The sequence below is a fragment of the Pseudomonas sp. HN2 genome, assembly GCF_020736465.1.
GTDB lineage: Bacteria > Pseudomonadota > Gammaproteobacteria > Pseudomonadales > Pseudomonadaceae > Aquipseudomonas > Aquipseudomonas moraviensis_A.
Window position 1 is genome coordinate 3,730,139 of the sequence record NZ_CP085885.1, and the last position, 54,758, is coordinate 3,784,896.

The following is a 54,758-nucleotide window of genomic DNA, read 5'->3' on the forward strand; positions in this document are numbered from 1 at the left end:
CACAGATGCTCCGCTGGATGATTCCTGTACACCTCAATCCTCCCGCGTCAAAACCTCCAGCAACTCAATTTCAAACACCAGATTCGAATTCGGCGGAATCTTGCCCATGGTCCGCTCGCCGTACCCCAGATGCGCCGGCACCCGCAATTTGCGTTTACCGCCGACCTGCATGCCCATCAGGCCCTGATCCCAGCCTTTGATCACGCGGCCAGTGCCGATCACGCACTGAAACGGTTTGCCTCGGCTCCAGGACGAGTCGAACTCAGTACCGTCTTCCAGCCAGCCGGTGTATTGAGTGGTGATCAGTGCGCCTTTCACCGCGGCTTTGCCGTCGCCCGGTTGCAGCTCGATGATTTGCAGTTCGTCTGTCATGTCGTTGGCTCTATTGAGATTTTTCGCAGGCGGCGTTTTTCGCAGAATCCGTCGCCGATGGCAATCCATGGAACCGAAAACCCGCGTCGCCGCTCACATGTGTATCGACATCGTATGACGACAAGGATGCTTTGATGACCGACTCTCGATTGCTGCGCAGTTTCATTCCGCCCTACATCCTCAACCGCATCATTGCCCACGGTTCGGAGCCGCAACGCAACGCTGCGATGCAAACACTCAACCATGTACGCAGCCTGCTGCCCAACCCCGGCCGCCCTTCGCAGCCGCCGGCGCGGGCGATTCTGCCGGAGGCGACCAAGCCAGGCCTGGCCCGGCGCAGCGTGCATGATGCGCAGAACAAAATGCTCTTGCCGGGCATGCCGGTGCGCCTCGAGGGCCAGCCGCCGTCGGGGGATCCGGCGGTCGATGAGGCTTACGATGCGCTGGGCGCCAGCTATGATTTCTTCTGGAAAGTGCTCGGTCGCGACTCGATCGACAACCAGGGATTCGCCCTGATTGGCAGCGTGCACTACGGGCAAGGTTACGAGAACGCATTCTGGAACGGCGCGCAGATGGTCTTCGGGGACGGCGATGGCGAAATCTTCCAGCGCTTCACCCGCTCGCTCGACGTCATCGGCCATGAACTGGCCCACGGCGTCACCGAAAGCGAGGCCGGTCTGATTTACGCCAATCAGTCCGGCGCGCTGAACGAGTCGCTCTCGGACGTATTCGGTGTGCTGACCAAGCAATACACCCTCGGGCAAACCGCCGAGCAGGCCGACTGGTTGATCGGGGCCGACCTGCTGATGCCGAAGATCCAGGGCAAGGGCCTGCGCTCGATGTCACACCCCGGCACGGCATATGACGACCCGCTGCTGGGCAAGGATCCGCAACCGGATCACATGCGCAAGTTCGTCATCACCAGCGAAGACAATGGCGGCGTGCACATCAATTCCGGCATTCCCAACCGTGCGTTTTATCTGGCGGCCCAGGCGTTCGGCGGCTTTGCCTGGGAAAAGGCCGGGAAGATCTGGTATGACACCCTGTGCGATGACCGCTTGAGCCAGGAGGCAACGTTCGACGCGTTCGCAAAATTGACCATCGACCATGCCGGCCAGCGCTTCGGCGCCGAAGCAGCCGACACAGTGCAGCAAGCCTGGGCACAGGTCGGTATCGAATAATCCGAGGAGACCGTATGAAAACGCTACCCGAGCTGGATGACGATTCCGTTTTGCGCGTATCTCGCCAGGGTGGCGTTGCAGCGATTCACAGCCTGAGCCGCCCACGGGAAATCGAATTCGCGCAATGCGACATCAATCAGCGTTCGAGAATCTGCTCGGTGCTGGAAGGCTGTCTGCCATTGGACAGCAGCGAATCGGGACGTGGGGATCAACGCTTCTTTCAGATTGAAGTGCGCTATCAGTCCGGGGAAATGGTGCTGAAAGTGCCGGAGAACCAGGCGCCCGGGGACCTGGTGAGTCTGTGGGACAAGGGAGAACTGCTCTGATTCATGCTGGCGGGTCTTCTGCGTCGACAACTGACGATGTGCGGGGGCCCAATCCTGCGGTTTGTCCAAAGACCACACCGTTGAATGTGTGCGTACAGCACTCGCAATGCGGCGTCATGTCCTGCGCCGTCAGTTTCGGATTGACCATTTGCAGTCGATTTTGCTCATCGACATACAGCCCGCTGAAATAGCTGGATTCACCTAGTCGCACGATGTCCTGGCGATCTTCTTCATGGATGGCAACCATCCAGAACACTGGGGCGGATTGATCAAGTCGCGCGACAGCCTCACCGAAAATGGAATCCCAAGGGCCGCCAACGCGAGACAACAGGAAGCGAAAAAGCGGGGTGTAGTCTCTTCCGTATTGTTTGCCCGGATGCATCGAACTTCGCATGGCTTCGTGACGGCTTGCGGCTTTGCTGTTGCGCTGAGCGCGGTAATGCGCAACTGATTCGTTGCGACGAACACCCCACGTACGAGTATTCACTTTGCGGTAAAGAAGTTTCTTGTCCAATCCCTTGTTCCTCATTCAAACGCCCGCTGTTTTACCGGAACGCCGTTCGAATACAATCAGCCATCCATGGCCAATTGTAAAACCGGGCCTATCGCTCGACCGGCTGCATCTCGACAATCGTGCCGTTGGTGATCATCACCATCACGTACTTGTCATTGATCTGCACCCACTGCGCCTGTTCGATCGGTGCTTTCAGACCTTTGGCTTTCCAGTTCTTCAAAGCCTTGTCCTCGCGCTGGTACATTTCCGGCGCGCGGTCGTTGACCTTCAGTTGGCGGTCGCTGGTCGGCGATTGCACGGCGGGTTCGCTGGAGGTTTGCGCCGCTTGAACAATGGGCGTGATCCCGGCAATACCGGCAACGAGGGCCAGACTGGCGATTAGGGTTTTGCTGTTCATCGGTGAACCTCTTTCAGATGAGTAGTACCTGAACTCCGACTGCGCGGCGCGGGAAACATTCCTTGTTTTTGTGCTCAGGCAGGCTGAGAAATTGACGCTGCCGATCTGGCCCGCAGCGAAAGGTGGCCCGCTGCCACAGACCCGTCGGATTTGCGCTAACATGCCGCGCCCCTTTCTGCCGTGTGAATAAGGACATCACCGTGAACAGCACTCTCATCATCCTTTTGGTCATTGCCGGCCTCCTCGCCCTCTACGCCATCCAGCTCTTCAACCGCCTCGTTGCCCGCCGCAATCAAATCAACAATGCGTTTGCGCAACTCGAGGTGCAGCTCAAACGTCGCTACGACCTGATCCCCAATCTGGTGGCAACCGCCAAGGGCTATATGGCTCATGAGCGTGAGACGTTGGAAGCAGTGATCGCAGCGCGCAACCACGCGGTTGCAGGCCTGCAGGCAGCTCAGGCGCAGCCGGGCAATGCCCAGAACATCGTCCAGCTCGGGCAGGCGGACAGCGCACTGAGTAGTGCGATGGGCCGGTTGAACGTGACGGTCGAAGCCTATCCGGATCTCAAGGCTTCGCAAAACATGCAGCAATTGAGCGAAGAGCTGAGCAGCACCGAGAACAAAGTCAGCTTTGCTCGCCAGGCTTACAACGATGCGGTGATGAGCTACAACACCCTCAAACAGAGCTTTCCGGCTGCCGTGTTCGCCCCGCTGTTCGGCCATGCTGCCGACGCGTCGCTGCTGACATTCGCCGACAGCGCGGCGATTCAGCAAGCGCCACAGGTTTCGTTCTGACCCCAGCCAACGGATGGCACCATGAATTTTTTCCAACAACAGCGCCAGGCCAAGCGCCGCACTCTGCTGCTCATCGTTCTGATGGGATTGGCCGTTCTGAGCCTGATCGCCGCGTCCTGCTTGATGATGATCATTCCGGTGGAAGACGGCGACGGCAATGTCCTCTTCGATCTAGAAATGAGCTGGGAGCTGGTCGGAACCGTATCCGCGGTAGTTATCAGCGTCGTGCTGCTGGGCAGTACGGCGAAGCATTCGGAGTTGTCCGCCGGCGGCAAAGTCATTGCGCGTAGCCTCAATGGCCGGCTGATCAACCATAACGCGCAGACTCTTGAAGAGCAGCGCCTGCTCAACGTGGTGGAAGAAATGGCCATCGCCTCAGGCACGGCCGTTCCGCCGGTGTATTTGCTGCCGGAGCTGGGCATCAACGCCTTCGCCGCAGGCATGACGCCGCAAAACGCGGTGATCGGCGTGACTCAGGGCGCGATCAATCTGCTGACTCGCGAAGAGTTGCAAGGTGTCATCGCCCATGAGTTCAGCCACATCTACAACGGTGACATGCGCCTGAATACCCGGTTGATCGCTATCGTTCACGGCATCCTCGTGCTCGGCCTGACCGGAAGCTACATCCTGCGTGGCACCGAAACGGTGGGCAAAGAAGCCGCGCGTCGCAGCAAGTTTGTCGCGCTCACCGCGCTGGTGGGTTTTGTCCTGTGCGTTGCAGGATTTGCCGGGTCGTATTTCGGCAACCTGATCAAGGCAGCGATCGGGCGCCAGCGCGAGTTCCTCGCTGACGCGACGGCTGTGCAATACACGCGCAACCCGCAAAGCATTGCCGGTGCACTGAAAAAAATCGGTGGTTATGAATTGGGCGCCACGCTCAATGCCGCGCGTGCTGCCGAGTTCAGCCATCTGTATTTCGGCTCGGGCACTTCTTCGTTCGACCTGATGGCCTCGCATCCGGATTTGAGCGAGCGGATCCGCCGGGTCGATGCGCAATGGGATGGCAGCTTCGTCAAGATCGCCGCGCCGAGCGTAGAGCTGCCGGCCAAACCCGACCTGCCGATGGCGGATGCATTTGGCGGTGTCCCGGCTGCCGCCATGGCGGTGCTTTACGACTTCAGTGCGGCGCAAGCCTCAGTTGCAGCGATCGGCGCGCCGCAGGCAGAACATTTGCTTGAGGCGCGCCGTTTGCTCGACGATATTCCGCAGGTACTCAGAGACGCTGCGCGCAGCGTCGATGGCGCTCAAGCCATCGTTTACGGGTTGTTGCTGTCACGCTCGGCGCCCGTGCTGGGCATGCAGTTCGACATACTGAGGGGATCCGTCGACGACGCGGTGTTCGAGCATTTGGAACAGCTGCAAAATCCACTGTTGTCACTACAGCCGGGCCTGCGTTTGCCACTGCTCGATCTGGCGACACCAAGCCTGCAACAGCTCGGCAAAAGTTTCCCCAGGGTCGATGCCAACCTGATCGCGCTGATTGAAGCCGACAACCAGACCGAACTGCTTGAGTGGACGCTGTTGCGCATCGTCGAACGCAATGTGCTGGGCGCGGCGCCGGTGCAGTTCAAATTCGGTCTGTTCCAGTGCGCCGAAGAACTCTTGGCACTGCTCAGCGCGCTGGCCCGCGCCGGTCAAAATGATCAAGCGACGGTGGCGCAGGCGCTGGAATCTGCGTGGCAAGGGCTCGCATTCGAGCGACCACCAGAGATTCGCGCCGATCTGGAAGAACTAATCGGGCTGGAAACCGCGCTCAGCCGTCTGCGCCATCTCATGCCGGAGGAGCGCCCCGCCCTGCTCGATGCGATGACCCGCTGCGTGATGCACGACGGCGTGATCACCGTGGCCGAAGCGGAGTTGTTCCGGGCCGTCGCCGACTTGCTCGATTGCCCGCTTCCGCCGTTTCTGAGCATGCCTGTGCAGGTTGGGAACGGCGCGACTGAGGTAGCTCGCGAACCAAGTGCAGTGTCGGCTACGGCGTAGGCAGAGTGGTAACCCGCCCCTATAGGAGTGAGCCTGCTCGCGATGGCATTCGACCGGCCAACATCGGTTTCGCCTGACATATCGCTATCGCGAGCAGGCTCACTCCTACAAAGAGCAGGAGCAAAAGCAAAAGCAAAATCAAAAGATCGCAGCCTTCGGCAGCTCCTACAGTTGGATTGGGCACAACCTCAAGATCAGCTCGGCTGTCAGGCCGCCTTCGCGAGCAGGCTCGCTCCCACAGAAACGCAAGGCAGCGCAGCTGCTCGCGGCGAAGCCGCCCCACTCAACAATGAGCGTTAGCTCGAGTGCTTTTGATCTTGAGCCACGGGCGACGTCGGAAGGCTGAGTGGAGGGATTGATCCGGGCGTGGGAGCGCAGCGACCGTACGACGCAGTCGGACACAGCGAGTGTAGGTGCAGCGAAGCAAACCGGAGCCGCTGCGCCCGGATCGATCCAGCAGCGAAGGAACCCGAGCCTGCGAGGGCCGAACGCAGGAGCAAGCCTTTTGGGTTACCTTTTTGCTGGGCCGGCACTCCGGCGTTTGAAAAAGGTGACCCGCCGTAAGGGCGGAACCGTAATCAGCAACACCCGCAGCAACGGATATGTACCCGGTCGACCTGAACAAATCACCGCCTGACCAAACGCCTTCGCGAGCACGCTCGCTCCCACATTGACAGCGCTCCACGTCACGGATTGATCCGCAACACGCATCAATCCATGCCAACAATGCAATTAACAGATTGTTACATCTGCGCCACCATCCACCTCAATAAAAACCGTGCGCCGCTTCTCCGTAGCGCACGTCATAAAAGCGGTGGAGTACTTTTCTATGACAGCCTCAATCCCTACCAACGGCTCGCGGGCCGGGGCCATCTTCCGGGTGACCTCGGGCAACTTCCTCGAACAGTTCGATTTCTTTCTGTTCGGCTTCTACGCCACGCAGATCGCGGCGGTGTTCTTCCCGGCGAGTAGCGAGTTCGCCTCCCTGATGATGACTTTCGCGGTGTTTGGCGCAGGCTTCCTGATGCGCCCGCTGGGCGCCATCGTGCTCGGTGCGTACATCGATGATGTCGGTCGGCGCAAAGGTCTGATCGTCACCCTGTCGATCATGGCCAGCGGCACGATATTGATCGTGCTGGTGCCCGGATACGAAACCATAGGCTTGTTCGCACCGGCGCTGGTGCTGATCGGCCGGCTGCTCCAAGGCTTCTCCGCCGGTGCGGAACTGGGGGGTGTTTCGGTGTATCTGTCCGAGATCGCCACGCCGGGCCGCAAGGGCTTTTTCACCGCTTGGCAGTCGGCCAGTCAACAAGTGGCGATCATCGTCGCGGCCGCGCTGGGCTACGGTCTGAATCAGTGGATGGAGCCGCAAGCAGTGGCTGCCTGGGGCTGGCGCATTCCGTTTTTCGTCGGTTGCATGATTGTCCCGTTCATCTTCTTCCTGCGCCGCAACCTGGCGGAGACCGAAGAGTTCGCCGCGCGTAAACATCGTCCGAGCATGCGCGAAGTATTCCGCACCCTGGGTCAGAACTGGGGCGTGGTGCTTGGCGGGATGTTGATGGTCGCGCTGACCACCACCGCGTTCTACCTGATCACCGTGTACGCGCCGACCTTCGGTAAAACCGTGCTGCACCTGAGCACTTCCGACGCGCTGCTGGTGACGTTGCTGGTGGGTGTGTCGAACTTCTTCTGGCTGCCGATTGGCGGCGCGTTGTCGGACCGCATCGGCCGTCGCCCGGTGCTGATCGGCATGGCCCTGCTGGCCCTGGCCACGACTTATCCGGCGCTGTCGTTCCTGGTGCAGGCGCCGAGTTTCACCAACATGCTGCTGTCGCTGTTGTGGCTGTCGTTCATCTACGGTCTGTACAACGGCGCGATGATTCCGGCGCTGACCGAAATCATGCCAGTGGAAGTGCGCGTCGCCGGTTTCTCGCTGGCCTACAGCCTGGCCACGGCGATCTTCGGCGGCTTCACCCCGGCGATGTCGATCTTCCTGATCCAGTACACCGGCGACAAAGCCGCGCCAGGTTACTGGATGAGCATCGGTGCCCTGTGCGCACTGTGCGCCACGCTTTATCTGTACCGCCGTGCCGGTGGTCGTCTGCAACCTGTCGCGGCCTGAGGAAAAACTCGCCATGAAAAAACTCTTTACTGTCACCGCCCTGCTCGCCGGTCTCGCCTTCAACGTCGCGGCCCAGGCCGAAGAACTCAGCGTGATGACCTCCGGCGGCTTCACTGCCGCCTACAAGATCCTCGGGCCGAAATTCGCCGCTGCGACTGGCAACACCCTGACCACCAGCCTCGGCCCGTCGATGGGCAAGGCACCGGAAGCGATCCCCAATCGTCTGGCGCGCGGTGAGCACGCCGACGTGGTGATCATGGTCGGTTACGCCCTTGATGAACTGATCAAACAGGGCAAGGTTGACCCGGCGTCCCGCGTTGAACTGGCGGATTCGCGGATCGGTATGGTGGTGCGTGAAGGTGCAGCGAAACCGGACATCAGCAGCGTTGACGGCCTGAAGAAGACCCTGCTCGACGCGCAATCGGTGGCGTACTCCGACAGCGCCAGCGGCGTGTATATCGAGCAGCAGTTGTTCAAGAAACTCGGTATCGAAGATCAGCTGAAACCGAAAGCCAAGATGATCGCCAGGATCCCGGTCGGTTCGGTGGTTGCCACGGGCGACTATCAATTGGGCTTCCAGCAGGTCAGCGAATTGCTGCCGGTACCGGGCGTGAGCTTCGTCGCGAAGATTCCGGAATCGGTGCAGTCGGTGACGCGTTTTGCCGCGGGCATTCCGGTCAAGGCCGAGCATCCGGAAGAGGCCAAAGCCCTGCTCGCCTACCTCGCTGCACCGGCCGCTCAGGCTGACGTGCAGGCCACCGGACTGGATTCGGTCAAGCGCTGATCGCTGGCGGCTGGACGCGCATCTCGACGACCAGCCGCTCCAGTTCCAATGCCGCCGGGGTCAACGTACGATCCCGGCGCTTGATGATGCCGACACTGCGCATCACTTGCGGCTCGGTCAGCGGCACCCGCGTCAGGATCGGATGGTCCGGCCCGGGCATCGCCATCAACGGCACCGCCGCCACGCCCAACCCCGCCTCCACCAAGCCGATCATCGTCGTCACGTGCCGCGTCTCGCAAATGCTCTGACGCTGCGGCACCACCCCGCCCAAGGCCTGATCAAGCAGAAAGCGATTGCCCGAGGTCTTGTCCAGCGCGATGTAATCCTGCTGATAGAACTCGTCCCAGCTGACGCTGCTGCGCCCGGCCAGCGGATGATCGCGGCGACAGGCGACGACATAGCACTCCTGCACAAGCGGTTCGAACTCGACTTTGGCATCCTGCGTGCCGAGAAAACTCAAACCGAAATCCGCCTCGCCATTGACCACCGCACTCAACACATCATGCGCGCTGGAATCGAGGACTTTGACTTTGATCCGCGGAAATTGCTGGTGATAGCGCGCGACCACGCGCGGCATGAAGTAGTACGCCGCCGATGGCACACAGGCGACGGTGACATGCCCCAAACGGGTCGAGGCGACTTCGCTGATGCCGAGCAAGGCGATGTCGAGATCATCCAGCAACCGCTCGACGCTGGGCATGAAACCGCGTCCGGCCTGGGTCAGGCTGACCTTGCGCGTGGTGCGCTCGAACAGTTTCACGCCGAGGGCGTCTTCGAGCTTTTCGATGCGCCGACTCAGCGCCGGTTGCGACAGGCGCACAGTGTCGGCAGCCTTGCGAAAACTGCCCTGCTCGACCACCGCGCGAAAGGCTTGCAGGTCGTTGAGGTCGAAGTTGATGGCCATGGCGTTTCCGGAAATTGATGCGCAGGGGTTATAAATGTAACCAGTTGATGCAAATTATTACAGCGACACCGGAAATCCAGTGTAGGAGTGAGCCTGCTCGCGATAGCGGTTTGTCAGTCACGGATGATGTCGACTGTTCCACCGCGATCGCGAGCAGGCTCACTCCTACAAGGGATCTTTGGTGGATCTGAAATCCGGTCAACCCTTATCCTTGTCGCCCCCCCGCCGTACCCGTAGTCAGGAGTCGTTCCAATGCCCCATGAAGGCAATCTGTTGCAAGCCGCTGTCGTGTTTCTGTTCGCGGCGGTGCTCACCGTGCCTTTGGCCAAACGTCTGCAACTGGGCGCTGTGCTCGGTTATCTGTTTGCCGGGGTGATCATCGGCCCGTCAGTGCTGGGCCTGATCGGTAATCCGCAAAGCGTGGCGCATATTTCCGAGCTGGGCGTGGTGTTGCTGCTGTTCATCATCGGCCTGGAGCTGTCGCCGCGACGCTTGTGGGTGATGCGCAAATCGGTGTTCGGCGTTGGCCTGGCGCAGGTGCTGCTGACCGCGTCGGTGATCGGCGGGCTGGCGCTGTCGGTGTTCGGTCAGCCGCTGAACAGCGCGATTGTGCTGGGCCTCGGTCTGGCGCTGTCTTCTACCGCTTTTGGCCTGCAAAGCCTCGCCGAACGCAAGGAACTGACCAGTCCCCACGGGCGTCTGGCGTTTGCCATTCTGCTGTTCCAGGACATCGCCGCGATTCCGTTGATTGCGCTGGTGCCGATGCTCGCTGGCGTCGATCACCACACCAGCACCGCCGACGATATCCGCCACAGCCTGCAGGTGCTCGGCGGCATTGCTGTGGTGGTGATCGGTGGGCGTTATCTGCTGCGTCCGGTGTTTCGCGTGGTGGCGAAAACCGGCCTGCCGGAAGTGTCCACCGCCACCGCGTTGCTGGTGGTGATCGGCACGGCGTGGCTGATGGATCTGGTCGGTGTGTCGATGGCGCTGGGGGCGTTTCTCGCCGGTCTGCTGCTGGCGGATTCGGAATATCGCCATGAGCTGGAAGCGCAGATCGAACCGTTCAAAGGCCTGCTGCTCGGGCTGTTTTTCATCAGCGTCGGCATGGGCGCCAATCTCAGCCTGTTGTTGAGCGCGCCGATCACCGTGTTGGGCCTTACCCTGCTGCTGATCGGGCTGAAATTGCCGCTGCTGTTTGTCGTCGGGCGTCTGGCCGGCGGGCTGAACAAGATCAGCGCAATTCGCCTCGGTATCGTTCTGGCTGCCGGCGGTGAGTTTGCGTTTGTGGTGTTCAAGATCGGCCGCGATCAGGGCCTGTTCGAGCCGCGTCTGTACGACCTGCTGGTGCTGACCATCACCCTGTCGATGGCGCTGACGCCATTGCTGCTGTTGATCTGCGCACGCTTGGTAAGTCCGAAGGTGCAGCCGGTGGAAGTGCCGGAAAAATTCCGCGAGATCGACACCGAAGCGCCGCGGGTGGTGATTGCCGGCATGGGCCGGATGGGCCAGATCGTGGCGCGGATTCTGCGCGCGCAGAACATCAAGTTCGTCGCACTGGACACCTCGGTGGAAACCATCGAACTGTCGCGCAGCTTCGGCGGTGTGCCGGTGTTCTACGGCGACCCGATGCGCCCGGAAATTCTCCACGCGGCGAAGGTTGGCGAGGCGGAATATTTCGTCATCGCCACGGATGATCCGGAGACCAACATCAAGACTGCCGAGGTGGTGCACAAGCTGTATCCGCACATGAAAATCATTGCCCGCGCGCGTAACCGCCAGCACGTGCATCGCTTGATCGATGTGGGCGCGGAGGCGATTCGTGAGACCTACTATTCGAGTCTGGAAATGAGCCGTCGTACATTGGTCGGCCTCGGTCTGACCCAGGCCCAGGCCGATGCGCGGATCAAGCGTTTCAAGCATCACGACGAACAGGTGCTGGAGGCGCAGCACGCGGTTTACGACGACGCCGCCAAAGTCCTGCAGACCGCCCAGGAAGCCCGGGCGGAACTGGCCAAACTGTTCGAATCGGATCAGCTCGAAGAAGAATCCCGCAACACCTGAGCCCTGCACAAAACCTGTAGGAGTGAGCCTGCTCGCGATGGCGGTGTGTCAGTCGACTTATTCATTACTGACACACTGCTATCGCGAGCTGGCTCACTCCTACAGGGGATCGGTGTCAGGCCAGTTCTAATTCCAGTGTCGGTTTGACCGGTACCACTTCAAACCGATCCGCGAGAAACGGCGTGATATCCAGCGGCAGCGGTTCGTCATTCACCAGTTTGTCCAGCAACACCCCGGTGATCGCTGACGTCAGAATCCCCGTGCGGAAGTGTCCGCAGGCATTCAGATACCCCTCGACCCCACGCATCGGGCCGAGGATCGGCAGCTCATCCGGCGACCCCGGACGCAGTCCTGCCCAGGTGCGCTTGAGGTTGACGTCCGCCAGCTCCGGCAGGCAGCGCACCGCGCCCTGCACCAGCCCGGCAATCTCCGGGAAGGTGGTGGTGACGTCGAAGCCTTTGTCTTCGGTGGTGCTGCCGATGAGGATTTCGCCATTGTCCTTTTGCGCCACGTAGCAATCGCTGGTGGTCAGACAGCCGTTGAGGATTTTCGGCATTCGCTCGGTCAGTAGAATCTGGCCTTTCACCGGTTTCACCGGAATACGAATCCCCGTCGCCCACTCACTCAGATCCGCCGCCCAGGCGCCGGCGGCGTTGATCAGCGTCTTGCAATGAAACACCCCCGCCTCCGCCGTCTGCACACCCGTGACGCGAGTACCGTGATGCAGCACGCCGGTGACGTTGGTGTTGACGAAGAGGTCGACGCCATTCTGCCGCGCGCCTTCCATATAGGCATCGGCGAGGCGGAACGGGCTGACCTGATGGTCGCAGAGAAACTCCAGCGCCCCACGAGCCTCATGACTGACACTCGGTTCCGCCGCGCGCAACGCCGCTTGATCGAGCCAGCGCACCTGATCGGCCAGATGCGGAATGCAGCCGACGATGTGCTCGGCGTAGAGCCGGTCTTCGTCGTCATAGATCACGAACTTCAACCCGGTCTTTTCGAACTTGCAATCCATGCCGTGATTGTCTTTCAACTCGCGGTGCAACGCCGGGTACAGCGCGTTGGACTGCAAGGCAAAATCGAAAAACGACGCCGGCAAGATATGCGGGGTACTGGCGTCTACCGCCACCGCTGCGCCATGGGTTGCGCGCTTGCGATTGGCCGACATCATGCGAAAGAAGATCACCCCGCAACCGAGGCCGACCGACTCGCCAATCGCCCACAAACCGCCAGCCGAAGCGCGGGTCGCATTGCCGGGGCGCTTGGCGTCGATCAGCGCAACTTTCAGATCTTTGCGCTTGGACAATTGGTAGGCGCAGGACGCGCCGATCACGCCGCCACCGGCAATGACCACGTCGTAGAACTTACTCATGGCAGGCGCCCTCCTTGCCGAGGGACTGGAACGCGGAAAACGGCACCGGATCAATCGGGAAGCGCGGGCGCAGCCAGCCGACATCCTGACGTCCGGTGGCCTGGCGCAGGCGATCACTGCAATAGCCCACGCACATCCGCCCCTGACAATCGCCCATGCTCACGCGGGTGCGCATTTTCAGGCTGGCGATGTCTTGCACGCCCTGCTCCAGCGCCAGGTCGATGTCAGCGCGGGTCGCGTGTTCGCAGCGGCAAATCACCGTGTCGGCCGCAGGCAGAGCAATCTGACCGACGCCGCGCTCGGTGTAGCGATCCACCGCCGCACGAAAGCGCACGATGGCTCTGAGCTTGCTCGCGTAGCGATCGCGGCGCACCCGGGCCAGTTCGGCGTCGAGCACGCCGCGTTGCAGCAGGATAGAAGTGGCGGCGATCCTGCCGGCCAGCATCGCCGCTTCACCACCACGGATCCCGCCCATGTCGCCGGCCAGATGCACATGCGCCACGTTGCTTTGTTGCCAGTCATTCGCGTGGGCACGCAGGTAGCCGTCGTCGCTGAAACCATGATCGAGGCCCATCTGCTGGCTCAATTGCGTGCGCGGGATAAAACCGTAACCGACCGCCAGCGTCTGCGCTTCGAAGCGTTCGACCCGCGACAGATCCGCCTCCCAGGTCGCCGAATACGGCGCGACGCTGACGCTTTTCAACTCGCCTTCACCGTGGGCTTCCACCACACCCCAGCCGTAGTTCATCGGGACGCCGTGCAACTTCAGATAAGCGAGCATGCTCAAGCCGTCGAGGAACAGTTGCGGCTTGTTCAGCAGCGCCAGACTCTCCCGGGCGATCTTGCCGAACGCACAAGCCTCGTACACCCCGGCGACGCGCACGCCGGAGGCATGCAATTGCGTCGCGACCAAGGGCAGCAGCGGCCCGGTGCCAGCGATGATCACCGGCCCTTGCGGCTTGACCACGCCACTCTTGATCTGCAATTGCAGACCGCCAAGCAGGATCACTCCCGGCAACGTCCAGCCGGGAAACGGCACGCTGCGTTCGTGACAACCGGCGGCGAGCAGCAGCTGCGGATAAGCGATCTCGTGCAGCTGTTCATCGCCGTCAAGCACCACCATTGCGCGAGTGCCTTCGGCGCCGACCACGCGGTGGTTGAGTCGCACGTCGATCAGGCCCGACTGCTGCTGAAATTCACCGTGCAGTTTGTCCAGCGCTTCCGAGTAACGCGGCCCGAGATAATCCAGTTGCACGCCATCGCGCAACGGCCCGCGATACACCACCCCACCGAGGCGCGAGGCCTCTTCGAGCAAGGTGCAGCGCACCCCATGGCGCGCCAGCTCGATGGCCGCCGCCATCCCCGCGGGCCCGCCGCCAACAATCAACGGTTGCAGGCTCATACGACCTCCTGCGCGACGACGCGGTTGACCTGGGTCTCAATCAGCATGCCGTCACGCACCACGGTCTGACAGGCGCGGCGCTTGTGGCGACCGTTGATTTTCACCAGACAGCACTGGCACACGCCCATGCCGCAATAGGCGCCGCTGATCTGATCGTGATCGTTGCGTGCGATCTGACGCACGCCGAGGGACTGGATGACGCTGAGGACGGTTTCGCCGATGGCGGCGCTGACCGCTTGGCCATTGATGTGCACGGTCATGTCCGCCTGCACTAAGGGCTGGATATCGAAGGTTCTTTCTAGGCAGTTCATTACGGTGTTCGTCCGTGAAGATTCGGTTGAGGTTGTGTCAGCTCCTTGCTGCACTACGCCTCGTCGACGCTTTTATAGCTCTGTTCTCAAACGTCGACGCGGATACTTCGTCAGCGCAACAAGGTGCGCGACAAGCACTGTAGCTCATACCTCAGCAAAGGCCTGGGTCATTTACGGTAGGTGATATCGCCAGGCGAAATATTGATCCAGGCCAGTGAAATTGGCGGGACGGGCAACGATCAATTGGAGAAGACGAACTGGTCTTTGATTTTCTTTGCGCCGAAGAAACCAAGGTCGGGGAACAGCAGGTTTTTCAGCCAGGCCACGTAGAAAATCATCGCCAGGGTGATTGCCACGCCGATCACCGTACCGGTCGGGTCATCCCCGTATTCCTTGAACATGCGCGGAACCTGGCTGATCGAGAGCACCACGTACACCGTGTAAGCATGAGCCGCGTTGCGATAAAAACCCCAGGCAAAGAGCAAAGGCACGCCACCGGCGAACAAACCAAGTCCGATGGCGAATCCGGTGCTGATGGTCAGCCCGAGGAGATAGCCACCCACCAGACCGATCAGGGCCTGAACGTAAGTCAGTCCGAGGAGGATCTTGATCTTGCCGGCGTGGCGTTCGAGCAGATCCGGATCCGGGCGCGAACCGATCAGATAGGCCAGCGCCTTGTCTTTCAGCGCTCCACCGGAGAAGGCCTTGAAAGTTTCGGTTTTCGAGCGCCCGGCATCGAGCATTTCGGCGACCTGGCGTTTGATTTCCTTCTTGTCCAACTGACTCATCCTTAAAGTGAAAAAGCAGAACGCCCACTTTGCGCGGGGATTTTCGCTTTTGGCCCCGCAGAAAGCAAAAAACCGCTTTCACCCGAAGATGAAAGCGGCAGAGGCATCCTGCCTCAGAGGGATCAGTGTACGAACAGGGCGATCAGGATGATGATCGGGATCGGTACGCCGAGGAAGAACAGCAGTAATGAGCGCATGGTGACTCTCCTTTTTAACGAACCGGAGTGGTAGTGGTGTAGGTGTTGACTTCAACGTACTCGACCGCATCGCGACGACGACCGCCGAAGGTGGCTGCGAGGCTGGCGAAGAATGCGCCGGCCAGCAGCGCAACGAACATCCACAGCGAGGTGTAGGCAGCAACTTTCGCGGCGGTGTCAGCTGCTTGCTGAGCTTTCAGTTTGGCGTCGGCGATGGCTTTCTGCGTGTTGGCGTAGATCTCGTCAACGCGACGTTCAGCATCGGCCTGGCTCAGGTTGGTACGTTGCGACACCAATTGTGCGAGGTATGTACGGTCTTCGGCGCTGAGCTGACCGTTGGCCAGGCTCTGGGCGAAGATGCGGGTCACGGTGCCGCGTGCGGCGTCATCGCTGACGGCAGCAGGACGATCATCGCGGAACAGACTGTCGACGAAGTAGCCGTACTGATCGCTGTCAGTGTTGGCAGCAGCCGAACCGGCGGCCTGGCTCATCGCACCTGCAGCGCCGCCGACTACATTGGCACCGGCCTGCACACCACCGCTGACGACGCTGCTCACCGAACCGACAACCAGCACAGCCGTGACCAGCGTAGCGACGCACCAGGCGAGGAAGCCGTGGGCGGTGTCGCGGAAGTAGACTTCGTCACCGTGCATGTTGGCCCACTTCACGCGCAGACGGCCGGCAATATAGCCGCCCATGCCGGAGGCAATGATCTGCGTTACCGCCAGCCAGACAATCGTCGAAATGCCCAGGCCTTTGGCGCTGACGCCCTCTCCGGCCCACGGTGATACAGCCGAAAAGCCCAGGCCGAAGCCGAGCAGTACCAAAATCATCGACAGTGCTGCGGCAGCCGCTGCACCCGCGAAGATCGCGCCCCAGGACACGCCTGAGACACTGCTCGACTCTTCCACGGCAGGATAATAGCCATCAGGGGATCTGTTCATTGTTGTGCTGCTCCAGGCATGAAAAATGGTGTTACAACTCGTCAAGTGAGGAATTGCAGTGACCGTGCCAGTTACAACATCTAAATAAACCCTTGTTTTTCAATGTTTTATAAAAGATGAACTTCTGAGGACGTTGCAAATTGCAACACCTGCCGAAATACAGCGGGTTTTATGCATTGGCTTGGTCGATCATTTTCGCTTGTAGCTCTTTTTCCCGCTGGGCGTCAGGCAATACACCCCACCACGGGGTCCTGTGCAAAACGAGCTGGTTCCGCAGGCGCAGCCATCGTCGCTTTGCAGGAAGTTTTGCGGTCGCGCCTCCTGGCGCTCGCCAAACATTGCCGCGCAGCTCTTCTTCGAACCGCTGATGGAGCCGTCATTGCACAGAAACAGATCGCCGTCGCAACGGTCAATCCCGCCTTTTTTGCCGGAACAAGGGGTATTGGCCGCCTGAACGAGAATGCTGGTAAACAGCAGCAAGAGCAGGACCATTGGTTTCCAGCCACGGCGAATCAATTTAGTCACAGCCCTACTCCTGTTAGATTTATGGCCAGATGATATCAATCTTCCGACAACCAAAGATTCCGACCCGGCGAATGGCAGCGACAACATGAAAGTTAATTTAAAGCGTCACGGTAATTTCTTGGCAAAATGCTGCCATTCCGTTTGAACCGATCAGCAGGCCTGCCTATGACTCGTATCTTGACCATCGAAGACGACGCCGTGACCGCGCGGGAAATCGTTGCCGAACTGAGCAGCCACGGGCTGGACGTCGACTGGGTCGACAATGGCCGCGAAGGCCTCGACCGCGCCGTCAGCGGCAACTATGACCTGATTACCCTCGATCGCATGTTGCCCGAACTCGATGGCCTGGCCATCGTCACCACCCTGCGCACCATGGGCGTGGCGACGCCGATTCTGATGATCAGCGCCCTCTCCGATGTCGATGAGCGCGTGCGCGGCTTGCGCGCGGGCGGCGATGATTACCTGACCAAACCGTTCGCTACCGATGAAATGGCCGCGCGGGTCGAAGTGCTGCTGCGCCGGCAGAACAGCGTCGCCACCCAGGCGACGACGTTGAAGGTCGCTGATCTGGAACTGGACCTGATCAGCCACGAAGCCCGCCGCGCCGAGCAGGTGCTGACGCTGCTGCCGACCGAATACAAACTGCTCGAGTTTCTGATGCGCAACAGCGGCCAGATTCTTTCGCGCATGATGATCTTCGAGGAGGTCTGGGGCTATCACTTCGATCCGGGCACCAACCTGATCGACGTGCACATCGGCCGTCTGCGCAAGAAGATCGACGCTGCGGGCCATGTTCCGCTGATCCGCACGGTACGGGGCTCGGGCTATGTCATTGCCGAACCCGTCTGACGGCTGGCGCTCCTCCAGCAGTCGCTTGCTGGCGCTGTACAGCACGCTGTTCGTGGCCTGGAGCGCAATTCTCATGGGGGTCATGTACTACGAGGTGTCCGGCTACCTCGACAAGCTCGCCAAACACTCGTTGATGCAACGTCAGCACCTGTTCTCGCACTTTCGCGGCGAGCAGCTGGAAGACGCCCTCGCCGCCAGCATGACCTTCGACATTCGCGGCATCGACGCCTACGGTCTGTTCGACGCCCAGGGCAATTACCTGGGCGGTGCGCTGCAACAAATCCCCGAAGGACTGCCGCTGGACGGCAAGATCCACATGCTCGCCGAGTGCGCCGATTCCGACGACCCGACCCTGCCAAGCGACAGCTGCGACGCGGTGGCCACACAAACCCGTGACGGGCGCTGGCTGGTGTTGCTGCGCGACAATGGCTCGTTGTTTGCGGTCACGCGGATCATTCTGCACGCGTTGTTCTGGGGCGTGTCACTGACGATCCTGCCGGGCGTCGCGGGCTGGCATCTGCTGCGGCGCCGGCCGTTGCAGCGCATTCGGGCGATTCAGAACAGCGCCCAGGCGATCGTTGCCGGTGACCTGACGCACCGTTTGCCGCTGTCCAATCGCCGCGATGAACTGGACATGCTCGCCGCCATCGTCAACGCCATGCTCGAGCGCATCGAGCGCTTGATGAACGAGGTCAAAGGCGTCTGCGACAACATCGCCCACGATTTGCGCACCCCGCTGACCCGCTTGCGCGCGCAGTTGTATCGCATGCAGCAACAGGCCGGCGAAGGCTCGCAGGAAGCGGCGCAACTGGATCTGGTACTGGCTGAAGCGGATACGCTGATGGCGCGGTTTCGTGGTCTGTTGCGGATTTCCGAACTGGAAGATCGCCAGCGTCGTTCCGGCTTTGTCGAGCTTGATCCGGTGCAACTGCTGGAAGAGTTGCACGAGTTCTACCTGCCGCTGGCCGAGGAAGGCGATCTGCGTTTCCAGCTGAACATGCCGGAGACGCTGCCGGCGCTCAATGGCGACCGGGCGTTGTTGTTCGAAGCGCTGGCGAATCTGCTGAGCAACTCGATCAAATTCACCCCGCCCGGCGGCACGGTGATGCTGCGTGGGGTCAATGCGAACGGGCAGACGCGGATCGAGGTGCATGATTCAGGGCCGGGGATTCCCGAGGCTGAACGTGAGGCGGTGTTTCAGCGGTTCTATCGCACTGAAGGTGGCCAGCCGCAAAGTGGTTTTGGCCTCGGACTGTCGATCGTCGCGGCAATTGTCAGCCTGCACGGCTTCAGTCTTGAGGTCGGCGGCAGTGATCTGGGTGGGGCGAAACTGGTGCTGGATTGCCGGCAGAGTTTGATTGAAAACTCCTGATTGCGAGCTTGAAACGCAACCCCTGTAGGAGTGAGCCTGCTCGCGATAGCGGTGTGTCAGTCAATATAGGTATCGACTGGGACGACGCTATCGCGAGCAGGCTCACTCCTACAGGGGGTTGCGGTGTCATCTGGTTGGGTAATTGTCCCGCAGGGCGTCGAGCCCGCCCTGATAGATGCCGTTGAACAACGCCACCACTTCTTCATCGCTCACGCCGACCGCGTTGAAGCGCCCCGACCACGTCACCCGCGCCCCCTGACCTTGGGCTTCAACCTTGATAGTCGCCAGGTAATCACTGGCCGGGAACGGCGCCTGTTCGATCGAATAGCTGTAGGTTCGAGCGGCGTTATCGAAGGTCTGCAGACGTTCGACCACCACGCCGCCGTCAGCGGTCTTCAGGGTGCGTACGCGCCCGCCTTCGCTCAGTTCACTGTTGGTGATCAATGGCAGCCAGTCCGGCAGCGTGTTGAAGCCGCCGATCAATTGCCAGACCTGATCGGCCGAGACCGGGATGTCGATGGTTGCGGATGCTGTTGGCATAAAAACTCTCTTTTGAAAAATTCAGATAGTCAGGCTGTCGACCACACCGCCATCGACGCGCAACGCGGCGCCAGTGGTGGCCGAGGACAGCGGCGAAGCGATGTAAGTCACCAGATGCGCCACCTCCGACACATCCGCCACCCGCTGGATGATCGAGGTCGGACGCGCCTTGCGCACAAAGGCGTCGGCTTCGTCACGCAGGTCGCGCCCGGACTCGGCGGCCGCATCCTTGAGCATGTCCTGCAGGCCATCGGTAAAGGTCGGCCCCGGCAGGATCGCATTGACCGTGACTCCGGTGCCAGCCAGACGTTTGGCCAGGCCGTGGGACACTGCGAGGTTGGCACTTTTGGTCACGCCATAATTGAGCATGTCCGCCGGCGTCGCCACGCCGGATTCCGATGACAGGAAGATCACCCGGCCCCAGCCCTGCTCGACCATCGCCGGCACGTAATGCCGCGCCAGGCGCACGCCGGAAATCACGTTGACCTCGTAGAAGCGCGTCCACTCGCTGTCGGGCGTTTCGAAGAAATCGACGTCATTGAAGATGCCCAGGTTGTTCACCAGAATGTCCGCGCGCGGCTCTGCAGCGAAAAGCTTTTCCGCGCCCTCGGCGGTGCCCAGATCGGCGGTCAGACCGCGCACCTGCGCGCCCGGCACAGCCTGGAGAATGCTCGCCAGCGCCTGCTCGACCTTGGCCGTGTCGCGACCGATCACCACCACCGTGGCCCCGGCTTCGGCCAGCGACTGGCTAATGCCCAGACCGATGCCGGCGGTACTGCCGCTGACGATGGCCAGTTTTCCACTCAGATCAATCTTCATGCGTTTACCTCATTGGCAAGGGGTTTCACCGCGCTCGATTTTGGCGACGATTTCAGGAGCATGGATCAGCGTAGTTGCGATATTACGTGCGCGGTTGAGCTGCCGACCGGTGACGGGGATGTTGCCTGGTTCGAGAATTTTCTGCGCCTGGCAGAACGCAGCCCCTCACCCTAGCCCTCTCCCGGGGGAGAGGGAACCGACCGAGTTGTGCTGAATTTGACGTCGACCTGAAAGACCATAGCGATTATGGATTCAAAGAAGACCTTTCACGTCGGCGTATTACCTGAATATCCCCCGGTCAGTCCCCTCTCCCTCCGGGAGAGGGCTAGGGTGAGGGGCATTTCGGAACAGATCAAATTTCCGTCAGACGAAGCAGACCATCGGCGCCGACCCTGACGCCGATCGCATCGTAACTGGCCAACGTAGCGTGAGCCGTTTCAATCGGATGCTGATGCGTAGTGGTGATGACCATCAACGCCGCGCCCGCCGCTTCCGCAGCCTGAATACCAACCGTCGCGTCTTCAAAAATCAGACAGTCAGCCGGCTCGACCCCCAGCTTTTTCGCCGCCAGCAGATACCCCGACGGATCAGGCTTGCCGGCCTTCACATCTTCAGCCGTGATCATCACTGCCGGCTCCGGAATCCCCGCCGCTGCCATCCGGCGCAGAGCCAGATCCCGCGGCGCTGACGTCACCATCGCCCAGCGATCTTTCGGCAGACCATTGAGAAACGCCGCTGCCGCAGGAATTTCGACAATGCCTTCAACATCTTCGATTTCAGCGGCGGTAATGAACGCCGACTGTTGCTCGGCATCCACACCCGGCAGATTGAGGCGGGTGATCGTGTCGATCGCCCGCGCGCCATGGATGGTCGGCAAAAACGTCTCGACCTCCACGCCATGGCGCACCGCCCACGCTGACCAGATGCGCTCGGCGGCGGCGATGGAGTTAAGGACGGTGCCGTCCATGTCGAACAGAAACGCAGCGAATGCGCGATCAAAAACCGATGCTTGTGCAGACAAAAGAACAAATCCTCTGACAGATGGCCGGGGCAGACAGGCCCGGCAATGTAGCACTTGTCAATGCAGCTGCGGATGCGGAGCCTTGGATTTGAACGCACTTTCCACACAGTCGAGCAACTGACCGATCGCCCACGGCTTCTTGATGAACGCCACCGAATGCTTGACCCCGGAGGTCTCCGGCGTTTCATAGCCGGACATGACCATCACCGGCTTTTCCGGCCAGCGATCGCCGACCAGATTCGCCAGGTCGGCGCCGTTAAGCTTGCCGGGCATGGTGATGTCGGTCAGCAATAGTGCGACGTTCGCCGCGTGTTCTTCCAGATACAGTGAGGCGGCGTCGGCGCTGGTTTGCGGTTCGACCTTGAACCCTTCCTCCTGGAGAATTTCGCAGAGAAACTCCAGAATCAACGGATCGTCCTCGACAACCAGAATCAACCCGCCAGGAAGGTGCGCGCTCGACGTAGATGTAGGGCACATGAACAGCACTCCCCCGAATTACATTTTTTGAATAGCGGTTTTGAATCCGCTGCTTATCTGGTATGAGCAGCGCGTGTTGTAGAAATTCATTTTTGATACAGCAGATTTCTCCAAGGTGTTGTTTTTCGAAGTGCAGCGGCCGTCTGCAACCCTCATTTGTGGTTAAAATGCCGGCCCTTTGAAAGGCCGAACCGTAATCCATGAACCCTGAAGCCCTCGCCACCCTCCACGCCCATTTGCTGCCCGCGCTGGCAGCGGCACCCAGCGAAACCCGCCGTTTGTTTCATGGCCGCGGGCGCTGCTGGCCGGGGCTGGAACAGCTGACCGTGGACTGGTTGCAGGGCGTGGTGCTGGTGGCGCTGTTCAAGGAGCCGGCGCCCGAGCAATTGCAACATCTGAGGCATTCACTGTTGCAACTCGCTGCCACGAGCGAATGGCAGCAGTCCGGCGCACACACTCTGCTGATCCAGCACCGATACCTGCCGCAAAGCACGGCCGAATGGCTGATCGGCGAGGAAATCGAGGAAATGACCATCGTCGAGGGTGGCTTGCAGTACCGCGTCGATCTGGGCCGCAAGCAAAACACCGGTCTGTTTCTCGACATGCGTTACGGCCGCAACTGGGTGCGCGAACAAGCGGCGGGCAAGCGGGTATTGAACCTGTTCGCTTACACCTGCGGCTTTTCCGTAGCAGCGATCGAGGGCGGCGCCAGTCATGTGGTCAATCTCGACATGTCCCGCGCGGCCCTGAGCCGTGGTCGCGACAATCATCGGCTGAACGGCCACGACCTGAGCAAAGTCAGCTTCCTCGGTCACGACCTGTTCAAGTCCTGGGGCAAGGTGATCAACAGCGGCCCGTACGATCTGGTGATCATCGACCCGCCGTCGTTCCAGAAAGGCAGTTTTCTGCTGACCAAGGACTATCAACGTGTGCTGCGCCGCTTGCCGGAACTGTTGACCGCGCAAGGCACGGTGCTGGCGTGCATGAACGATCCGTCGTTCGGTTCGGACTTTCTGATTGACGGCGTAACCCAGGAAGCGCCAAGCCTGCGCTTCGAACAACGACTGGACAATCCGCCGGAGTTCCCCGATATCGACCCGGAGAGTGGCCTGAAAGCCCTGGTCTTCCAGCGCATCAGCTGACACAACAGCAATCCCCTGTAGGAGTGAGCCTGCTCGCGATAGCGGTGTGTCAGTCAGCAAATGGTTAACTGACACACCGCTATCGCGAGCAGGCTCACTCCTACAGGGGGGCGTGCTCAGCAGACCTCAGCGCGAATCGACCGCCATGCCGCCTGCGCAAGCATTTCGCGATAGTCCGTCGGGCTGCCTTTCACCCGCCCTGCCAGCCAGGCCCGGCAGTAACTATCCGCCTGCCCGATGATCAGCGATGGCAGCAGTTCCGCAGGCAAATCCTGAAGCTCGCCAGCGCGACCCGATTCCGCCAGCCATTCGCGCAGACGCAGATTGCGCGTCTTGTTGCGCTCGGCCAGTTCGTCCTTGAACGGGCCTTTGGTTACGGCGAAGCGTGCGTGGTACTGGAATCGTGCCCACTGCGTCTGTTGCTCGACCCAGTCGACATAGCTGAATACCAGCGCCTGCACGCCTTCTTCGGTGGTATCGGCCGCGTCCAGATACGCGTCCCGCAAACGCCCTTGATCCTCCAGCGCGGTGAAAAACAGTGCCGCGACCAGCCCTTCCTTGTTACCGAAATGGTGATAGATCGCGCCGACGCTGGTGTCGCATTCGGCGCGAATCATCTCGATGGTGGTCGCCTCGATCCCCTGTTCATTGAACAGGCTCAGGGCCTTGCGAAAGATATCGCGTTTGAGTTCGGCGCGGCGGCCGGGGTAGCTGCGTTCGAGTAGATCGGCGGTGTCCATGATGCTTCTGGTCCGAGAACAAAATTCGAATAAGGCGTTGAGTGCCCGCGAACAAATCGCGCCTAGGTTGACAGATTTGCCGGGAACAGAATACCGTTCCGCTACAGAACATAATTCTGTAACGGAACATCATTCTGTAAAAACCTAAACGAGGCTTTCCATGAGTCAATCTCTCAGCATGTTCAACAGTGTCGGCCCTGATGCATTCAGCAAAATGGCCTGCCAGTTCGCTCCGTACTTCAGCAGCATCAATCCGCTGATCTCCGAGCTGCGTCCGAATGCCGCCACGGTGCAGGTGCCGTTTCGCAAGGAAATCACCAATCACCTCGGCACGGTGCATGCGATCGCCATGTGCAATGCGGCGGAACTGGCCGGCGGAATGATGACCGACGTATCCATCCCGGCCGGCGCGCGCTGGATTCCCAAAGGCATGACCGTGGAATACCTGGCCAAGGCGAAAACCGACGTCACCGCCGTGGCCAGTGCTGAAGGCGTGGATTGGCAAAGCGATGGCGACAAGGTGGTCAACGTCGACATCCACGATACCGAGGGCAAGAAAGTCTTCACCGCGCGCATCACCATGAACGTCAAGCTCGGTTGAGATTGCAGGCACAAAAAAGCCCTTGCTGCGGAGTCCGCGGCAAGGGCTGTTTATTGGCGGTTGATCAGTGCAGGGTCAGGCGCTGGCGGACAAATTCTTCTACGTGGCGACTGGTCTGATCCAGATGCCGGTCGCGTTGTTTTTCCGCATCGAGCATCGCGCGCTTGCCATTCTTCTGCAGCAGGTAGGTGTGAATCTGCTGCACTTCCAGCGAACGGTAGATGGGCGTGGTGTCGATAAAGCCGCGCAAGCCGTTGCTTCGATAATGCCGCGTGCTCATCAGCACCTGCGTCTCGCGCTGGCCGATCACTTCAAACCCCAGCGCCTCGAAGTACGGCACCTTGCCGATGCTGCAGGCCAGCTCCGCATGCGGATAGCGCCCGACCATGTGCGCGAGCATCGCCCGCGCCACACCCTGACGCCGATGCCCCTCCCGCACCGCCATATAAGCGACGCTACACGCCTCCCAATCGCCCTGCACCGGCAGACAGATGAGAAACCCGATGACCTGCTCCGGATCCTCATCGTCAGTGGCCACCAGCAACTCCACCTCGGTACCCTTCTGGCCATTCAAGGCTTCGAGATACAGATGCACCTCGTAGCCGACCGCGTACTGATAGACGTTGTACAGCAGATTGCTCGGGCCGAGGCCCACCGCACTGATGTCGGTGAGGTAGTCGACGACCATTTGCAGGATCTGGCTGTTGACGCTTTCGGGGCATGGGGAGGTGTAGTGGGTGATACGTGGCATGAGCAAACTCCGGCGGTAAAAAACGTTGCCGATGATCAGAGCCGTCGACGAACCGCGACATCATACCGTGGCAGGGTGGGTCGCCGTTTAAAGATCCGGTGCCGAAGGCCGATGTAACGATCACCCTTCATTTCACCACCAAGGATCGGGCCATGTATTACCCGCGCGAAGCCGCAAAAGATCATCTTTACAACCGCATCGTCATGCTCACCGTCGCCTGCTGCGTGGTCTTGTTATTGGCCGGCATGGCGCGCCATCAGGGCATTCTGTATGCGCTGCTGAATTTCAACGGCGCGCAAACCGACGGCACTGTCACGCAGTTGGAAGAGATCATGATGAACAAGAACGGCAAGATCATTCACTATCGCTATGCCGACGAACACGGCCAGCTTCATGAAGGTGATTTCGTCGACGAACGCTACGCCGAACACACCCAGTACGAACTCAACGGCCCGATTGCCCTATTGGTCTCGCCATGGATGCCGGAAAAAAGCGCCATCGCCACCCAGCTGCAAAGCTACCGCGCAGGTTTTTACATCATGACCGGCGGTGTGATCCTCTCCCTGCTGTTCCTGCTGATTTCCGGTCGGACGTTCTGGCAGATTCAGGCGATGAAGGAACAAGACCGGTACTACTGAACGGTCACTGTTGCGGCGCCACTACTCTGAATCTGATGTTGATGTCCCTGGACACCACGCTGTCCGCCCACTCCCCCGCTCCGAGGCCGAACTCGTCGCGATTGAGCACCAGCTCGCCGTCGAAAATACCGATGGCGTTGTCCGGTTTCAGCTCAACCGGAACTTCGACCTCGCGAGTGATTCCCTTGAGCGTGAGCTGACCGGCGATCTGGTAACGGTGCTCGGCCACCTGAGTGAAACGGCTGGATTCGAACACCGCAAGCGGGAATTTCTCGGTGTCGAACCAGGCCGGTTTAACCAGCTCGGTATTGGCGTCTTCGCTTCCGGCGTCGATGCTGCTGAGGTCGATATGCAATATGGTGCGGGCGGTGGCGAGGTTGTCGGTGTCGAAATCCAGCATCGCCTCGAACCTGCCGAAGGTGCCGTACATCCGCGAGCCCATCTGCTGGTAGGTGAAGCTGATCTGGCTGGCGCTGGTGTTGACGCGCGTATATTGGGCAGCCTGCGCGCCGGCCGTGGCACAGAGCCAGAACGCGGCAACCAGCAGCAATCGCATCGACATGGAGTTCTCCGGGCGTCGCGCGCCGTCCAGGGCCTTGGTTGACTTAAGCAAACAACCGCCCGTTGTGCCAGCCCCTATATCAACCGCTCGATCTTCTGATGCTTCCAGACCAGTCGGTAATACAGCGTCTGTAAAACAAGCATCCCCAGGTAGGCAACCGGAAACGCCATCCAGACACCCTGCAAACCGAACTGCCCGTCCAGCCAGTACGCCGCCGGCAGTTGCACGCCGACCACGCAGATAATCGAAATGAACACTGGCACCAATACCGTGCCGCTGGCGCGCATGATGCCGCCGATGATCGCCTGGAAACCGAATACCAGAAGGCTCCAGAGCATGATGTGCAACAGGTGCTCGGCCATGGCCCGGGTCGAGTCTTCGGTGAGGAACAGGCCCAGCAACCAGTGCGAAAGCAGATAGCCCAGCACAATCAGGCCGCCGGTCAGGCACACGTTGATCAACAACCCGGTGCGCAGGATTGGGCTCATACGCTGCAGATGTCCCGCGCCGATCGCCTGGGCGCCGAGAATCGATGCGGTGATCGCAATCGACAGCGCCGGGAATTGCACGTAATTGACGATCTGCGTCACCGCGCCGTAGGCCGCTGTCGCTTGCGAGCCATGCTGATTGACCAATGCCAGGATTACCAGCTCCGACAACGACAGCACGATCATCTGCACTCCGGTCGGCAGGCCGATGCGCAAGACCTTGCCGAGGATCACCCGGTCCAGGCGCAGCGCTGCAAAGAATTCTCGGTCCGGCGCCAGCGGATGGCCTTTGCGGATCAGCCGCCATGCCAGCCAGGCCATCGCTGCCAGATTGCCGGCCAGCCCGGCATAGGCTGCACTCTGGATGCCCAGTGGCGGCAAACCAAGCCAGCCGCGAATCAGCGCCGGCGTCAGCGCCAGCCCCACCGCGGTTGAGACGATCAGTGCGAGCAGTGGCGACAACGTATCGCTGACCCCGCGCAGCAATTGGGTGAACAGCACGAATACCAACAGTGACGGCAAAATCCACAGCATGACGTGGGCATAGTCCACCGCATCGTCGAGCACATCCGCCGGCGTGCCCAGCCCCGTCAGCGCCTGTCGCGCAAATACGCTGCCCAGCACTGCCGCGACCAGGCCGATCAACACTCCCAACAGCAACGTCGCTCCGGCAATCGCTTTGACCAGATGCGTTTCACGCGCGCCCCACGCCTGGCCGATCAGCACGCCCGCACCAGCGCCGAGGCCGATGACCAGGGCAATGAAAAAGAACACAACGGGGAACATCCCGGACACTGCCGCCAGCGCTTGAGTGCCGAGCATCTGGCCAATGTAGATACTGTTGACCGTGCCGGACATCGACTGCAGAAAATTCGACAGCACCATCGGTGCAAGAAACAGCAGATAGGTTTGCCAGAGGGGCTTGGCGAAGGTGGCGCTTTGCATTGAATGGAGGTCCATCTCGACGGCGGCAGGCCTGATTGACGATAGCTTCGGTGAGTTGCGTGCAGCGTGCAATCAACATTTCCAATCGGTGTTGATCGCCTGTTTTGCATTTGTGTAAATGCCGGAGACCGCTTTGTGTCAGTGTGCGGCTGTGGTAAATCACGGTTCTTCCGACAGGTACTTATTGAGGCTCGGCTCATGCGTAAGGTTGCAAATTTTCTGGTCACTACCCTCCTCGCGTTGTTCGCCGCGTGTACTCAGGCCGCCGCACCTGCAGCGGCACCCGACTCATTGAAACCTTTACTCGCCACCCTGAACGAACGCTTGAACATCGGTGATCTGGTTGCACTGACCAAGTGGGACAGCGGCAACCCGATTCAGGACAGCCCGCGTGAGGCGCAAGTCATCGCCAACGCCCGGATGCTGGCCGCCGAACACGAACTGGACCCGGACGATGTCGCGCAGCTGATCGCCGCACAGATGGAAGCGAACAAACTGGTGCAGTACGGTCTGCTCGCGCAATGGCAGGCGGCAGGTGCGGCACCGGACACTCCGCGCCCGGACCTGGCGAAACAGATACGCCCGCGCCTGGATGAACTGCAAAAGCGGCTGTTAAGGCAGTACGCCGGGTTCGCGCCCTATCGGCAGGATCCGAATTGCCCGTCATGGCTGGCCAATGCCCGCAGCGGTCTGGCCGCCGACGCGTTGCATGACCTGGCGCTGATCCGTGCCAGCGGCGAGTTGTGTATACGCACCTAAGCCATCTGAGTCGCGAGTCAGAGCAAACATCATCGGCGTCGATGTTCACCATCACGTCAATGAAGTTCTCATAAAAACTGCGCGGCGTAACATCGGCTCCAGACAAACAAACAACTTCCTGGAGCACACGATCATGAAACGCCAAATCCTTCTCGGCATCGCTTTCTCGGTTTTCGCAGTCAACACTTTTGCCGCAACCCCCGTGCACACTCTGGTCGCTGAAGGCGGCTCGGACAAGCTGATCGAAAGCCGCTTGGCTGAGGGTGGTTCCGATCGTCTGATCGAACGCCGCGTTGCCGAAGGTGGCTCGGATCGTCTGATCGAGCGCCGCGTTGCCGAAGGTGGCTCGGATCGTCTGATCGAACGCCGCGTTGCCGAAGGTGGCTCGGATCGTCTGATCGAACGCCGCGTTGCCGAAGGTGGCTCTGATCGTCTGATCGAACGCCGCGTTGCCGAAGGTGGCTCGGATCGTCTGATCGAGCGCCGCGTTGCCGAAGGTGGCTCGGATCGTCTGATCGAACGCCGCGTGGCCGAAGGTGGCTCGGATCGTCTGATCGAACGCCGCGTTGCCGAAGGTGGCTCTGATCGTCTGATCGAACGCCGCGTGGCCGAAGGTGGCTCGGATCGTCTGATCGAGCGCCGCGTTGCCGAAGGCGGCTCGGATCGTCTGATCGAGCGCCGCGTGGCATGAATCAATTGCACTACTGCAGCATCCATGAAAAAGCCCGGCCTGATCAGCCGGGCTTTTTTGCATTCAGCCGTCGCTTATTGCGCGGTTTTCAGCTTGACCACGTCGCCGGAAATCGTGGTGGTGTAGCCGGTCAGAACCCAGGCCCAGAACCAGTTTTCCTGAACCTGCGTATTGATCATTGCATCGCCGCCCTTGGCTTTGATGGCCGCGTCTTGCGCGCGTACGAAGCGGCTGTTCTGGCGGATCGGGATGACGCCAAACAGCAGCAGGCCGGTAGCCGAAGCTTCGCTGTGGCCAACCACGGTGTACTGGTTGCTGTCGTAATGTGAGGTTTTCATCGGGGCGCCGGTGCAACCTGCCAGAACCACACCGAACAGTGCGGCGGCGACTACTTTGCTGAGGTATTTCACAGTAAAACTCCATGGGGGAACGCCCGGGATCCATCTCTCGGACGGCGCGCACTTTAACGCAAATGCTGGCTCATTAGCATCAGGCATCTTGCATTTCTATGAACCCGTTCGCTGGCCGGGCGTCGGGGATGTCGCATACCATGGCGCCACTTCAATAAAGACAGACACCCGCCTCCATGTTCAAAGCCAGTCTGCGTAGCCATCTCACTCTCTGGTTCGGCGGTTTGTCCCTGCTGACGCTGCTGAGTGTGGGTTTTTATGTCGGTCACATCGCCACTGAACAAATGAAACAGGCCAGCGGCAACGCCTTGCTGAACACGGCACGGTCGGCGGCGACGTTGTTGGGAGAGCAACTGCGCGAACGGCAGTTGGAGGTTTACCTGCTCAGCCGCGCCCCGCATCTGGAGCGTGGCGATCTGGACAATCCAGCCATCCTCAAATCGATGCAACTGCGCACCCAGGCGCGCGCTGAATATGCGTGGATGGGCGTCACCGATGCCGAGGGCAATGTCCGTCAAGCGGTAAATGATCTGCTGGTCGGCCAATCGGTGCAAAAACGTCCGTGGTTCCAGATCGGCTTGCGCCGGCAATACACCGGTGATCCCCACGAAGCGGTGTTACTGGCGAAGTTGTTGCCGGGCCTGCCCAATGGCGAGCCGCTGCGCTTTATCGACTTCGCCGCGCCGATCCATAATGCCGAAGGTCAGGTGATCGGTGTACTGGGCGCGCATGCGCACTGGAGCTGGGTGACGCGCATCGTCGATTCGGCGGCGTTTTCCCATAAAAACTCGGCGCCGGATGTCGAGGCACTGATCGTCGACCACGATGGCAAGGTGCTTTACCCCGAAGCGCTGATGGGCCAGCAACTGGCGACCAAAGGTTCGGTAACGCCAGGCTGGACGGCGGCCAACGGTTACCTGACCAGCATGGTCACCGTGCCGACACCATCGGGTACGGCGCTGTCGTGGTCGATCGCCATCCGTCAGCCCTTGGAGACGGCCCTGCAACCGGCACGAACGCTGCTATACGAATTGCTGATACTCGGCGTATTCGCCGCCATTGTTTTCGGGTTGGTGGCTTATTACCTGGCGCTGTACCTGAGCCGCCCGATCGAAAAACTTGCACGCTCGGCGAAACAGGTGCAGAACAACCAGACCGGCGCACACTTCCAACTGCAGCATCCAGTGCTGGAAATCGCCCAGCTCGGCCAGTCCATCGATGCGATGACCCAATCGCTGCTCGGCAAGGAACGCGAGCTGCAGGAAGCCAACGCTTCGCTGGAAGCTACCGTGGCGCAACGCACCGCCGCGCTCACCGAGGCCAACGCCGAGCTGCTGAGCCTGGCAACACACGACGGCCTGACCGGCGTTTACAACCGCCGCCGGTTTGATGAAAAAATCACTGAGTACTCATTGCTGTCGCGACGCACCGGGCGTCCGTATGCCCTGCTGCTGATCGATGCCGACCACTTCAAACGCATCAATGACAGCCACGGCCACGCGGTGGGTGATGAGGTCCTGCAACAACTGGCGACATTGATTCAGAACAGCGTGCGCAGCACCGATTTCGTCGCGCGTTACGGTGGAGAAGAGTTCGCCGTACTGCTACCGGAAGTCGCGCAACCCGATACCCCGGAACTCGTCGCCGAGAAAATTCGTGCGGCAGTGGCCGAAGCGGACTTTCCCGGCGTCGGCAGCGTCACCGTGAGTATCGGTCTCGGCCTGGCAGATCCGGCAGACAACAACCACACGGCCCTGATCAAACGTGCCGATCAGCAGCTGTACCAGGCGAAGGCTGCGGGGCGCAATCAGGTGGCGTTTCATGCCCACTGAGGGAAGGGCAAGATCAAAAGATCGCAGCCTTCGGCAGCTCCTACGGTGATCGCGCCCACCATGAGGTCGAGTGTCAGCTCGCCTGCTCTTGATCTTGATCCACGGGCGACGTCGGAAGGCTGAGTGGAGGGATTGATCCGGGCGTGGGAGCGCAGCGACCGTCTGGCGCAGCCAGACACAGCGGAAGGAGGTGCAGCGAAGCAAACCGGAGCCGCTGCGCCCGGATCGATCCCGCAGCGAAGGAACCCCGAGCTTGCGAGGGGCCGAACGCAGGAGCAAGCCTTTTGGGTTACCTTTTCGGCGTCTGGAAAAGGTGACCCGCCGTAAGGGCGGAACCCTAAGCAGCCGTTACCGCAGCAATGGATATGTACCCAATCAGATGGTAAACCATCGCCCGACTAGGGCTCAGCACTGAACCTCTGCAAATACGCCAGCAGATTCTCCAACTTCTCCTCATCACTCAGCCCCCAGAAAATCATCCGCGTGCCCGGCACCACGCCTTTCGGGTCTTCGAGATACGCCTTCAGCGTCGCCCGATCCCAGGTAATCCCCGAATTTTTCATCGCATCGGAATAAACATAATTGGCCGAAGTCCCGGCCGCCCGGCCAATGATGCCGTTGAGCTGCGGGCCAAACCCCGGCCGCGCCGACTCGCCGACCTGATGACAACCGCCGCACAGGCGCGGGAAGATCTTCGCCCCGGCTTCAGGGTCGCCCTCAGCCTGGACGCTGGCACTGAAGATCAAAACGAGAAACAGTGTTGTGGTGAATTTCATTGAACAGTCCAAACCCGGCTTTTCATGGCGTGAGCGCAGTTTACAGATAAGCGCCGACGATCGTTCTGACGGTGGTCAACGCCTGACGCAACACGTCCATGTTGACCGAACCCAGCGCCAGACGAATCGCATGGGGCGTATTGGTCGACAGGGAAAACGGCTCGGCGGTGGTGACGGAAACCTGGTGTTGCATCAACTCGACCACGACCTGATCGGCGCGCACGTCTTCGGGCAACGGCAGCCATAGAAAATACGAAGCCGGATGAGCGATATAGCGCAGCCCTTTCAGCACCTCGGCCGCCAAGGCCTGACGCGCCATCGCATCGTGACGTTTTTGCTGTTCAAGCATCGTGACCGTCCCGTCATCGAGCCAGCCGCAGGCAATGGCGGTCATCACCCCGGGCGTGTTCCACGTCGTCGCGCGAATGATCCTCTCCAGCGCCGGCACTTGCGGCAAAGGCGCCGCAATAAAGCCGACCCGCAAACCAGTGGCGATGTTTTTCGACAGACCCGAGACGTAAAACGTCCGTTCCGGCGCCAGGTCGATCAAGGTTCGCGGCGGGCTCTCGACCAGAAACGCGTAGGCCGCGTCTTCTATGAGCGTCAGATCATGCCGACGGGCAATCGCGACCAATTGCTCGCGCTGTTCCAGCGGCATGACACCGCCCAGCGGATTGTGCAGCGTCGGTATGCTGTACACGGCACGCACCGCCCGCTGGCGGCAGAGTTTGTCCAGCGCCTGAAGATCCGGGCCATGTTCCGTCATCGGGATCGCCAGCACTTCCAGATACAACGCGTCGGCCAGCACCTTGAATCCCGAATAGGTCAGCGCATCGGCGGCGATCACATCGCCGGGTTTGAGCAGTGCCATCAGCGTCACCGCCAGGCCTTGCTGAGCGCCGTTGACGATCAGCACTTGCCCGGCATCGACCGTCACGCCGCGTGTCGATAAATGCCGCGCCACCGAGGCGCGTTCGTGGGCACGCCCGGCGTGGGGCTGATAACGCAGCAGTGCTTCGAGATCACCGGACAACGCCAGTTGGCGCAACGCCGTGCGCAACAGCTCGGCCTGACCGGGCAACGCTGGGTAGTTGAAATTCAGGTCGATCATGCCGATCGCCACGTCTTTCTGATCGATACCCTGCCCCGGCGCCAGCGAGGTTTCACGGACGAAAGTGCCGCGCCCGGCTTCGCCACTGACCAGCCCCATCGCCTCAAGCTCGGCGTACACCCGTGAGGCGGTGACCAGCGCCAGTCCTTCCTGCGCGGCCAGTTGCCGGTGGGTTGGCAATCGCGCGCCCGGCGCCAATCGTCCACCACGAATGTCCGCCGCATAACGGTCAACCAGCGCTTTGTAACGAGACTTGGGCATGTCGGCTGTATCCATGACAATTTTTTGATTGTGCTGATTCTCGGCCCTAGGATCGCAGCGACACAAGCCACTTCTCGAGCGCGACCGCCATGGGCACTACTTCGACCGCAACCAACCCGACGCTGGAAAAAACCGGTGGCTGGATCAACGGTTTTATCGGCGTGCTGATCTTCAGCGGGTCGCTGCCGGCCACACGTCTGGCGGTGCTAGAGTTCGACCCGGTGTTCTTGACCGTGGTGCGAGCAGCGATTGCCGGGGTGTTGGCTGTGGGGCTTTTGTTGTTGTTCAAACAGCGGCGACCGGCGCGTCATCAGTGGCTGTCACTGCTGATTGTGGCGCTGGGCGTGGTGTTGGGTTTTCCGCTATTGACCGCGTTGGCGTTGCAGCACGTAACGTCAGCGCATTCGATCGTCTTTGTAGGATTGCTACCGCTGGCCACCGCGATGTTTGGCGTGTTGCGCGGCGGTGAGCGGCCACGACCGGTGTTCTGGATCTTCTCGATTCTGGGCAGTGCGCTGGTGGTGGGCTTCGCCGTGTCCCAAGGCTTGAGCGCGTCGCCGACTGGGGACTTGCTGATGCTCGCGGCGATTCTGGCCTGCGGCCTCGGTTACGCCGAAGGCGCGAAACTCTCACGCAGCCTCGGCGGCTGGCAGGTGATCTGCTGGGCGCTGGTGGTGTCGTTACCACCGATGGCGCTGCTGAGCCTGTGGCTGGCGCCCGCCTCTTTCGCCAACATCAGTGTGTCGGCGTGGATGTGTCTGGGTTACGTATCGCTGTTCAGCATGCTGATCGGCTTCGTGTTCTGGTATCGCGGCCTCGCTCAGGGCGGGATCGCCGCGGTCGGGCAGTTGCAGTTGCTGCAACCGTTTTTCGGTCTGGCACTGGCGGCGACGTTGCTGCATGAGCAAGTCAGCGTGGGCATGCTCGGCGTCACGCTTGGGGTGATTCTCTGTGTGGCCGGGGCAAAGAAATTTGCCAGATAGTGTTCAGTGTTCGGCTTTCCATTGCCGTGGACTGAGCCCGGTCTTGCGCCGAAACGCCCGGGCCAGCGCCGACGGACTTTCATATCCCACCTCCTCGGCTATCAGTGCAATCGGCCGGCCTTCGCGCAGGCGTTTCTGCGCAAGGCTGACTCGCCAGCTCAACAGGTAATCGGCCGGCGTCTGCCCGACCGCGCGGCGAAACTGCTCTGCAAAACCGGCGCGGGACTGGTTCGCGGCTGCGGCCAGATCGGCGACGCTCCACGGCTTGTGCGGTTGCTCATGGATCAGGTTCAGAGCGCGGGATAAACGCGGATCAGCCAGCCCGGCCATCATGCCCGGCTGCTGATCACGACTGCCGATGAGATGGCGCAGCAGCAGAATCACCAGCAATTCGAACAGGCGATCCATCACCGCCACTCGTCCGCAATGCCCTTCGAAGGCTTCGTTGAACAGCCAATCGAGGGTGCTGCGCAATTGCGGAATATCCGTGAGCTTCAACACCAGATAGTCGGGTAACGCGGCGGCCAGGGCATTGCCCGAACCGCCATCGAAGGTCAGCGAAGCACACACAATCTGGCTGGCCATGGCATCGTCGGCAAACATCCGGTGGGTGAACGGCCGGGGAAAGAAAATCAGCGACGGTTGGTCAAGACGGATTTCCCGCTCATTGCCCGGCTTGAGCAGCAACGCCCCCGCTTGCAGAACATGCACGTGGCCGACCGGTTCGCCTTCGTGAACGCTGACGCCGCAAAATGCGCCGCTGTGAAAGGTGCCGGCGTTCACGCCGAAGTGACTGAGTAACGTAGAAAGGCGATCCACGGCTGACTCCCGAAGGCATATCTGGACGATCTGCCGCATATCCTCGACGATTTGCCGCCAAAGCGCTATCGGCAATCCCTAAGATCTCTCCATCGCCGCGGCACTTCGCCGCGCAATCTGGAGAATCACCATGAGCCGCATCCCTGCAATCAGCCTCGACACCGCCACCGACGCCGTCCGTCCTGCACTGGAAGGCGTGAAGAAAAAAATCGGTTTCCTGCCCAACGTCTTCACCACCCTCGCCCAGGCACCGGTTGCACTCGACACCTACCTGCAAGCCTCGGCGATCCTGGGCAAGACCTCACTCAGCGCCCAAGAGAAAGAAGCGATTTATCTCGCCACTTCGCAGGTCAACGGCTGCGACTACTGCCTGTCCGCACACACCGTGTTCGCCGGCAAGGCCGGGCTGTCGACACAGGACATCGTCGCGGCACGTCACGGCGAACTGAATGCCTACGCCGCCCTCGCCCGCCAGTTGACTGAAACCCGTGGCCACTTGAGCGACGCACAATTGGCCGCTGCCCGCGCCGCCGGTATCGATGACCGCAAGATCATCGAAGTGATTGCTCTGGTAGCCGTGCAGACGCTGACTAATTACCTGAACAACACTGCGCTGACCGACATTGACTTCCCGGCCGTCGAGGCCTGAGCAGTCGCTCACGAACTGAAGAAAAATCCGCTGGCGAAAAGATGCTCTTTTCGCCAGCGCTGTTTTTTGCTGCCATGATGTATGTCAGAAAACTCGTAGCGCAAACAGTGTCTGGTGCGCTGAAACCAAACACCCTGCGCGCAGGTCTTTGTTCTCTGACAAATGCCCGGGAAGACACGAACCCCATGACAGACTGGTTGCAAGACAACGGCGAGATGGCGGGGCAGATCCGCCGTCACGACTGGGCGAAAACGCCCCTCGGCCCGTTGGAACACTGGCCCGATGTGCTCAAGACCACCGTCTCGCTCAGTCTTGCCTCACATTTTCCTCAGGCGATCGTCTGGGGCCCGCAGCTGATCACCCTGTATAACGACGCCTTCGTGCCGATTCTCGGCGACAAGCCACAGGCGTTGGGACGGCCTTTCAGCGACATCTGGAAAGAAGCCTGGCATGAGATCAGACCGATCGCCGAGGCGGCATTTGCCGGCCACGCTACCTATATCGAAAACTTTGCCCTCAACATCGAGCGCGGCAGCGGGCCGGAGCAGGCGTTCTTCACCTTCTGCTACAGCCCGATTCGTGACTCGCTGGGCAATGTCGTGGGCATGCTCGACACGGTCACCGAGACCACCCAAACCGTCTATCTCAATCAACGCCTGGCAGTACTCGACGCCATCGGCAACGCGGTGACCAATGCCACCGATGCGCAAGCAATCCTGGCGGCGAGCACGCGGCTGATGGTCGAGCAATTGCAATTGTCCAACTGCGCTTACGCCGACATGGATGCCGATGAGGATGGCTTCACCATTCGCGGCGACTATGCCGCGCCGGGCTCGCCCAGCATCGTCGGGCACTACCGCTTGCGCGATTTCGGTGAGAAGGCTGTACGTCTTCTGCGCGCCGGGGAGCCGCTGGTCATCCACGACAACCGTAGCGAACTGCCGCCTGAAGAGTCGGCGACCTTTCAGGCCATCGGCATCACCGCGACGATTTGTGTACCACTGATCAAGCAGGGCCGCCTGACTGCGCTGATGGCCGTCCACGACAAGGTACCGCGCGTCTGGTCGCGCTTTGAGCAGGCATTGATGAGCGAAGTGACCGAACGGTGTTGGGCGCACATCGAGCGGGTGCGCGCCGACGCCAATGTGCGCGAAGGTCTGTTGGCCCTGGCTGAACTCAATGCGACGCTGGAGCAACGGGTCGAAGAACGCAGCCTGCGCCTGGCCCAGGCGGAATCGGCGCTACGCCAGTCGCAAAAGCTCGAAGCCATCGGTCAATTGACCGGCGGCGTGGCCCATGACTTCAACAATCTGCTGACAATCATTCGTTCGTCAGTGGACTTTCTGCGTCAGCCCAACCTGCCGGAGGAACGCCGCCAACGTTATATGCGTGCGGTTTCCGACACGGTCGAGCGTGCCTCCAAACTGACCAGCCAGTTGCTCGCTTTCGCTCGGCGCCAGCCGCTCAACCCGCAAGTGGTCGATGCCGGGGAGCGTCTGGCCAACATCGGCGACATGCTCGAATCGGTCACCGGCGCGCAGATTCATGTGTGCGTCGAACGCCCCGCTCATCCCTGCTACATCCGCGTCGATCTCAGTCAGTTCGAAACCGCGTTGATCAATATTGCGCTTAACGCTCGCGACGCCATGAACGGCCAGGGCGAACTGAAACTGCGCCTGGAATGCCACATACCGCTGCCGTCGATTCGCGGCCATGCCGGTTCAAGCAGCCACTTCGTGTCGATCGCCCTCGCCGACACCGGGGCCGGCATTGAGGCGCACACCCTGGAACACATCTTCGAACCGTTCTTCACCACCAAGCCTGTCGGCAAGGGCACGGGGCTGGGACTGTCGCAAGTATTCGGCTTCGCCAAGCAGTCAGGGGGCAACGTCGACGTCTCCAGCGTGCTCGGCCAAGGCACCGAGTTCACCTTGTATCTGCCGCAAGTGCCAGCGAACGAGGCTGAAGTGGACGACTCCGAGGACGATGGCGAGGTGCAGCCGGCCTGCGAAAAGCGCCGGGTGCTGGTGGTCGAGGACAACCTGGACGTCGGCCGTTTCGCCAATCAGATCCTCCAGGACCTGGGCTATGAAACTGCGTGGGCGACCAACGCCGAGGAAGCCCTGCAACTGGCGGGCAGCGATGCCATGGCGTTCGATGCAGTGTTTTCCGACGTGGTCATGCCGGGCATTACCGGCGTCGCATTGGCTAAAGAGCTGCGCCAGCGCCGTCCGGATCTGCCGGTGATTCTGACTTCCGGTTACAGCGAAGAACTGGCGCGCAGTGGTTATGAAGGTTTCGAATTTCTTGCCAAACCCTACTCCGCTGAACAGGTCTCGCGGATTCTCGGCAAGACCTGGGCAACGCCCGCGACGTCAGTCGTGAGCGACGCCAGCGCGCTTGAGTAATTTCTTGCAGCGTTCCGACAGATGAAACACCTGTAGCTGCTTGCCGGCCTTGGCGTAGCGTTCCCGCAGGGTTTTCAACGCGGCAATCGCCGAGTAATCGACAAAGCTCAAATGCCGGCAGTCGAGAGTGACTTTGGCCGGATCGTTGGCCGGATCGAACTGGTTGAGAAACGGCGTGGTCGAGGCAAAGAACAGCGTGCCGTGCAGGCGATAGAGTTTGCTGCCATCGGCCTCCAGATGTTCATCGGCGTACAGTTCGCGCGCCTGCTGCCAGGCAAAGTTGAGCGCGGCGATGATGATCCCGCAGAGCACCGCCGTCGCCAGGTCGGTAAACACAGTGATAGTGGTCACGGCGATGATCACCAGCACATCGTGCAGCGGCACCTTGTTGATCACCCGCAACGACGCCCAGGCAAAGGTCTGTTGCGACACCACGAACATCACCCCCACCAGTGCTGCCAGCGGAATGCGCTCGATCAGCGGCGACAGAAACAGAATGAACAACAGAATCAACAAACCCGCGACCACGCCGGACAAGCGCCCGCGGCCGCCGGAGCTGAGGTTGATCACGGTCTGACCGATCATCGCGCAACCGCCCATGCCGCCGAACGCGCCGGACACCATGTTCGCCGCGCCGAGCGCCACGCACTCGCGATCCGGGTAGCCACGAGTCTCGGTGATTTCGTCGGTCAGGTTCAGTGTCAGCAGGGTTTCCAGCAGGCCGACCATCGCCATCAGGATCGCGTACGGGGCAATGATGCGCAGGGTTTCGAAATTCCATGCAATGTCCGGCAAAGCGAAGGTCGGCAGACCTCCGGCGATGTGCGCCATGTCACCGAGGGTGCGGGTCGGCAGGCCGAACAGGTAGACCAGCAGACCAACGCCAAGAATCGCCACCAGTGCCGGCGGCACCGCTTTGGTCAGGCGCGGCAGGATATAAACGATGGCCATGGTCAGCAGCACCAGCCCGGTCATCAGGTACAACGGCGTACCGCTGAGCCAGTGCTCGCCGCTTTTGAAATGCTCCAGTTGCGCCAGGGCAATGATAATCGCCAGGCCATTGACGAAACCGAGCATCACCGGATGCGGCACCATGCGCACCAGTTTGCCCAGGCGCAACAGCCCGAACGCCATCATGATCAGACCGCCGAGCAGCACCGTCGCCAGCAAATACTGCACGCCGTGTTGCACCACCAGCGCGACGATTACCACCGCCATCGACCCCGCCGCGCCGGAGACCATGCCCGGTCGGCCGCCGAACAACGCCGTCAGCGTGCAGATAATGAAGGCCCCGTACAGGCCCATCAGCGGGTTGAGGTGCGCCACCAGCGCGAAGGCTATGCATTCGGGCAACAGGGCAAAGGAGGTGGTGAGTCCGGCCAGGACATCGGCGCGCAGACGAATCGGTTTCATGGCTTACCTGACTGAGCGGCCGTCGGGCACGGCCGCCGTTTTCGCGAAAAAAGAGGGAGGCGAATGTTACGGAATTGTTCGGCCTCGGGCCAGTGAAACGCTGACATGGGTTGGCTCTGGCCTTATCCTTGCTGGCTTGTCCATTGAATCGAGTTGCAGCATGTCAGCGTTTTTGTCCGCCCGGGATGTGTGTCAGCGTCTGCGCGATGCTGCGCTGGGTGTGCTTGCGTTCGAAGTCTGCGAGGTGATTTCCGAATCCGGGCTGATTGCCGTGGATATCGAGGGCTGGCGTTTGCTGCTGGATTTCACCGAGGGACACTTGCATCACTGTGAATCCGCTCGCAACTGCGCCGGGGACGAAGCGACGCTGAACACATGGCAGCGTTATGGCACTGACCCGGTGAGTCTGCTCAGCACGTGGGAACTGGCGCAAATCGAGCGTTTGCTGCGTGAGGCGAATCGGCTCGACGTTCAGGGCACCATTTCCAGAATCGGTGAATGATTTTCCTGCATGCGGTCGTACCAGCCTTGCAGCACATCAGGCAGCCGATACTTCCACTTCGTTACGTTGGTGTAGTACCGCAGATGTTCATGGCCCTGGTCATCGTAGCTTTTGAAGATCAGCCAGACCTGCGCATCGGCGGCACTCATCAGGATGCCGATGTCGCCCAGACCACGCATCCACATTTCTACCACCCGAGCATCAGGCACATCTTTTGAGGCCTCGCCGACCTGCAAGGAACCCGAGGTCTCTACCAGTTTCTGGTAGTCGGCCTTGAGCAACGAACGCAGCGCCTGATCCTCCGCGGTCGTGCGGGCAAGGCCCAGGCTGAGCAGATCGTAATCCAGCGTCAGCGGTTGTTCGGAGGCAATATACCGACCGGCGTAATACACGCCCATGCCACCGCCGCAGTCGGAATCCGCACCGCTTTGCGCGACGGTCAGTACGCCATTGATGGGTGTGAAGGTGAGTTTGCAGGCGTCCGCGGCGTAAACGGCTATTCCATCTTTGAGTACGGCAACTCCAGTCAGATCGCCGGAATTGGCTCCCTCGCCTGCTGATACATCGATGTCGATATGCGTAGCATCGCGACGCTGGGTAACGATGGTCGCCGAGGTTGAGGTGCCTGGCGGGATCAATTGCCATGTGGCATCCCAACTGAACGGCTTAACCGCATGTTCGAGTTCGGTGAGGCGCATCAGGTATTCGCGACGCAGACACGCGCCCAGGGCACCACAAGCGTTACGGTTTTTCAGCCATTGGCGTTGGTCGGTTTTCAGGGTTTTGGGATCGGCAACTTTGTCCAGAGTGGTCCGCCATTGCTCAGCGAGTTTGTCGTCGAGGCTCGAGAGGTACGGGTCGTTGCAGATGGCTGTTTCGGTTTTGCTGGCGGCGCTGGTGCAATCGAAACTGCTGGCGTGGGCGGTGCAGGCAAGGGCGAGAGCTGCCAGCGCCAAGGCGTTACGCAAGGAGATAGCGAACATCGAGAGATTCCATTCTTCGGATGGCGGGGAGTATGCCAGTGCTGCTGCCGGAAATCGCCGTTCTCGTAGCGCACGCGGTCACATTATGAGAGCGAGCCTGCTCACGAAAGCGGTGTGTCAGTCACAGATAAATCGCCTGACCTGCCGCCTTCGTGAGCAAGCCCACTCCCACAGGATTTAGCGCTACCCCCTCCATTCCCGGCAACCCACAAAACCAATGTGGGAGCGAGCCTGCTCGCGAAAGCGGTGTGTCAGTCACAGATAAATCGCCTGACCTGCCGCCTTCGTGAGCAAGCCCACTCCCACAGGATTTAGCGCTACCCCCTCCATTCCCGGCAACCCACAAAACCAATGTGGGAGCGAGCCTGCTCGCGAAAGCGGTGTGTCAGTCACAGATAAAATGCCTGACCTGCCGCCTTCGTGAGCAAGCCCACTCCCACAGGATTTCGCGCTACACCCGCCATCCCCGGCAACCCACAAAACCAATGTGGGAGCGAGCCTGCTCGCGAAAGCGGTGTGTCAGCCACAGATAAAATGCCTGACCTGCCGCCTTCGTGAGCAAACCCACTCCCACAGGATTTAGCGCTACACCCGCCATCCCCGGCAACCCACAAAACCAATGTGGGAGCGAGCCTGCTCGCGAAAGCGGTGTGTCAGCCACAGATAAATCGCCTGACCTGCCGCCTTCGTGAGCAAGCCCACTCCCACAGGATTTCGCGCTACACCCGCCATCCCCGGCAACCCGCAAGGTGGGGTGAGTACGTTTAGAAGGTGATGTCGGCTGCAAGTTTGACGTCGATTCGCGCTACGGAGCTGGTGAGCTGGGCGAAGTCCTTGTTGTGTTGGGCAATGATGTCGTCGGCGCTCATGGTGCCGTTGTCGACTGTCGAATGCGCGTCTCCCGCAACCACGATGTCGTAGCCCAGCGTATGCGCGCTGCGCACCGTGGCGTTGACGCAGTAGTCGGTTTGCAGGCCGCAGATGATCAGCCGCTCGAAATCTTCGCTGGGCAGCAGCTTGCCGAGGTCGGTCTGATAGAAAGAATCCCCGGTGGTTTTGCGTACACGCAGGTCTTGCGGTGATGTCTCCAGCCCTTCGGCCAGTTGCCAACCTTCGGCTTGGTAAGCCAACGGGCTGTCCTTCTCCTCGTGTTGAATCAGCACTACCGGAACGCCGGCGTCCCGGGCGCGCTGGCTCAGACCATTGATCGTGGCGATCACGCGGTCGATCTCAAAACACTGATACTCACCAGCACACAGCGCCTGCTGGACGTCGATGATCAGTAATGCGGTGGTCATGTCGAGCCTTCCTTGATCAGTCCTTGAAGATGGGGCGGACTTGAGCCCGCCCCTTTTTACTCCGCTCAGTAACCCAATGACAAGCCGGTATTGCGCCGTGGATCATTGGCGCCGTAAAAGCGGTTCTTGCCAACCGGTTTGCCATCCAGCGACGGTGCGCCAACCAGAATCGCGGCGATATGGTTGGGATCCTGCGGGCCGGCAAACTTGTGGCCCCAGCTTTCAAGGATCTTTCGCGTATCCGGGCTGGCTGCGAAGTCTTCGAGGTTGGTTTCTTCCGGCATCCACTGCTGATGGAAGCGCGGCGCGTCGACTGCTTCCTGCAGGCCCATGCCGTAGTCGATGACGTTGAGCATGGTCAGCAAGGTCGCAGTAATGATCCGGCTGCCGCCCGGCGTGCCAACCACCATGACCACTTTGCCGTCCTTGGTGACGATGGTCGGACTCATCGACGACAGCGGTGCCTTGCCCGGGGCAATGGCATTGGCTTCGCCCTGGACCAGCCCGTACATGTTCGGCACGCCGACCTTGGAGGTGAAGTCGTCCATTTCGTCGTTGAGGATCACCCCGGTCTTGCTCGCCATCACGCCCGCACCGAACCAGTCATTGAGCGTGTAAGTGACCGAGACAGCATTGCCCCACTTGTCGACGATCGAATAGTGCGTGGTATTGCTGCCTTCATGGGGCGCTACACCGGGCTTGAGTTCAGCCGATACGCCGGCCTTTTGCGGCTGGATGGCGTTGCGCAGTTTGGTCGCATAGTTCTTGTCCAGCAGGTGCTCGATCGGATTCTTCACGAAATCCGGATCGCCGAGGTAGCTGTTGCGATCGACGTACGCGTGGCGCATGGCTTCGATCTGGTAGTGCATGCCCTGAGCCGAATGGAAGCCCAGATCCTTCATCGGATAGCCTTCGAGGATGTTCATGATCTGGCAGATCACCACCCCGCCGGAGCTTGGCGGCGGCGCCGAGACCACGTGGTAACCGCGATAATCACACTCCACCGGGGCCAGTTCGCGAGTCTTGTACTTGTCCAGATCAGCTTGGGTGATGATGCCCGTGTTGGCTTGGCTGGAGGTGACGATGGCATCGGCGACCCAGCCTTTGTAGAAGCCGTCGGCGCCCTTGTCGGAAATCGTCCGCAGGGTTTTCGCCAGATCCTTTTGCACCAGTTTCTGCCCGACCTGCATCGGCTCGCCGTTGCTGAGGAAAATCGAGCCGGAATCGCGCATGTCCTTCTTGAACACATCCGTCGCGTATTCGAGCAGTTCGACATCGCCCTGCTGCAGTTCAAAACCGTCTTCGGCCAGCTTGATCGCCGGGGCGATCATCTCCTTGCGCTGTTTGGTCCCGTATTTGCTCAGGGCCAGCTCCATGCCCGACACCGTGCCCGGTACGCCCACCGCCAAGTGACCGCGAGTACTCAGGTCCGGAATGACGTTACCTTCCTTGTCCAGATACATGTTCGCTGTCGCTGCCAGCGGAGCTTTCTCACGGAAATCGAGAAAGGTCTTGCGCCCGTCCGCCAGTTGAATGGTCATGAACCCGCCACCGCCAAGGTTGCCCGCAGCCGGGTAGACCACCGCCAGTGCATAGCCCACGGCCACAGCCGCATCCACGGCATTGCCGCCGTTTTTCAACACATCGACGCCAACGTGGGTCGCCAGATGCTGCGCGGTGACGACCATGCCGTTTTCCGCCGCAACCGGCGCCACCGATGCCGCATGAGCCATGAGACAGCTGAGCGCCAGGGAAGTCGCAATGAGCGATCTGGCCAAAGGTTCGTACTTCATGAGTCGATCTCTTTTTTGTTTTTGGGGACTGCGCGAAACGCAGGGCAACGCTTCAGGAGCAACAAGCAGTATGGTCGGCTTTGCGTATTGCGCCTCCCCGTTCAGCCAGTATGCTGACCGCGTTATCGCCCCCGCTCCGGAGTCGCCGTCATGCCTTATACGTTCATCACCCTGCCCTCGCCGGTCGGCGCATTGAAGCTGGTCGCGAACGGCAGTCGACTCGCGGCCATCCTCTGGGAAAACGACAAACCGAACCGGGTGCGGCTTGGGCCGATGAGCGAAGCGCCGGACAATCCGATCCTCATGCTGACCGCTCGGCAACTCGATGAATACTTTGCCGGCACACGAAATTGCTTCGATCTGGAGCTGGAATTTGTCGGCAGTGAATTCCAGAAAAAAGTCTGGGCGGCACTGCTGACCATTCCCTTCGGCGAGACGCGCACCTACAGCCAGATTGCTGCGCAGATTGGCCATCCGGCAGCGGTTCGAGCGGTCGGCGCCGCCAACGGGCGCAATCCGATTTCCATTGTTGCGCCGTGTCATCGGGTGATCGGCGCTTCGGGGAAACTGACTGGCTTCGCCGGTGGGCTTGACGCTAAAGAGCGCTTGCTGACGCTTGAGGGTGGCCAGTGGGCGCAGATCGGTAAAACCGGCGATCTGTTTTAGCCATTCAAGAAAGATCAGAAGATCGCAGCCTTCGGCGGCTCCTACATGAAGATGCGTTGAAGGCTGCGATGTTCATCAAGCGAACAGCTTGTTCATCGCTGCGTACTGCAACAACATGATGGTCTTGGCATCGCAGATGTCGCCGCGCTGGAATGCCGCCAGCGCCTCATCGAACCCCCACTCGAGCACTTCCAGTTCTTCGGTTTCTTCTTCCAGGCCGCCACCGTCGCTGACTTTGGACGCCGCGTCGTATTCGGCGATAAAGAAGTGCAGCTTCTCGGTCACCGAGCCGGGGCTCATATACGCCTCGAACACCTTCTTCACTTCATGCACTCGGTATCCGGTTTCCTCCTCGGCTTCGTCACGAATGCGTTGCTCGGGCGCGGCACCTTCGAGCAAACCCGCCGCCACCTCGATCAGCAAACCGTCATGGCCATTGACGAACACCGGCAAGCGGAACTGGCGGGTCAATACCACCGTGCGCTTTTCGCGGTTGAACAGCAGAATCGCCGCGCCGTTGCCCCGGTCGTAAACCTCGCGAGTCTGACGTTGCCACTCACCGTTGTTGCGGTGGTAATCGAAGGTGATTTTCTTCAGCAGATACCAGTCGTGGGACAACACTTGAGTGTCGACGATGTTGACCCGTTCGGCTGTGTTGGACATCGCGTCTGATCCTGTCTTCATGTGTGAGCTGCCATGGTCGGACAATTGCGCCGACAACAAAAGCCCGGCAGCGCTACCGGGCTCGCTCAGCGTCCGCTGTTACTGGAAGTCGACGTCGAAGGCCTGATAGAAGGCGTTGCCGGTGTTGGCGACGATCCACATCAGCACAATGACGTGATGGCCCCTCTTGTTCGCCGGCAGCTTCACTTCATGATCGACCTTCGCCTTCAACTCACCGGCATGACTGTAATAAGGCACCTGCGGGTAGAAGTCTTCGAAGAAAGGCTGTGCTTCCAGTTGTGCACGCGTGATCCGTTGCTGAGGATCCCAGCCTTCCCGGGTGATCAACCAGCGATAACCACGGGTGGTGTGCGGCGCGGTGTAGGTCCAACTGACCTTGAGGATCTGGCCCGGATCGACATTGAGCAGCGGCCAGTTGAAGGAACGACCGAGCTTCTTGCTCATTTCGTCACTGGTGTAGTTCACACAATCGCGGGCATCGGTCTTGCCGCCGCTGAGAATGTAGCCGTCGGCTGGCGGCGCGACGCTGGCAGAGTCGGTTTCGAAAGGCGAAGGAAACGGTCCGGCCTCAATTGCCGGGAAGTTCTTGCCGCCTTCCATTTCATTGACCTGCCAGCCGCCGAGCAAGCCAAGGTCAATGGCGACAGCACCGCGACTGGCGGGTGAGATGACGCGACCGTGCTTCAGTTCGGTTTGTGGGATTGCCTGATTCATGTTTTTCACTCCGTTGATTTGAGAACTCTCCTTCCCGAGGAGAGGCCTTCAAGCTAACGGAGACGGTTTTTTTGTCCATTGGCGCTTTTGTCGCAGCGTGATCATACAAAACGCAAAAAACCCGTAAACACTGGATGGATAACCAGTGATCGACGAAGCATCGCACTCAACGTGTGGCTGAACGCCTACACGCTGAGTTGACGAAATCGCCCTTGGTCGATTCAAGACAGTTGCGCCTGGTACTCCTTTTCGTACTGTCCGGCGAGTTGCGTTTTCTGGTTATCGTCGAGCAGCTTGCCGGCCATCTGGAAGAATTTGTGCTCTTCTTCCTCGAGGTGGTGATGGACCTTGTCGGAAAGCTTCTTCGCCGTGGCCAGCCACGCTGGGCTGGACATCTCGGTCTCGTCGAGTTCTTCCATCATCTCGTCCATTTCATGGTGCTCGGAGATGGCGTGGCGGCTCAGATCAACGCCTTCGTCGATTGCCATCAGCGGGATGTAGAAGTGCCGCTCTTCGGCGGTTTCATGGGCTTGCAGTTCTGCTTTGAGCTGTTTGTAGGCCTCGACCCGCTCAGGGCTGTCGCCGCTTGTCGCGATCAGCGCCTTGGCGTAAGCGCGCTGGCGCTCGTGGCTTTCGCGCAGGGCTTCAAAAATATTCACGGGATTTCCTCATCAATCGCGCTCAGGGAAAGGCGCGATGAAGCCTAGACCGCAGCGCTCGTTTGACGGTTCCGCTGGTTTGATCGAAGGGCTTGGAGGCGCCTGCATGGACGCGTTAGGCTGGACGCTCCATTACACAAGGAAGTCATGCATGAATTTGCGTATCGAGTTGACGCAGAATCCTACCGAGGAACAGCGCCAGGCCATTCTTCAACCATTGATTGAATACAACGACGCGAAAACCGGCATATCGAAAACAGAGCCGTTCGCCTTGATGGTCAAAGATGAGCATGGCGCGATACTGGGCGGTTTATACGGACGAATGACTTTGCGCTGGATGTTCATCGATCTCCTGTCAGTACCGGAACAAGGGCGAGGACAGGGGATTGGCTCCCAATTGATGGCTCAGGCACAAGCATTGGCTGAAGAGAAGAATTGCTACGGAATCTGGCTCGACACCTTCGACTTTCAGGCGCCGGAGTTTTACCAGAAACTGGGCTTCAGCCAGTTCGGTGAGATCGTTGACTATCCACCGGGACACAAGCGGCATTTCTTTCAGAAGCGCCTGATTGACTGATTGCGCCGTCGTCTTCGCGAGCACGCTCGCTCCCAAATTGGAATGCATTTCAACTTGTGGGAGCGAGCCTGCTCGCGAAAGCGCCAGTCGCCTCGACACCCAATCAGAGGCAGGTCGCCATCGCCGCCATCCGCCGCATCGCGACAAAATCATCCTGCTGCGCGTAGTAGTTGAGGGTCGTACCGGAGGCTTCGGTGATCACATCGACGAACGACTCCGCCGAGCGGGTGTAGACCGTCGTGCCGCCGGACTTGCGCGGTTCCAGATAGGCCGCCGCGTCGACGCCGAATACCGCCTCGTCCTGCCAGGCGAATTGCACGCACTGGGCGACGTCTTTCTCCGGCTTGTCCGAGGTCAGGACCTTGTCAGGGCTCTTGGTACGAGCGTCGTTCATCACCGAACCGGCGCACCCGGCCAACAGGGCCGCCGCCAGCGCTACCATCAGCATTCGCATTGCATTCGCTCATCGAGAAAAAAGCGGACTGTAGCACTGCAAGGCGGCAAATCGTTCTGCTTTACTGTTTTTATGCGCGACATGCGCGAGCAACTGCGCCACCCTACATCTTCAGCCACACAAGGAAATTACATGGCGCCTAGCGACCAGCGACATGAACACGCTCTGAAATTGTTTCTCGAAGCACGACCCGAACTGCGTGAAACCCTCGACCATCTCAACCCGCTGCTGGCTCAGGCGAAGGGGGAAACCCAGGCGCAGTATCGCGAAGAACGCCTGCATGAGGCGTTTGAAGAAGAGGCGGAAAGACAGGGGTTGTTCGCCTGGGAACTGACGTTGCAGTTGACCGCTGATTCGCCGGAGGAGTATCAGGCACAACGGCTCGAGGTGCATCGCGAGGTGGCGGAAATGGCGGGGTTGGACTGGATCGAGTATTGCGATCTTTACGGCATTACCCCGTAGCTTTCCTGTAGGAGTGAGCCTGCTCGCGATAGCGGTGTGTCAGCGAACGTTTTGTGGATGACACACCGCTATCGCGAGCAGGCTCACTCCTACAAGGGCATCGCGTAAAACTGAGGTTTCGCGGCTGCTGCAATAAAGCTTTATCATGGCCGCAGTTTCGCTGATCGAGTCCATCATGAAGTTCGCCATTGCGCTGTTTTCCGCCGCCCATGCGCCCTCCTCGCGCCGTGCCCTGCTGTTTGCCCAGGCCGCGCTGGCCGGCGGGCACGAGATTGTCCGGCTGTTTTTCTATCAGGACGGCGTGTTCAACGCCTCCGATGCAGTAGTGACTCCACAGGATGAACTGGACTTGCCCAAGCAATGGCGCGCCTTCATCAACGATGAGCAACTCGATGGCGTGGTTTGCATCGCCGCCGCGCTTCGCCGTGGTGTATTGAACGAAGAAGAAGCCAAGCGTTACCAGCGTGATGCGATTTCGCTCAGCGCGCCGTGGGAATTGTCCGGTCTTGGTCAGTTGCACGACGCCGTGCAGGACGCTGACCGTCTCGTCTGTTTCGGAGGCGCGTGAACATGGCCAAATCGCTGTTGATCATCAGTCGCCAATCGCCCTGGTCCGGCCCCGGCGCGCGGGAAGCGCTGGACATAGTGCTGGCCGGGGGCGCCTTCGATCTGCCGATCGGCCTGCTGTTTCTCGATGACGGCGTGCTGCAACTGGCCGCCGGGCAGAACGCCAAGGCCCTGCAGCAGAAAGACCTCAGCGCCAACCTGCAGGCGTTGCCGATGTTTGGTGTCGAGGAGCTGTTCTATTGCGCAGAAAGCGCCCACGCGCGCGGTCTTGGCCAACTGTCGCTGGACGAAGCGCAGCCGCTTGCCACCGATCAAATCACCGCCCTTATTGACCGTTACGACCAGGTGATCACCCTCTGATGTCGACTTTGCATGTGTTGTCTCATTCCCCGTTCGGCGACGACCGCCTGACCAGTTGCCTGCGCCTGCTCGGCAGCGCCGATGCGGTTTTGCTGTCCGGTGATGCGGTGTATGCCCTGCGACCGGATACTGTGCCGTTCTCTGCCCTGCAAGCACGGCCAGTCAATCTGTTTGTATTGGTTGAGGACGCTCAGGCCCGTGCGATCGAGGTTCCGGATTGGGCTGAAGCCATCGATTATCCGGCCTTCGTCGAGCTGTCGGTCCGTCACGCCAAGGTCAACAGCTGGCTATGAATTCGATGACCGTCGGCGCCCGCGCCATCGAACTGGACAAAGACGGCTTTCTCGTCGACCTCAGCGACTGGTCGGCCGAAGTCGCCAGCGCCCTTGCCGCCGCCGAGGACATCGAGTTGACCCCCGAACACTGGGAAGTCCTCGAACTGCTGCGCAGCTTCTACGCCGAGTTCCAGCTGTCCCCGGCCACGCGGCCGCTGATCAAGTACACCGCGTTGAAGCTCGGCGCGGACAAAGGCAACAGTCTGCACTTGAATCGACTGTTCAAAGGCACCCCTGCCAAACTCGCCGCGAAGCTGGCGGGCCTGCCCAAACCAACGAATTGCCTATGACCGACTTTCCAGCATTGACCCTCGAAACGCCTGCCGAGCATCCGTTCGCGCAATTCGTACGGATTCTCGGCAAAGGCAAACGCGGCGCCCGCGACCTGACGCGTGAGGAAGCCCGCGAGGCGATGGGCATGGTGCTTGACGATCAGGTTGAAGATACGCAACTCGGCGCCTTCCTGATGTTGCTGCGGCACAAGGAAGAAAGCGTCGAGGAAATGGCCGGTTTCACCGAGGCTCTGCGCGAACGCTTGCAGGCGCCGGCAATGAATGTCGATCTGGACTGGCCGACCTACGCCGGCAAAAAACGCCATCTGCCGTGGTACCTGCTGGCAGCCAAATGTCTCGCACAGAATGGCGTGCGCATCTTCATGCATGGCGGCGGTGCGCACACGGCCGGGCGCCTGTACAGCGAACAACTGCTGGGCGAACTGAACATTCCCCTGTGCCGCAACTGGCAGCAGGTCGGAACGGCACTGGACAACGGCGGCCTGGCCTTTATGCCGCTGGTGGACTGGGCGCCGCAGTTGCAGAAGATGATCGATCTGCGCAACACCCTCGGCCTGCGTTCACCGATCCACTCGCTGGCGCGGATTCTCAATCCGCTGGGCGCGCGTTGTGGCCTGCAAAGCATTTTCCATCCGGGCTACCAGGCGGTGCACCGCGATGCCAGCGGTTTGCTTGGCGATACGGCGATCGTGGTCAAGGGCGACGGCGGTGAAATCGAGATCAACCCCGACGCGACCAGCCATCTCTACGGCACAACCGGCGGTCAGAGCTGGGACGAAGAATGGCCACAGTTGTCAGCGCAACGCCACGTCAAACCCGCCTCGCTGGACATCGAACACTTGAAAGCCGTGTGGCGTGGCGACGTGGTCGACAGTTACCCGCAAATGGCCTTGATTGCGACCATGGCCCTCGCCCTGCGCGGCCTTGGTCAAAATCGTGAACAGGCGTTCATCACCGCCGAGCAATATTGGGCAGCACGCAACACATCGATCTAACCGATCATTAACGCCCGATCTTTGCGCTTTTTGTTCGAACTCATCGGAATAGACTCGACTCCAACGCATATTGGTTTTGGGAGTCTTGATCATGGGTTTACTCGTCGACGGCCACTGGCAGGACAAGTGGTACGAAAGCAGCAAGGACGGCGCATTCCAGCGCGAGCAAGCGCAACGACGCAACTGGGTAACCAGCGACGGCCAGCCCGGCCCCAGCGGTGAAGGCGGTTTTGCTGCCGAAGCCGGGCGCTACCACCTCTACGTTTCCCTTGCCTGCCCTTGGGCGCATCGCACGCTGATCCTGCGCAAACTCAAAGGGCTGGAAAGCCTGATCGGCGTTTCGGTCGTCAGCTGGCTGATGCTGGAAAACGGCTGGACCTTTGACAAGGCGCTCGGCTCGACCGGTGACAAGCTTGATGGCTTCGAATTCATGCATCAGCGCTATACCGCTGACACGCCTGACTACACCGGGCGTGTGACGGTGCCAGTGCTGTGGGACAAGAAACTCAAGCGCATCGTCAGCAATGAATCAGCGGAAATCATCCGCATGTTCAACAGCGCGTTCGACGATCTCACCCGCAACGATCTGGACTTTTACCCAGAGCCGCTACGCAATGAGATCGATGCGCTGAACGAACGGATCTATCCAGCGGTGAACAACGGTGTCTACCGCGCCGGTTTTGCCACGTCGCAGCAGGCCTACGAACAGGCATTCGATGAAGTATTTGCCGAGCTGGATCATCTTGAGCAACTGCTGGGTGCCAATCGCTACCTGAGCGGGGAATACCTGACCGAAGCCGATGTGCGTCTTTTCACCACGATGATTCGCTTTGACGCGGTGTATCACGGCCACTTCAAGTGCAACCTGCGGCGGATTGCCGATTACCCGAACCTGTCGAACTGGCTGCGTGAGATGTATCAGTGGCCGGGGATTGCCGAGACAGTGGATTTTCAGCACATCAAGCATCACTACTACGGCAGTCACAAGACGATTAACCCGACGGGCGTTGTACCGAAGGGGCCGGAGCAGGATTTCAGCATGGCGCATGATCGGGCGCGGTTGATTGGGAAAGGGGTTTGGCGCAGGGGCTAACCACAAAAGCAAAAGATCGCAGCCTTCGGCAGCTCCTACATGAGAATGCGTTTCTCGGTAGGAGCTGCCGAAGGCTGCGATCTTTTCATCTGACTCAGATTTGCGCCTGCGCCCCTTCGAACCAGGCCAGTTTCTCGCGCAGTTGCACCACTTCACCGACGATTACCAATGTCGGCGCATGCACTTCATGCTCCGCCACCAATCGCGGCAAGTCGGCCAGCGTGCCGGTAAAGACCCGCTGATTGACCGTGGTGCCCTGCTGAATCAATGCCGCCGGGGTTTCAGCTGCGCGGCCGTGTCTGATCAACTGCTCGCAGATGACCGGCAACCCCACCAGGCCCATGTAGAACACCAGCGTCTGCGCCGGGGCCACCAGGTCAGCCCATGGCAGATCGGTGGAACCATCCTTCAAGTGCCCAGTGACAAACCGCACGGACTGCGCGTGGTCGCGATGGGTCAGCGGAATCCCCGCGTAGGCCGCGCAACCGCTGGCCGCCGTGATCCCGGGTACCACCTGGAACGGGATGCCGTGAGCGGCGAGTTCTTCAATCTCCTCACCACCGCGGCCGAAGATAAACGGATCGCCGCCCTTCAACCGCACCACGCGCTTGCCGGCCTTGGCCAAATCGACCAGTTGCTGGTTGATCTGGTCCTGCGGCACCGCATGTTCGGAACGACGCTTGCCGACATACACCCGCTCGGCATCGCGACGGCACAATTCCAGAATCGCCGGTGCCACCAGACGATCGTAGAGCACCACGTCGGCTTGCTGCATCAGACGCAGTGCGCGAAAGGTCAACAGATCCGGATCACCCGGGCCGGCACCGACCAGATAAACCTCGCCAGTGGTGACCATTGGCTCGCCATCCACCTTCGCCTGCAACAGACGCTCGGCTTCAGCGCCCTGCCCGGCCAGTTGCCGATCGGCGATCGGGCCCTGAAACACGTCTTCCCAGAAGCCACGACGCTGCTGCACATCCGGAAACAGGTTTTTCACCTGATGGCGGAAACGTGCAGCCAGCCCAGCCAACTGACCGTAAGTAGAGGGAATCCAGGTTTCAATCTTGGCGCGGATCAGACGCGCCAGTACCGGCGCATCGCCGCCGCTGGAGACGGCGATGATCAACGGCGAGCGATCGACGATCGCCGGGAAGATCACGCTGCACAGGGCAGGCGCATCGACCACGTTGACCGGCACGCAACGCCGATGCGCGTCGGCGGAGACTTGCGCATTCAGCGTTTCGTCGTCGGTGGCGGCAATGATCAGCCCGCAACCGTCCAGATCCGTCTCGACGTAGCCGCGCAACAGGCATTCACCGCCGCTGCCAGCGACCAGTTCGGCCAGTTGCGTTTCGATTTCAGGTGCGACCACCCGCAGCAGCGCACCGGCATCGGCCAGCAGGCGGGATTTGCGCAAGGCAATTTCCCCCCCACCGACAACCAACACACGACTGCCGCGCAGGTTGTGAAACAGCGGCAGATATTTCATTTAGCCGATGACCTCAAGGCCACCCATGTACGGCTTGAGCACGTCCGGCACACGGATGGAACCGTCGGCCTGCTGATAGTTTTCCAGCACGGCAACCAGGGTACGACCGACCGCCAGCCCGGAACCGTTCAAGGTGTGCACCAGCTCAGGCTTGCCGGTTTCCGGGTTACGGAAACGCGCCTGCATGCGACGCGCCTGGAAGTCGCCGCAGTTCGAGCACGAAGAGATTTCGCGGTATTTGTCCTGGCTCGGGATCCACACTTCCAGATCGTAGGTCTTGACCGCGCTGAAACCCATGTCGCCAGTGCACAGTGCCAGGGTGCGGTAAGGCAGGCAGAGCAGTTGCAAGACTTTTTCGGCGTTGGCGGTCAGCCCTTCCAGCGCTTCCATCGATTGCGACGGCTCAACGATCTGCACCATCTCGACCTTGTCGAACTGGTGCTGGCGAATCATCCCGCGAGTGTCGCGACCCGACGCGCCGGCTTCGCTACGGAAGCACGGGGTATGGGCGACGAACTTGATCGGCAGCGACTTCGAATCGACGATTTCGCCGGCAACGATGTTGGTCAGCGATACCTCAGCAGTCGGGATCAGGTACAGATCGGCTTCGCCTTCGCGGGCGATCTTGAACAGGTCTTCTTCGAACTTCGGCAGTTGACCGGTGCCTTGCAGTGCCGGTGCCTGGACCAGATAAGGCGTGTAGGCCTCTTCGTAGCCATGCTCGTTGACGTGCAGGTTGATCATGAACTGTGCCAGCGCGCGATGCAGACGCGCGATCGGGCCACGCAACAAGG

Annotated in this window: 60 protein-coding genes (1 of these 60 cut by a window edge); 28 read left to right on the forward strand and 32 right to left on the reverse strand. The window is 60.3% G+C overall.

All coding sequences use genetic code 11. The features are described from left to right. Positions 1-33 precede the first annotated feature (33 nt). Entirely contained in the window at positions 34-372 is a 339-nt protein-coding gene (locus LIS66_RS16235) for an FKBP-type peptidyl-prolyl cis-trans isomerase (protein WP_064363586.1), read from the reverse strand. Between the two features lie 134 nt (positions 373-506). On the opposite strand from LIS66_RS16235, the gene LIS66_RS16240 reads away from it, so the two are divergent. Both LIS66_RS16240 and LIS66_RS16245 read left to right on the forward strand, forming a co-directional pair. Next, complete coding sequence (locus tag LIS66_RS16240; protein ID WP_227972575.1) at positions 507-1,553, forward strand: M4 family metallopeptidase; 1,047 nt, start codon at positions 507-509, stop codon at positions 1,551-1,553. 14 nt (positions 1,554-1,567) lie between these two features. Continuing rightward, positions 1,568-1,879, forward strand: coding sequence for a protealysin inhibitor emfourin (locus LIS66_RS16245; protein ID WP_227972576.1), 312 nt, complete (start codon positions 1,568-1,570; stop codon positions 1,877-1,879). Between the two features lies 1 nt (position 1,880). Here the strand turns inward: LIS66_RS16245 and LIS66_RS16250 are convergent, their stop codons facing one another. Together LIS66_RS16250 and LIS66_RS16255 are read right to left on the reverse strand one after the other, a co-directional pair. Continuing rightward, complete coding sequence (locus tag LIS66_RS16250; RefSeq protein WP_227972577.1) at positions 1,881-2,393, reverse strand: hypothetical protein; 513 nt, start codon at positions 2,391-2,393, stop codon at positions 1,881-1,883. 88 nt (positions 2,394-2,481) lie between these two features. Continuing rightward, complete coding sequence (locus tag LIS66_RS16255; protein WP_042609276.1) at positions 2,482-2,790, reverse strand: RcnB family protein; 309 nt, start codon at positions 2,788-2,790, stop codon at positions 2,482-2,484. Between the two features lie 200 nt (positions 2,791-2,990). Between LIS66_RS16255 and LIS66_RS16260 the strand changes: the two genes are divergently transcribed. The 4 genes from LIS66_RS16260 (at position 2,991) to LIS66_RS16275 (ending at position 8,476) form a co-directional block, all read left to right on the forward strand. Then, positions 2,991-3,587 carry a LemA family protein gene (locus LIS66_RS16260; protein ID WP_173867292.1) on the forward strand — a complete coding sequence of 199 codons (597 nt, stop codon included), beginning with the start codon at positions 2,991-2,993 and terminating at the stop codon, positions 3,585-3,587. A 21-nt stretch (positions 3,588-3,608) separates the two neighbouring features. Beyond that, complete coding sequence (locus tag LIS66_RS16265; protein WP_064363590.1) at positions 3,609-5,570, forward strand: M48 family metallopeptidase; 1,962 nt, start codon at positions 3,609-3,611, stop codon at positions 5,568-5,570. 829 nt (positions 5,571-6,399) lie between these two features. Continuing rightward, a complete protein-coding gene (locus LIS66_RS16270; protein ID WP_227972578.1) occupies positions 6,400-7,692 on the forward strand; it encodes an MFS transporter in 1,293 nt (430 codons plus the stop codon). Between the two features lie 13 nt (positions 7,693-7,705). Further along, positions 7,706-8,476 (forward strand): substrate-binding domain-containing protein, encoded by a 771-nt coding sequence (locus LIS66_RS16275; RefSeq protein WP_122703829.1) that lies wholly within the window; start codon positions 7,706-7,708, stop codon positions 8,474-8,476. On the opposite strand, the gene LIS66_RS16280 is transcribed toward LIS66_RS16275, so the two are convergent. Continuing rightward, entirely contained in the window at positions 8,466-9,380 is a 915-nt protein-coding gene (locus LIS66_RS16280; RefSeq protein ID WP_123419266.1) for a LysR family transcriptional regulator, read from the reverse strand. The two genes, LIS66_RS16275 and LIS66_RS16280, sit on opposite strands and share 11 nt — an antisense overlap. A gap of 252 nt (positions 9,381-9,632) precedes the next feature. Here LIS66_RS16280 and LIS66_RS16285 point away from each other — a divergent pair, with 252 nt between their 5' ends. Continuing rightward, the gene (locus LIS66_RS16285) at positions 9,633-11,441 is read left to right on the forward strand and encodes a monovalent cation:proton antiporter-2 (CPA2) family protein (protein ID WP_064363593.1); all 1,809 of its coding nucleotides are present in this window, start codon (positions 9,633-9,635) and stop codon (positions 11,439-11,441) included. Positions 11,442-11,556: 115 nt separating this feature from the next. Here LIS66_RS16285 and hcnC read toward each other — a convergent pair whose 3' ends face one another. The 6 genes from hcnC to LIS66_RS16315 all read right to left on the reverse strand — a co-directional run bounded on the left by hcnC (position 11,557) and on the right by LIS66_RS16315 (position 16,950). Next, positions 11,557-12,816 (reverse strand): cyanide-forming glycine dehydrogenase subunit HcnC, encoded by a 1,260-nt coding sequence (gene hcnC / locus LIS66_RS16290; protein WP_227972579.1) that lies wholly within the window; start codon positions 12,814-12,816, stop codon positions 11,557-11,559. Beyond that, positions 12,809-14,218 (reverse strand): cyanide-forming glycine dehydrogenase subunit HcnB, encoded by a 1,410-nt coding sequence (hcnB, locus tag LIS66_RS16295; protein ID WP_227972580.1) that lies wholly within the window; start codon positions 14,216-14,218, stop codon positions 12,809-12,811. The genes hcnC and hcnB overlap by 8 nt, the downstream gene beginning before the upstream one ends. Next, positions 14,215-14,529 (reverse strand): (2Fe-2S)-binding protein, encoded by a 315-nt coding sequence (locus LIS66_RS16300; protein WP_083352473.1) that lies wholly within the window; start codon positions 14,527-14,529, stop codon positions 14,215-14,217. Before LIS66_RS16300 ends, hcnB begins: the two co-directional genes overlap by 4 nt. Before the next feature lie 239 nt (positions 14,530-14,768). Next, entirely contained in the window at positions 14,769-15,308 is a 540-nt protein-coding gene (locus LIS66_RS16305; protein ID WP_227972581.1) for a hypothetical protein, read from the reverse strand. Between the two features lie 220 nt (positions 15,309-15,528). Further along, a complete protein-coding gene (locus LIS66_RS16310; RefSeq protein WP_227972582.1) occupies positions 15,529-16,458 on the reverse strand; it encodes a hypothetical protein in 930 nt (309 codons plus the stop codon). A gap of 189 nt (positions 16,459-16,647) precedes the next feature. Further along, entirely contained in the window at positions 16,648-16,950 is a 303-nt protein-coding gene (locus tag LIS66_RS16315; RefSeq protein ID WP_064363598.1) for a hypothetical protein, read from the reverse strand. 198 nt (positions 16,951-17,148) lie between these two features. Between LIS66_RS16315 and LIS66_RS16320 the strand changes: the two genes are divergently transcribed. Both LIS66_RS16320 and LIS66_RS16325 read left to right on the forward strand, forming a co-directional pair. After that, entirely contained in the window at positions 17,149-17,832 is a 684-nt protein-coding gene (locus LIS66_RS16320; RefSeq protein WP_042609265.1) for a response regulator transcription factor, read from the forward strand. Further along, a complete protein-coding gene (locus LIS66_RS16325) occupies positions 17,810-19,204 on the forward strand; it encodes a sensor histidine kinase (protein ID WP_227972583.1) in 1,395 nt (464 codons plus the stop codon). Before LIS66_RS16320 ends, LIS66_RS16325 begins: the two co-directional genes overlap by 23 nt. 126 nt (positions 19,205-19,330) lie before the next feature. Here the strand turns inward: LIS66_RS16325 and LIS66_RS16330 are convergent, their stop codons facing one another. From LIS66_RS16330 to LIS66_RS16345, 4 genes are all read right to left on the reverse strand, one after another. Next, positions 19,331-19,744 (reverse strand): SRPBCC family protein, encoded by a 414-nt coding sequence (locus LIS66_RS16330; protein WP_227972584.1) that lies wholly within the window; start codon positions 19,742-19,744, stop codon positions 19,331-19,333. Between the two features lie 21 nt (positions 19,745-19,765). Continuing rightward, on the reverse strand, positions 19,766-20,563 hold the full coding sequence (locus LIS66_RS16335) for an SDR family NAD(P)-dependent oxidoreductase (RefSeq protein WP_227972585.1): 798 nt from the start codon (positions 20,561-20,563) through the stop codon (positions 19,766-19,768). Positions 20,564-20,915: 352 nt separating this feature from the next. Next, a complete protein-coding gene (locus LIS66_RS16340; RefSeq protein ID WP_064363602.1) occupies positions 20,916-21,584 on the reverse strand; it encodes an HAD-IA family hydrolase in 669 nt (222 codons plus the stop codon). Between the two features lie 57 nt (positions 21,585-21,641). Further along, a complete protein-coding gene (locus LIS66_RS16345; protein WP_042609260.1) occupies positions 21,642-22,061 on the reverse strand; it encodes a response regulator in 420 nt (139 codons plus the stop codon). 200 nt (positions 22,062-22,261) lie between these two features. Here LIS66_RS16345 and LIS66_RS16350 point away from each other — a divergent pair, with 200 nt between their 5' ends. Then, entirely contained in the window at positions 22,262-23,203 is a 942-nt protein-coding gene (locus tag LIS66_RS16350) for a class I SAM-dependent methyltransferase (protein ID WP_227972586.1), read from the forward strand. Between the two features lie 116 nt (positions 23,204-23,319). Here LIS66_RS16350 and LIS66_RS16355 read toward each other — a convergent pair whose 3' ends face one another. Beyond that, complete coding sequence (locus LIS66_RS16355; protein ID WP_227972587.1) at positions 23,320-23,943, reverse strand: TetR/AcrR family transcriptional regulator; 624 nt, start codon at positions 23,941-23,943, stop codon at positions 23,320-23,322. Between the two features lie 160 nt (positions 23,944-24,103). Here LIS66_RS16355 and LIS66_RS16360 point away from each other — a divergent pair, with 160 nt between their 5' ends. Then, entirely contained in the window at positions 24,104-24,544 is a 441-nt protein-coding gene (locus tag LIS66_RS16360; protein WP_042609257.1) for a hotdog fold domain-containing protein, read from the forward strand. A gap of 64 nt (positions 24,545-24,608) precedes the next feature. On the opposite strand, the gene LIS66_RS16365 is transcribed toward LIS66_RS16360, so the two are convergent. Next, positions 24,609-25,295: a GNAT family N-acetyltransferase gene (locus LIS66_RS16365; RefSeq protein WP_042609256.1), complete on the reverse strand. Its 687-nt coding sequence runs from the start codon at positions 25,293-25,295 to the stop codon at positions 24,609-24,611. A 152-nt stretch (positions 25,296-25,447) separates the two neighbouring features. On the opposite strand from LIS66_RS16365, the gene LIS66_RS16370 reads away from it, so the two are divergent. Next, entirely contained in the window at positions 25,448-25,933 is a 486-nt protein-coding gene (locus LIS66_RS16370) for a DUF3592 domain-containing protein (RefSeq protein ID WP_064363605.1), read from the forward strand. Between the two features lie 4 nt (positions 25,934-25,937). Here the strand turns inward: LIS66_RS16370 and LIS66_RS16375 are convergent, their stop codons facing one another. Both LIS66_RS16375 and LIS66_RS16380 read right to left on the reverse strand, forming a co-directional pair. Continuing rightward, complete coding sequence (locus LIS66_RS16375) at positions 25,938-26,495, reverse strand: YceI family protein (protein ID WP_042609254.1); 558 nt, start codon at positions 26,493-26,495, stop codon at positions 25,938-25,940. Between the two features lie 74 nt (positions 26,496-26,569). Further along, on the reverse strand, positions 26,570-27,928 hold the full coding sequence (locus tag LIS66_RS16380; RefSeq protein WP_227972588.1) for an MATE family efflux transporter: 1,359 nt from the start codon (positions 27,926-27,928) through the stop codon (positions 26,570-26,572). Between the two features lie 198 nt (positions 27,929-28,126). Between LIS66_RS16380 and LIS66_RS16385 the strand changes: the two genes are divergently transcribed. Next, complete coding sequence (locus LIS66_RS16385; protein WP_227972589.1) at positions 28,127-28,687, forward strand: chorismate mutase; 561 nt, start codon at positions 28,127-28,129, stop codon at positions 28,685-28,687. 133 nt (positions 28,688-28,820) lie between these two features. Continuing rightward, on the forward strand, positions 28,821-29,378 hold the full coding sequence (locus LIS66_RS16390) for a phage infection protein (RefSeq protein ID WP_227972590.1): 558 nt from the start codon (positions 28,821-28,823) through the stop codon (positions 29,376-29,378). A gap of 74 nt (positions 29,379-29,452) precedes the next feature. Here the strand turns inward: LIS66_RS16390 and LIS66_RS16395 are convergent, their stop codons facing one another. Beyond that, entirely contained in the window at positions 29,453-29,788 is a 336-nt protein-coding gene (locus LIS66_RS16395) for a hypothetical protein (RefSeq protein ID WP_042609250.1), read from the reverse strand. A gap of 176 nt (positions 29,789-29,964) precedes the next feature. Here LIS66_RS16395 and LIS66_RS16400 point away from each other — a divergent pair, with 176 nt between their 5' ends. Next, positions 29,965-31,620, forward strand: coding sequence for a diguanylate cyclase (locus LIS66_RS16400; protein WP_227972591.1), 1,656 nt, complete (start codon positions 29,965-29,967; stop codon positions 31,618-31,620). Positions 31,621-32,018: 398 nt separating this feature from the next. Here the strand turns inward: LIS66_RS16400 and LIS66_RS16405 are convergent, their stop codons facing one another. Beyond that, positions 32,019-32,396: a c-type cytochrome gene (locus tag LIS66_RS16405; protein WP_064363611.1), complete on the reverse strand. Its 378-nt coding sequence runs from the start codon at positions 32,394-32,396 to the stop codon at positions 32,019-32,021. A gap of 40 nt (positions 32,397-32,436) precedes the next feature. Beyond that, positions 32,437-33,768, reverse strand: coding sequence for a PLP-dependent aminotransferase family protein (locus LIS66_RS16410; protein WP_227972592.1), 1,332 nt, complete (start codon positions 33,766-33,768; stop codon positions 32,437-32,439). A gap of 89 nt (positions 33,769-33,857) precedes the next feature. On the opposite strand from LIS66_RS16410, the gene LIS66_RS16415 reads away from it, so the two are divergent. After that, positions 33,858-34,751: a DMT family transporter gene (locus tag LIS66_RS16415; RefSeq protein WP_227972593.1), complete on the forward strand. Its 894-nt coding sequence runs from the start codon at positions 33,858-33,860 to the stop codon at positions 34,749-34,751. Positions 34,752-34,754: 3 nt separating this feature from the next. Here the strand turns inward: LIS66_RS16415 and LIS66_RS16420 are convergent, their stop codons facing one another. Then, the gene (locus LIS66_RS16420) at positions 34,755-35,570 is read right to left on the reverse strand and encodes an AraC family transcriptional regulator (protein ID WP_227972594.1); all 816 of its coding nucleotides are present in this window, start codon (positions 35,568-35,570) and stop codon (positions 34,755-34,757) included. Positions 35,571-35,700: 130 nt separating this feature from the next. On the opposite strand from LIS66_RS16420, the gene LIS66_RS16425 reads away from it, so the two are divergent. Then, the gene (locus tag LIS66_RS16425) at positions 35,701-36,219 is read left to right on the forward strand and encodes a carboxymuconolactone decarboxylase family protein (protein WP_064363615.1); all 519 of its coding nucleotides are present in this window, start codon (positions 35,701-35,703) and stop codon (positions 36,217-36,219) included. A 185-nt stretch (positions 36,220-36,404) separates the two neighbouring features. Beyond that, positions 36,405-38,627 (forward strand): response regulator, encoded by a 2,223-nt coding sequence (locus LIS66_RS16430; RefSeq protein WP_065616041.1) that lies wholly within the window; start codon positions 36,405-36,407, stop codon positions 38,625-38,627. Here the strand turns inward: LIS66_RS16430 and LIS66_RS16435 are convergent. Continuing rightward, complete coding sequence (locus LIS66_RS16435; protein ID WP_227972595.1) at positions 38,595-40,040, reverse strand: SulP family inorganic anion transporter; 1,446 nt, start codon at positions 40,038-40,040, stop codon at positions 38,595-38,597. The two genes, LIS66_RS16430 and LIS66_RS16435, sit on opposite strands and share 33 nt — an antisense overlap. Positions 40,041-40,200: 160 nt before the next feature. Between LIS66_RS16435 and LIS66_RS16440 the strand changes: the two genes are divergently transcribed. Then, a complete protein-coding gene (locus LIS66_RS16440; RefSeq protein ID WP_064363618.1) occupies positions 40,201-40,542 on the forward strand; it encodes a hypothetical protein in 342 nt (113 codons plus the stop codon). Here the strand turns inward: LIS66_RS16440 and LIS66_RS16445 are convergent. From LIS66_RS16445 to ggt, 3 genes are all read right to left on the reverse strand, one after another. Further along, positions 40,512-41,525 (reverse strand): lysozyme inhibitor LprI family protein, encoded by a 1,014-nt coding sequence (locus LIS66_RS16445; protein ID WP_064363619.1) that lies wholly within the window; start codon positions 41,523-41,525, stop codon positions 40,512-40,514. The two genes, LIS66_RS16440 and LIS66_RS16445, sit on opposite strands and share 31 nt — an antisense overlap. Before the next feature lie 764 nt (positions 41,526-42,289). Beyond that, a complete protein-coding gene (locus LIS66_RS16450) occupies positions 42,290-42,823 on the reverse strand; it encodes a cysteine hydrolase family protein (RefSeq protein ID WP_227972596.1) in 534 nt (177 codons plus the stop codon). Positions 42,824-42,888: 65 nt separating this feature from the next. Continuing rightward, positions 42,889-44,616 carry a gamma-glutamyltransferase gene (gene ggt, locus LIS66_RS16455; protein WP_042609239.1) on the reverse strand — a complete coding sequence of 576 codons (1,728 nt, stop codon included), beginning with the start codon at positions 44,614-44,616 and terminating at the stop codon, positions 42,889-42,891. 150 nt (positions 44,617-44,766) lie between these two features. Between ggt and LIS66_RS16460 the strand changes: the two genes are divergently transcribed. Next, complete coding sequence (locus LIS66_RS16460; RefSeq protein WP_227972597.1) at positions 44,767-45,282, forward strand: methylated-DNA--[protein]-cysteine S-methyltransferase; 516 nt, start codon at positions 44,767-44,769, stop codon at positions 45,280-45,282. Between the two features lie 75 nt (positions 45,283-45,357). Here the strand turns inward: LIS66_RS16460 and LIS66_RS16465 are convergent, their stop codons facing one another. From LIS66_RS16465 to LIS66_RS16475, 3 genes are all read right to left on the reverse strand, one after another. After that, complete coding sequence (locus tag LIS66_RS16465; RefSeq protein WP_065616036.1) at positions 45,358-45,945, reverse strand: NUDIX domain-containing protein; 588 nt, start codon at positions 45,943-45,945, stop codon at positions 45,358-45,360. A 99-nt stretch (positions 45,946-46,044) separates the two neighbouring features. Next, positions 46,045-46,680, reverse strand: a complete 636-nt coding sequence (locus LIS66_RS16470; RefSeq protein WP_227972598.1) for a lytic polysaccharide monooxygenase auxiliary activity family 9 protein — start codon at positions 46,678-46,680, stop codon at positions 46,045-46,047. Between the two features lie 221 nt (positions 46,681-46,901). Next, positions 46,902-47,339 (reverse strand): hemerythrin domain-containing protein, encoded by a 438-nt coding sequence (locus tag LIS66_RS16475; protein WP_042609235.1) that lies wholly within the window; start codon positions 47,337-47,339, stop codon positions 46,902-46,904. 151 nt (positions 47,340-47,490) lie between these two features. Here LIS66_RS16475 and LIS66_RS16480 point away from each other — a divergent pair, with 151 nt between their 5' ends. After that, entirely contained in the window at positions 47,491-47,916 is a 426-nt protein-coding gene (locus LIS66_RS16480) for a GNAT family N-acetyltransferase (RefSeq protein WP_227972599.1), read from the forward strand. A 103-nt stretch (positions 47,917-48,019) separates the two neighbouring features. On the opposite strand, the gene LIS66_RS16485 is transcribed toward LIS66_RS16480, so the two are convergent. Further along, positions 48,020-48,370 (reverse strand): hypothetical protein, encoded by a 351-nt coding sequence (locus LIS66_RS16485; protein WP_042609233.1) that lies wholly within the window; start codon positions 48,368-48,370, stop codon positions 48,020-48,022. Between the two features lie 132 nt (positions 48,371-48,502). Here LIS66_RS16485 and LIS66_RS16490 point away from each other — a divergent pair, with 132 nt between their 5' ends. The 7 genes from LIS66_RS16490 to LIS66_RS16520 all read left to right on the forward strand — a co-directional run bounded on the left by LIS66_RS16490 (position 48,503) and on the right by LIS66_RS16520 (position 52,475). Next, entirely contained in the window at positions 48,503-48,832 is a 330-nt protein-coding gene (locus tag LIS66_RS16490) for a DUF6388 family protein (RefSeq protein ID WP_064363627.1), read from the forward strand. 175 nt (positions 48,833-49,007) lie between these two features. Further along, complete coding sequence (gene tusD / locus LIS66_RS16495; protein ID WP_227972600.1) at positions 49,008-49,400, forward strand: sulfurtransferase complex subunit TusD; 393 nt, start codon at positions 49,008-49,010, stop codon at positions 49,398-49,400. 2 nt (positions 49,401-49,402) lie between these two features. Beyond that, positions 49,403-49,759 carry a sulfurtransferase complex subunit TusC gene (tusC, locus tag LIS66_RS16500; RefSeq protein ID WP_042609231.1) on the forward strand — a complete coding sequence of 119 codons (357 nt, stop codon included), beginning with the start codon at positions 49,403-49,405 and terminating at the stop codon, positions 49,757-49,759. Then, positions 49,759-50,052: a sulfurtransferase complex subunit TusB gene (gene tusB / locus LIS66_RS16505; protein ID WP_227972601.1), complete on the forward strand. Its 294-nt coding sequence runs from the start codon at positions 49,759-49,761 to the stop codon at positions 50,050-50,052. The genes tusC and tusB overlap by 1 nt, the downstream gene beginning before the upstream one ends. Beyond that, the gene (locus tag LIS66_RS16510) at positions 50,049-50,384 is read left to right on the forward strand and encodes a TusE/DsrC/DsvC family sulfur relay protein (protein ID WP_016770652.1); all 336 of its coding nucleotides are present in this window, start codon (positions 50,049-50,051) and stop codon (positions 50,382-50,384) included. Before tusB ends, LIS66_RS16510 begins: the two co-directional genes overlap by 4 nt. Further along, a complete protein-coding gene (locus LIS66_RS16515; RefSeq protein WP_227972602.1) occupies positions 50,381-51,382 on the forward strand; it encodes a glycosyl transferase family protein in 1,002 nt (333 codons plus the stop codon). Before LIS66_RS16510 ends, LIS66_RS16515 begins: the two co-directional genes overlap by 4 nt. 91 nt (positions 51,383-51,473) lie before the next feature. Further along, the gene (locus tag LIS66_RS16520; protein WP_227972603.1) at positions 51,474-52,475 is read left to right on the forward strand and encodes a glutathione S-transferase family protein; all 1,002 of its coding nucleotides are present in this window, start codon (positions 51,474-51,476) and stop codon (positions 52,473-52,475) included. A gap of 94 nt (positions 52,476-52,569) precedes the next feature. Here LIS66_RS16520 and cysG read toward each other — a convergent pair whose 3' ends face one another. Continuing rightward, positions 52,570-53,964: a siroheme synthase CysG gene (cysG, locus tag LIS66_RS16525; RefSeq protein WP_227972604.1), complete on the reverse strand. Its 1,395-nt coding sequence runs from the start codon at positions 53,962-53,964 to the stop codon at positions 52,570-52,572. Then, positions 53,965-54,758, reverse strand: partial view of a serine--tRNA ligase gene (serS, locus tag LIS66_RS16530; protein ID WP_227972605.1) — the 3' portion only. 487 nt of this gene lie beyond the right edge of the window; 794 of the gene's 1,281 nt are visible here — the last part of the coding sequence; its start codon lies off the right edge, out of view — the gene reads right to left on this strand; it ends in the stop codon at positions 53,965-53,967. It lies immediately after the preceding gene.

Bases quoted from the DNA above. Each gene is read 5' to 3' on its own strand.
- LIS66_RS16235 (WP_064363586.1), bottom strand. From the start codon at position 372: ATGACAGACGAACTGCAAATCATCGAGCTGCAACCGGGCGACGGCAAA.
- LIS66_RS16240 (WP_227972575.1), top strand. From the start codon at position 507: ATGACCGACTCTCGATTGCTGCGCAGTTTCATTCCGCCCTACATCCTC.
- LIS66_RS16245 (WP_227972576.1), top strand. From the start codon at position 1,568: ATGAAAACGCTACCCGAGCTGGATGACGATTCCGTTTTGCGCGTATCT.
- LIS66_RS16255 (WP_042609276.1), bottom strand. From the start codon at position 2,790: ATGAACAGCAAAACCCTAATCGCCAGTCTGGCCCTCGTTGCCGGTATT.
- LIS66_RS16265 (WP_064363590.1), top strand. From the start codon at position 3,609: ATGAATTTTTTCCAACAACAGCGCCAGGCCAAGCGCCGCACTCTGCTG.
- LIS66_RS16270 (WP_227972578.1), top strand. From the start codon at position 6,400: ATGACAGCCTCAATCCCTACCAACGGCTCGCGGGCCGGGGCCATCTTC.
- LIS66_RS16275 (WP_122703829.1), top strand. From the start codon at position 7,706: ATGAAAAAACTCTTTACTGTCACCGCCCTGCTCGCCGGTCTCGCCTTC.
- LIS66_RS16280 (WP_123419266.1), bottom strand. From the start codon at position 9,380: ATGGCCATCAACTTCGACCTCAACGACCTGCAAGCCTTTCGCGCGGTG.
- LIS66_RS16285 (WP_064363593.1), top strand. From the start codon at position 9,633: ATGCCCCATGAAGGCAATCTGTTGCAAGCCGCTGTCGTGTTTCTGTTC.
- hcnC (WP_227972579.1), bottom strand. From the start codon at position 12,816: ATGAGTAAGTTCTACGACGTGGTCATTGCCGGTGGCGGCGTGATCGGC.
- hcnB (WP_227972580.1), bottom strand. From the start codon at position 14,218: ATGAGCCTGCAACCGTTGATTGTTGGCGGCGGGCCCGCGGGGATGGCG.
- LIS66_RS16300 (WP_083352473.1), bottom strand. From the start codon at position 14,529: ATGAACTGCCTAGAAAGAACCTTCGATATCCAGCCCTTAGTGCAGGCG.
- LIS66_RS16310 (WP_227972582.1), bottom strand. From the start codon at position 16,458: ATGAACAGATCCCCTGATGGCTATTATCCTGCCGTGGAAGAGTCGAGC.
- LIS66_RS16315 (WP_064363598.1), bottom strand. From the start codon at position 16,950: ATGGTCCTGCTCTTGCTGCTGTTTACCAGCATTCTCGTTCAGGCGGCC.
- LIS66_RS16320 (WP_042609265.1), top strand. From the start codon at position 17,149: ATGACTCGTATCTTGACCATCGAAGACGACGCCGTGACCGCGCGGGAA.
- LIS66_RS16325 (WP_227972583.1), top strand. From the start codon at position 17,810: ATGTCATTGCCGAACCCGTCTGACGGCTGGCGCTCCTCCAGCAGTCGC.
- LIS66_RS16330 (WP_227972584.1), bottom strand. From the start codon at position 19,744: ATGCCAACAGCATCCGCAACCATCGACATCCCGGTCTCGGCCGATCAG.
- LIS66_RS16335 (WP_227972585.1), bottom strand. From the start codon at position 20,563: ATGAAGATTGATCTGAGTGGAAAACTGGCCATCGTCAGCGGCAGTACC.
- LIS66_RS16345 (WP_042609260.1), bottom strand. From the start codon at position 22,061: ATGTGCCCTACATCTACGTCGAGCGCGCACCTTCCTGGCGGGTTGATT.
- LIS66_RS16350 (WP_227972586.1), top strand. From the start codon at position 22,262: ATGAACCCTGAAGCCCTCGCCACCCTCCACGCCCATTTGCTGCCCGCG.
- LIS66_RS16355 (WP_227972587.1), bottom strand. From the start codon at position 23,943: ATGGACACCGCCGATCTACTCGAACGCAGCTACCCCGGCCGCCGCGCC.
- LIS66_RS16360 (WP_042609257.1), top strand. From the start codon at position 24,104: ATGAGTCAATCTCTCAGCATGTTCAACAGTGTCGGCCCTGATGCATTC.
- LIS66_RS16365 (WP_042609256.1), bottom strand. From the start codon at position 25,295: ATGCCACGTATCACCCACTACACCTCCCCATGCCCCGAAAGCGTCAAC.
- LIS66_RS16370 (WP_064363605.1), top strand. From the start codon at position 25,448: ATGTATTACCCGCGCGAAGCCGCAAAAGATCATCTTTACAACCGCATC.
- LIS66_RS16375 (WP_042609254.1), bottom strand. From the start codon at position 26,495: ATGTCGATGCGATTGCTGCTGGTTGCCGCGTTCTGGCTCTGTGCCACG.
- LIS66_RS16380 (WP_227972588.1), bottom strand. From the start codon at position 27,928: ATGCAAAGCGCCACCTTCGCCAAGCCCCTCTGGCAAACCTATCTGCTG.
- LIS66_RS16385 (WP_227972589.1), top strand. From the start codon at position 28,127: ATGCGTAAGGTTGCAAATTTTCTGGTCACTACCCTCCTCGCGTTGTTC.
- LIS66_RS16390 (WP_227972590.1), top strand. From the start codon at position 28,821: ATGAAACGCCAAATCCTTCTCGGCATCGCTTTCTCGGTTTTCGCAGTC.
- LIS66_RS16400 (WP_227972591.1), top strand. From the start codon at position 29,965: ATGTTCAAAGCCAGTCTGCGTAGCCATCTCACTCTCTGGTTCGGCGGT.
- LIS66_RS16405 (WP_064363611.1), bottom strand. From the start codon at position 32,396: ATGAAATTCACCACAACACTGTTTCTCGTTTTGATCTTCAGTGCCAGC.
- LIS66_RS16410 (WP_227972592.1), bottom strand. From the start codon at position 33,768: ATGCCCAAGTCTCGTTACAAAGCGCTGGTTGACCGTTATGCGGCGGAC.
- LIS66_RS16415 (WP_227972593.1), top strand. From the start codon at position 33,858: ATGGGCACTACTTCGACCGCAACCAACCCGACGCTGGAAAAAACCGGT.
- LIS66_RS16425 (WP_064363615.1), top strand. From the start codon at position 35,701: ATGAGCCGCATCCCTGCAATCAGCCTCGACACCGCCACCGACGCCGTC.
- LIS66_RS16430 (WP_065616041.1), top strand. From the start codon at position 36,405: ATGACAGACTGGTTGCAAGACAACGGCGAGATGGCGGGGCAGATCCGC.
- LIS66_RS16435 (WP_227972595.1), bottom strand. From the start codon at position 40,040: ATGAAACCGATTCGTCTGCGCGCCGATGTCCTGGCCGGACTCACCACC.
- LIS66_RS16440 (WP_064363618.1), top strand. From the start codon at position 40,201: ATGTCAGCGTTTTTGTCCGCCCGGGATGTGTGTCAGCGTCTGCGCGAT.
- LIS66_RS16445 (WP_064363619.1), bottom strand. From the start codon at position 41,525: ATGTTCGCTATCTCCTTGCGTAACGCCTTGGCGCTGGCAGCTCTCGCC.
- LIS66_RS16450 (WP_227972596.1), bottom strand. From the start codon at position 42,823: ATGACCACCGCATTACTGATCATCGACGTCCAGCAGGCGCTGTGTGCT.
- ggt (WP_042609239.1), bottom strand. From the start codon at position 44,616: ATGAAGTACGAACCTTTGGCCAGATCGCTCATTGCGACTTCCCTGGCG.
- LIS66_RS16460 (WP_227972597.1), top strand. From the start codon at position 44,767: ATGCCTTATACGTTCATCACCCTGCCCTCGCCGGTCGGCGCATTGAAG.
- LIS66_RS16465 (WP_065616036.1), bottom strand. From the start codon at position 45,945: ATGTCCAACACAGCCGAACGGGTCAACATCGTCGACACTCAAGTGTTG.
- LIS66_RS16470 (WP_227972598.1), bottom strand. From the start codon at position 46,680: ATGAATCAGGCAATCCCACAAACCGAACTGAAGCACGGTCGCGTCATC.
- LIS66_RS16480 (WP_227972599.1), top strand. From the start codon at position 47,491: ATGAATTTGCGTATCGAGTTGACGCAGAATCCTACCGAGGAACAGCGC.
- LIS66_RS16485 (WP_042609233.1), bottom strand. From the start codon at position 48,370: ATGCGAATGCTGATGGTAGCGCTGGCGGCGGCCCTGTTGGCCGGGTGC.
- LIS66_RS16490 (WP_064363627.1), top strand. From the start codon at position 48,503: ATGGCGCCTAGCGACCAGCGACATGAACACGCTCTGAAATTGTTTCTC.
- tusD (WP_227972600.1), top strand. From the start codon at position 49,008: ATGAAGTTCGCCATTGCGCTGTTTTCCGCCGCCCATGCGCCCTCCTCG.
- tusC (WP_042609231.1), top strand. From the start codon at position 49,403: ATGGCCAAATCGCTGTTGATCATCAGTCGCCAATCGCCCTGGTCCGGC.
- tusB (WP_227972601.1), top strand. From the start codon at position 49,759: ATGTCGACTTTGCATGTGTTGTCTCATTCCCCGTTCGGCGACGACCGC.
- LIS66_RS16510 (WP_016770652.1), top strand. From the start codon at position 50,049: ATGAATTCGATGACCGTCGGCGCCCGCGCCATCGAACTGGACAAAGAC.
- LIS66_RS16515 (WP_227972602.1), top strand. From the start codon at position 50,381: ATGACCGACTTTCCAGCATTGACCCTCGAAACGCCTGCCGAGCATCCG.
- LIS66_RS16520 (WP_227972603.1), top strand. From the start codon at position 51,474: ATGGGTTTACTCGTCGACGGCCACTGGCAGGACAAGTGGTACGAAAGC.
- cysG (WP_227972604.1), bottom strand. From the start codon at position 53,964: ATGAAATATCTGCCGCTGTTTCACAACCTGCGCGGCAGTCGTGTGTTG.